This is a genomic window from Blastococcus mobilis, assembly GCF_900188025.1.
In the GTDB taxonomy this organism is placed as follows: Bacteria; Actinomycetota; Actinomycetes; order Mycobacteriales; family Geodermatophilaceae; genus Blastococcus_B; species Blastococcus_B mobilis.
This window is the reverse complement of sequence record NZ_FZNO01000015.1, coordinates 1-55683: the sequence shown is the minus strand read 5'-3', so window position 1 is coordinate 55683 and position 55683 is coordinate 1. Positions and strand designations below refer to the sequence as shown.

Below are 55683 nucleotides of genomic sequence, written 5' to 3'. Positions count from 1 at the left end.
CGCGATCTCCTCGAGCGCAGCGGTCATGCGCTGCGCCGCCGGTGCTCGTCCGCGGTGACGTCGACCGCGGACCCGGTCTCCTCCTGCTCGGCGACCTGGCGTCGCTCGTCGGCGATCTCCCTGGAGAGGAAGTAGTTCAGCGCCGTCCGGATCGCCGCCACCGCGGCGAGCAGACCGAGCTCCTCGAAGCTGGGTGCCACGGCCGTCCGGAGGACGTCGCTGGCCAGCTGGAACTCCAGGCCCAGCAGCAGGAACCTGCCGAGGGTCAGGCGGACGGGCACGAAGGCCTCGGTGGTCCGCCGGCGCAGGCCCACCCAGAGGAACCGGGCGAACGCCCAGACGGCGCCGGTGATGACGATCGCGGCACCGCACGCCTCCACCACGGTGACCAGGACGCCGACGATGTCGGCGAGCAGTTCTTCCACTCGCCGGGCCTACCCGGCGACCGCGCCGGTAGGCCTACAGGTCGACGGCCAGGCTCGCGGCCCCGGCCCGCTCCAGCGCCGCGGCGACATCGGGCCGCATCGGCTCCAGCCCCGCACCGGCGAGCACGACGTCCCGCACGAAGCTGTGCCAGACGTGCGCGCGCCGGATCATGCTGTGCCCGCCGGCGATGGTGAAGCGGGCCACACGGGCGCCGGCTTCCTGCGCCCGGACGGCGAAGTCGGCCGACAGCGCGGCCGGCACCCACCGGTCGCCTCGTCCGTGCATGATCGTCACCGTCCGGCCGCGCAGGTGGCTGACCGGCTCCCCGGCCGGCGTCCACGGCGCCAGCGCGCAGACCGCGCTCACCTGGGGCGCCCCGCCGGCCCGCAGCACCGCTCGGCCGCCCATGGAGTGGCCCACGAGCACGACCGGCATGTCGCCGTACTCGGCGCGGATGCGGTCCAGGGCCCAGCGGACGTCGGCGTGGGCGTCCGCGGCCACGCCGTTCCAGCCCGCGACCCGGTAGCGGAGCAGGCACGTGGTGAGTCCCCGGTCGTCGGCGGCGGCGGACACGAACTGCTCCACCGCGCGCATCCGCACCAGGGAGAGCGCGCGCTCACGCGGCGGCTCGACGCTGGCCACGGTCCCGCCGTGGCAGAACAGCGCCACCGCGGTGGTCGCGCCCTGCGCAGCCCGCGCCTCGAGGCCCGGTTCAGTCACGCCGTCGTCCGCCGCGGAGTGTGGCCCGTGCGCGGTCGCCGAGGTCGCCGGCCTTCAGCAGCGCGCGGCTCACCGAGGTGGGGCCGTTGCGGCGTTCCAGCCGGCGGCCGATGCGGCGCAGCAGCCCGGTGGTGAGGGGGACGACGACGGTCAGGATCAGCCACATGCGCAGCCGGCGGGTGAGGAAGAGCCACATGCGGGCCACTCTGCCCCACACACCACCGCTCAGTCGTCGGACAGCGTCACGATCATCTTCCCGGTGTTGCCGCCCCGGAGGAGGTCGAGGAAGGCGGGCACGGCGTTGTCCAGGCCCTCGCGCACGGTCTCGCGCACGACCAGCTCGCCCGAGGCCAGCCAGGCCGAGACCGTCTCGAGGAACTCCGGCCGCAGGTCGGTGTGGTCGCCGACGAGGAACCCGCGCAGGGTGAGCCTGCTGGCCACCAGCAGTGACATGTTCCGCGGGCCCGGGGGAGGGCTCACCGCGTTGTAGGCGGAGATGGAGCCGCAGATCGCCGCCCGGCCGTGCACGCGCAGGGCGCCGATGGCGGCCTCCAGGTGCTCACCGCCCACGTTGTCGAAGTAGACGTCGATGCCGTCGGGCGCCGCCGCCGCCAGCTGCTGCGCGACCGGTCCCGCGTGGTAGTCGAAGGCCGCGGTGAAGCCCAGTTCGTCGGTCAGCCAGGTGACCTTCTCGGGGCTGCCCGCGCTGCCCACGACCGACGCGGCGCCGCGCAGCCGGGCGAACTGGCCGACCAGGCTGCCCACCGCGCCGGCCGCGCCCGAGACGAAGACGTCCTCGCCGGCCCGGAACGCCGCGACCTGGAAGAGGCCGGCCCACGCGGTCAGCCCGGGCATCCCGAGGACGCCGAGGTGGTAGCTCGGCGGGATGCCGGGCAGCTCCGGCAGCACGCGGACGTGCTGGGCGTCGAGGACGGCGACGTTCCGCCAGCCGGCGTCGGTGAGCACCAGCGCGCCTTCCGGGACATCGGCCGAGCGGGAGGCGACCACCCGGCCGACGGCGCCGCCCTGCATGGTCTCGCCCACCTCCCAGGGCGCGGCGTAGGACTTCGCGGCCCGCATCCGGCCGCGCATGTAGGGGTCGACCGACATCACGAGCATCCGGACGACGACCTCACCGTCGGCCGGGTCGGGTCGCTCGACCTCGACGAGTCGGAAGTCCTCGGGGGTCGGCTCGCCGTGCGGCCGGGCCGCCAGCTGCCATTCACGTGCGGAGACGGGCATCTTCCGATCCTGCATGCGCCGGGTGGATGGCGTGCCATCGGGTTGCGGCGCGGGCCTACGCTCGGAGCATGTTGTTCTCCCGGTCCAAGACGCAGCCGGTCACGCCGGACGACGCACTGCCCGGCCGCCCGGACCCGCTCCCGCACGTGCCCGAGGTCCACGCCGTGAACGGCAACCGCATCCAGCCGCCGTTCCCCGAGGGCATGCAGACCGCCGTCTTCGGCGCCGGGTGCTTCTGGGGCGTGGAGAAGGTCTTCTGGGAGACGCCGGGCGTCTACTCCACCGCGGCCGGCTACGCCGGCGGGTACACCCCCAACCCGACGTACGAGGAGGTCTGCTCGGCGCGCACCGGGCACACCGAGGTCGTCCTGGTCGTGTTCGACCCGGCGGTGATCTCCTACGAGCAGCTGCTCAAGGTCTTCTGGGAGGACCACGACCCGACCCAGGGCATGCGGCAGGGCAACGACGTCGGCACCCAGTACCGCTCGGCGATCTACGTCCAGTCCCCGGAGCAGGAAGCTGCCGCCCTCGCCACCCGCGACGCCTACCAGCAGCGCCTGAAGGCGGCCGGCTACGGCGACATCACCACCGAGATCGCGCCGCTGGGCCAGTTCTTCTACGCCGAGGACTACCACCAGCAGTACCTCTACAAGGTGCCGGGCGGCTACTGCCCGGTGCACTCGACCGGCGTCTCCTGCCCCGTCGGCCTGCCGGGGGTCTGAGGAAGGACCTCGTCCTCCCCATCGCTCGCACGCTCGCGTCGGGCCCCGGGACGAGGCCGTGCCAGAACCTCACCACCCCGACGCCTCGCACGCTCGGCGCGGGACCCTGAAGGGTGGCCGGTGGCGCATTGGAAGCTATACCTGTGACCGATCCAGGTGAGTTCTTCGCCCAGCTCCGGCGGGCTCCCGACGTCGAGGCGCCGGAGCTGGTGGCGGTCGATGCGACCGACCGGCTGCTGCTCGACGAGGCCGCCGACCTGCTCGCCGGGTGTGGACCCGGGGAGGTCGCCGTCGTCGACGACGCGTACGGCGCGCTGACCCTCGGGGCGGTGGCGCTGCACGGCGCCCGCGACGTGCGTGTCGCGCAGGACCTGCTGGTGGGCGGGCGGGCGCTGGTGCGCAACGCCGAGCGGTCGGGGCTGGCCGGCACCTACCGGGCGCTGCCGCTCGGACCGGAGCTCGCCTCCGGCGCACGCCTCGTGCTGGTCCAGGCGCCCAAGGCGCTGGAGGCTCTGCGCGAGATCGCCGAAGTGCTGGCGGCGTCGGCGGCGCCCGACGTCACGGTGCTGGTCGGTGGCCGGGTCAAGCACATGACCCACGCCATGAACGACGTCCTCCGGGACTCCTTCACCGAGGTCTCGGCGACGCTGGCCCGGCAGAAGTCTCGCGTGCTGGTGGCCCGGGGCCCCCGGCCGTCGCCGTCCTCGTTCCCCCGACGCCAGGAGCACCCCGACCTCGGACTCACCGTCTGCGCCCACGGCGCCGCATTCGCCGGCACGAAGATCGACGTCGGGACCCGCACGCTGCTCACCGCGCTCGACGCTGCCGCCCCGGCCGGGTCGGCGCTGGACCTGGGGTGCGGCACCGGTGTGCTGGCGGCAGCGCTGGCCTGCAGTCGGCCGGACCTCGAGGTCGTGGCGGTGGACCAGTCCGCGGCGGCGGTCGCCTCGGCCGTCGCGACGGCGGAGGCCAACGGGCTCGGCGAGCGGATCCGCGTGGTCCGGGACGACGCCGCCGACTCCGTGCCCGACGGAAGCATCGACCTCGTCGTCTGCAACCCGCCCTTCCACGTCGGCGCCGCGGTCGTGACCGCGGCCGCCGACCGGCTGTTCCACGCCGCGGGCCGGGTGCTCCGCCCGGGCGGCGAGCTGTGGACGGTCTACAACAGCGCGCTCCGCTACAAGCCGACGCTGTCGCGGCTGGTCGGGCCCACCCGGGTCGTCGAGCAGACACCGAAGTTCACCGTCACGGTCTCCACCCGACGCTGACGCCGCGAACCGAGAAGAGCGGAACGGTCCGCACTTCCGCCGTGGTCGCTCCAGCGACCGTCCGCTCGGTCACGAGGTCCGGTACTGACGCGCCGGCGGAGCGGCCTGAGGGACGGCGGCGGCGGAAGAGCCTTCCGCCGCCTGTCCGGGGCCTGGTCGGCGGCCGAGCTCAGAGCGGGAGCGCGTACACGACCTCCTCGCCCCCGATCACCTCGCCGGTGGGGACGAAACCGAGGGACTCGTAGAACGGGCCCGGGCCACCCACCCCCTGGTGGGCTCCCACGGACAACCGCGTCGCGCCCGGCCGGGTGCGGACGTACGCGAGGACCTGGTCGACCACCTGCCGGCCGTAGCCGCGGCCCTGGAACCGCGCGTCCACCATGAGGCGCCACAGCATGTAGCCCTGGTCGCGCGCGGTGTCGTGGAGCATGACGAACCCGACGAGGTCGTCGCCGGCGTACGCCGCTCGGCACCAGGCCTGCTCGTGCACGTAGGCCTCGGCCAGCGACACCGCGTCCGGGGCGACGAAGGACTCCTGTCCGGCGGCGACCCGCAGGTCGCAGACTGCGCGGACGTTCTCGGCCGTCACGGGCTCGAGGCGGACGGCGGGCGCGGTCGGCACGTCAGTGGCCGGGGCGGGCGCTGCGGCGGACGACCGGGGGGAGCGTGGACCACGGGAAGTCGATCCACCGGTCGGTGCGCCGCCAGACGTAGTCGCACCTCACCACCGACTGCGGCTTCTCGTAGATGACCGCCGTCCGAACCTCGGCCACGTAGCCGGAGCAGAAGTCGCGGACCAGTTCGAGGGTCTTGCCGGTGTCGGCCACGTCGTCGGCCACCAGCACGTTCGCGCCGGTCAGGTCCACCCGGTCGAGGGTCGGGGGCAGCACGACGGGCAGGTCGAGCCGCTCGTCGACGCCGGTGTAGAACTCGACGTTCATCACGAAGAGGTTCTTCACGTCGAGCGCGTAGCCCAGCGCTCCCGCGAGGAAGAGCCCGCCGCGGGCGATGGACAGGATCAGGTCCGGCTCGTAGCCGTCGTCGTTGACTTGCTCGGCGAGCTCGCGGCTTGCCGTGCCGAACACCTCGTAGGTCAGGGTCTCGCGCTCGTCGCTCACGGTCGCCGATGGTCCCAGCGCGCCCGAACCGCTGGGCGGCGGCCTCCCGGACGGGCAGGCTGACCGGCCATGCGCAGATCGCGGCCGATGCCACCCCTCGCTCGGCGGATGCTCCCCTGGCTGGTCGGCTGGTTCACGTTCCAGGCACTGGTCGCCCTCGCCGGCCGGGTGACGGCGTGGCAGAAGAACGTGGGCGACGAGAGCAGCACCAGCATCCGGCGGGTGTTCACCCACACCGGGCTGGAGCTGCACCCGAGGAACCCCCAGCTCTCCCGGGTCCGGCTCGACCTCGCCATGGCCGGCGGTGAACTCGACCTGAGCGGCCTCCCGCGACCCCAGGCCGGTATCGACGTCACCGTGCGCGCGGCGATGGCCGGGTTGGCGGTGCGCGTGCCGTCCGACTGGCGCGTCTGGTGGGAGTTCCGCGGGATCGGGGGGATCGGCACCGACGGCGCGCTGCAGCGCACCCGCGACGAGCACGCCGCCGACCTGCGGGTCCACGCCGTGGTGGTGCTCGGCGGCATCGGCCTAGAGGCCGGCTGAGCTCAGAAGCACGCCCGCACCGTTGCGCGAGGAATCCGGCCGGATGAAGTGCGCTGAGTTGCAGTTTCAGCGTTCAGAACTGGTACTCAGCGCACATCGTCGGGGCCGAGCCCCGGTGGGCTGAGCTCAGCAGAACCCCGGCGTGCCCTGCCAGGCGATCTCGGCCGGGTCCGCGTCGTCGCGGAGGACGGTGCCCTCGATCAGCCCGTACGGCCGGTCGTCGGCGTGGTAGACGACGAGGCCGGGGCCGTCGGGGGTGTTGTCGAGCCCGTAGGCCGACAGATCCTGCAGGAAGTGGTGCCTGTTCGGCATCGACATCCGGACCTCGGCGATGTCGGAGAACTGCTCCAGCACCGCCTCGCCCATCGCGTAGAGCGACTGCTGCAGCGCCAGGGAGTGCGTCGCGGCGAACGTCTCCAGCAGCGTCGTCCGGACGCCGGCGAAGCACGCGTCGAAGTCCAGGTCCGTGGTCGTGTAGCGCCAGCGCGCGGTCACGGCGGTGGCCAGGATGCGGTCCCGGGTCTCGGCCAGGGTCGTGTACCGGTCGCGCGGAAAGCCCCGGAACTCCGAGCCGGTGGTCTTGAGGACGACGAGGTCGGTGAGCCCCGCGACGACATGGGCCCGGTCGCCGTCCACGGTCACGACCGCCGTCCGGGTCTCGCCCCCGGCCCTCCGGAACGAGTGGTCGTGCTCCACACCGCCCACGGAGATCCGCTCCCAGCCGTAGGACTCCACGGCGACCCGTGCGCCGGTGATCCAGTCGTAGGCCCCGGCGAAGTGCCGGGCCAGGCGCAGTCCGAACGCCTCGGGGGAGCCCACGCCGTCCCGCGCGAAGGCGAACACGGTGTTCTTCTGCGCATCGGTGGTCAGGACGTGGCTGTTGTCTCCGACGGTGTGCGCGGCGGCGAAGTCGCCGCGAAGGGCCGAGCTGACATTGAGGTCGACCAGCGAGTGGCGCGAGGAGGTCCGGTCCACGGCGACGACGCGGACCTCCGCTTTCCCGTACTGGTTGGGGCCGAGCATGATCCCCATGGTCAGCAGCCTCCCCGGCCGGTGTCGTCGCGATGTTGCACGTGGAACCTGGTCAGCTGCCGCGGTAGGTGGAGTAGGCGAACGGCGCCAGCAGCAGCGGCACGTGATGGTGCTCGCCGGGCTCCTGGACGGCGAAGGTGAGCACGACCTCCGGGTAGAACGCCTCCCGTGCCTGCTCGGCGAACCAGCGTCCCGTGGCGAAGACGAGCCGGTGGGTCCCCACGCCGGTCGCGTCGTCGGTGAGCAGGCACCGGCCGTCCCGGTCGGTCACGCCCTCGGCCACCAGGTGCTCCCCGGCGAACAGGCGCACGGCGACCCCGGCCGCCGGCCGCCCGGCGACCGAGTCGAGCACGTGCGTGGAGACGCTCATGCCAGGAGCTCCCGCACGCGGATCGCCGTGATCTGGGCCAGCTGTTCGGTGACCTCGGCCCGCTCGGCCTCCTCGTCGTTGTCCAGCCGCCGCCGCAGTTCGGCCAGCATCTCCTCCGGGGAGCGGCCCGAGGCGCGGATCAGGAAGACGTGGTCGAACCGCTGCTCGTAGGCCCGGTTCCCCTCGAGCAGGGCGGCGCGGGTCGTGGCGTCGGCGTCGTCCATCGAGCTCTGCTCCCGGCGGGAGGATTCCGCCTCGGCGGAGGAGCCGTCCACGCGGTCGCCGATGCGGGGATGGGTGGCCAGGGCGATCGCGACGTCGGTCCAGGGCAGCGCGCGGGTGACCTCCTCGGCCCGGCCGACCAGGGTCTCGACGTCGCGGTAGGGCCTCCCGGCGACGATCTCGGCGGCGAAGCGCGGGGCGGCGTTGCAGGCGCGCAGGGCCTGGACGGCCTGGTCGGCGGGCTCGTCGTTGAAGTCGTCGAGTGCGGCCACGGTGAGAGGATGCCGCACAGCCGAGCGCGCCGTGGGCGTTTCGTGCGCTCACCTGCGCAAGGGATGTGCACTCGACGTCGCTCGAGCGGACCGGAGGATCGCGGATGACCGTCGTGCCCGTGCCCGTGCCCGTGCCCGTGGCCGGGTCGGCCGTCGCGTGCGGCGTGGCCTGATGCTCGGCGAGGAGGTGTACGCGGAGCTCGATCGGCGGCTGGCGCCCGTCGACGACGCCCGCCTCGCCGCCTTTCCGGGCGAGCGGCCGGACCGGCAGCCGGTGCACACCTGCTACGTGCCCGCCGACGCCGTCGTCCCCGGGCTCAGCGGCACGTGGGGCGCGGCGGCGCTGGCGGCCCTGGACGAGCACGGCCTCCCCGACCTGGGCCTGGAGCCGGCGCTCGTCGAGCAGGTGCTGCCGCGGGTCCGGGCGAAGCTCGCCACCGAGCCGGTCGAGGACCTGCGGGTGGACGTGGAGGACGGCTACCGGCGGGGTCCCGACGCGGAGGACGACGACGTGCTGCACGCCGCGGCGGTCGTGGGGGCCGACCTGCGGACCGGGGCCGCGCCACCGTCGGTCGGCATCCGCGCCAAGTCGCTCGAGGGGCCGACCCGGCGCCGCGGCGTCCGGTCGCTGGACCTGTTCCTGTCAGCTTTCGGTACAGAGAGCTCGCACCGGGTCGTGGTCACGCTGCCCAAGGTGACCGACGTCGAGCAGGTCCGCGCGTTCCTGCCGGTGCTCGACGCGCTGGAGGCAGCGCACGGCGTGACCCTCGCCCTCGAGCTGCAGATCGAGACCCCGCAGGCGGTCCTCGGCCCCGACGGAACGGCGACGCTCGCCCGGATGGTGCACGCGGCAGGGAACCGGCTGGCCGGCCTGCACTACGGCACCTACGACTACAGCGCCGCTCTCGGGATCGCCGCGGCGCACCAGTCCGCGGACCATCCCGCGGCCGACCTCGCCAAGCAGCTCATGCAGGTCGCCGTCGCCGGGACCGGGGTACGCGCGGTCGACGGCTCGACCAACGTGCTGCCGATCGGTGCGCGGGACCGGGTCCACGTGGCCTGGCGGCTGCACGCCGGCCTGGTGCGGCGGGCCCTGGAGCGCGGCCTCTACCAGGGCTGGGACCTGCACCCGGCACAGCTGGTCACCCGGTACGTCGCCACGTTCGCCTTCTTCCGGGCTGCGCTGCCCGCAGCCGCCGGCCGGCTGGCCGCCTACCTGGACCGGACCGACAGCGGCGTCCTGGACGAGCCCGCCACGGCCCGCGCGCTGGCGACGGTCGTCCTCCGTGGCCTGGACTGCGGCGCCGTGGACGACGCAGAAGTCCTGGCGGCCGGGGGGCCGGAGCGGGCAGACCTGGATAGGCTGGCTGGCCGGCGGCCGGGGGGAGCCGGAGCGGCCGCCGATCGTCACCCGGCCCGCTGAAAACGCTCGGCGCGGCCCGCCCGAGAGGTGCCGGATGTCCGCGCTGCCCGTGGCCTCCTGTCCGCCCGAGGCAGAGCTCGAGTTCGACCGCCAGATCGATGCGCTCGTCGCGACCGGCCTGCCCGATGCGCTGGACCTGGCGGAGGAATGCTTCCGGGCCAGCGTGGAGCCGCTGCGTGACCTGCTGCCCCCGGTGCCCGGTGACGGCGACCGGCTCCCGTTCGTCGTCGTCGTCCCGGGGATGCCGGTCGTGCCCGTCCTCGAGACGGTGCACACGGTGGGCGGGGCCGGCTTCACCACCATGACCGGCGACGACCTGGCCGGCTTCCGCCCGCTGCCGGAGCTCGGCGTGCCGGCCGGTCCCTACCTGCTGCTGGACGTCGACGCCGGGCAGACACCCTCGACGTTCCGCCCGCGCGCGTGCTGCCGGGCCTCGCAGCCGCCGGCCGCAGCCCGCTCACCGTCGTCGAGGGGCTGGCCGTGCTCGTGTCCGACCCGGGGATCCTGCGGAGCCGCAACTGCTTCTCCCTGGCCGGCTCGCGGGCGGGGGACAAGCGGGTTCCGGCCCTCTGGGTCAGCTCTCGACGCCCGCGGCTGGGCTGGTGCTACCAGGGCGCTCCGCACACCTGGCTGGGCACGGCCTCCTGTGCCGGTCGCCGGGGCGAGCGACACGCCGGCTGAGCCGTCTCGGCCCCGGTGCGGAGGTGCGTGCCCGCATGTCTCAGAATGAACGCTCACTCGACCGGGGTCGAACGGTCACGGCGCGCATCCCGGAGGGCTGGTGGACGGTTCTGCGACGGAGTGCCCCTCGTCGGCTGCACTTCCGACGCAGCGGGCCGCTGCCGGGGCGGATCCGGTGACCCAGGGCCATGGCGCTGCCGTGGTGGGCAGCGAGACGGAGCTGCTCGCCGTCGCCCTGCCCTACTTGGAGGCCGGCCTGCGGGACGGTGACCTCGTCGCCCTCAGCTGCCCGCCCGACACGGTCGCCCTGCTCACCCGTGAGCTCGGGGCGCAGGCGAGCTCGGTGGAGTCCGACCCCCGCATGAGCCTGCTGGGGTCCCGCGTCCCCGATGCCTTCACCATGTGCGGCCGGTTCCTGGAGCGCGCGGTGGGTTCCGGATCGGGTCGGCTGCGCGTGCTGACCGAGGTCGACTTCGGCGACGATCCGGCGGACTGGCGCGAGGGCCAGCGCTTCGAGTCGGTCTACAACCGGTTCCTCGGCGACGCGCCGGTGTCGGCCGTCTGCATCTATGACCGCCGCCGGCTGCCCGCGCCCGTCGTCGACAGCGCCGTCGCCACCCACCCCGTCCTCGTCGACGCCTCCGGTCGGCGGACCAACGCGGCGTTCCAGGACCCGCGCGTCTACGTGCCGTCGCTGCCCCTGCCCTGGGAGGCGGTCGAGAGCGACACGCCGGCTCTCGCCGTGGACGACGCCCGCACCCTGGCGGGTCTGCGGCACCAGCTCGGCGCGGTTCTCGCGGCCCTGGTGCCCGAGCGCGATCAGCAGGAGGACCTGCACCTGGCCGCCAGCGAGATCGCTGCCAACGCCTTCCGGCACGGTGTCCGGCCGGTGTCCGCACGCGTCTGGGGCGACGGTGACCGCATCGTCTGCGTCATCTCCGACCGCGGCACCTCCTACAGCGACCCGTTCAGCGGCTTCGCCCCGGCGCACGGGCCCGATCTCTCCCGCGGGGGCATGGGCCTGTGGCTGGCCCGCAAGCTCTGGGACCACGTGGACGTGCTGCCCGGCCCCGCCGGTCTGCGGGTCCGGCTCAGCACCCGGCTGCGTCGACGTCCGTGGCCGCCGCTGCTTGACGGGCAGATGCCTCACTGCTGAACTACTGCGGTGATCGTGGTGACGGCGGCGGGTGGACGCACCGGCGCTGCCGTCGTCCGCGCGCTGTGGTCCCGGGGAGAACGGGTCCGCGCCGTCGTAGGCAGCGGCCGGCCCCGACCGGAGCTCACCGCCCTCGGCGCCGACGTCGTTCCCGCTGACCTGACCGACGTGGCGGCGGTCGAGTCGCTCCTGGCCGGGGCCGACGCCTTGTACCTGATCTGGCCGAACTTCGACCCCGGCGAGGCGACGGGCGCCGGCGCGCTGCTCGCCGCGGCCGGCCGGGCCGGCGTCGGACGGGTCGTCTACCACTCGGTGCTGCGGCCACAGGCCCGCGCGATGCCGCATCACGCGGCGAAGGACCGGGTGGAGGAGGTCCTCGACGGGAGCGGCCTGCGCTGGCGGGTGCTCCAGCCGTGCGCCTACGCGGACAACTTCGACGGTCAACTCACCGAGGTGGCCGCCACCGGCCTCCTCCGCAGTCCGTGGGGACTGGAGCGGGCCCAGTCGCTGGTGGACCTTCGAGACGTCGCCGACGCGGCGGCGGTGCTCCTGACCGACGAAGGGCTGGACGGCGGCACCTTCGAGGCCGCCGGACCTCAGCCCCTGACGGCCCCGCAGATCGCCGAGCACCTCGGGGCGCGGCTCGGTCGCGAGGTCCGGGCCGTCGACGCCGTCCCGGACGGACCGGTCCCACCCCCGGAGGACTACGCCGGCCGTTGTCGCCGGCTGATGTTCGACCACTACCGGGCACACGGCTTCATCGGCAGCCCGCGCGTGCTGGAGGCGCTCCTGGGCCGGCCCGCGCGCACCTTCGCCGACCACCTCGACGCGCTGGAGCTGCCGAGCGGAGCACGGGAACTACGGTGAGCGACGTGGAGGACGCGGTCGACCGGATCCTGGACCAGTGGGCCCGGGAACGGCCGGACCTCGATTGCTCGCCAATGGGCATCATCGGCCGGATCACGCAGCTCCAGCGCGAGGTGTTCCTGGCCCAGCGGGCGACCTTCGCCAGGCACGGCCTCGACGCGCCGTCCTTCGACGTCCTCGCCGCCCTCCGGCGGGCCGGTGAGCCGTACCAGCTCACGCCGACGGCGCTCATGCGCACGGCGCTGGTGACCTCGGGCGCGATCACCCAGCGGCTGGACCGGCTGGAGGAGAAGGGCCTGATCAGCCGCGAGCGCAGCGAGGCCGACGGCCGAGCAGTGGTGGTGACGCTGACGCAGGCGGGCCGGGCCGCCCTGGACGCGGCGCTGCCCGATCACCTGGAGACCGAGCGGGAACTGCTCCACGGGCTGTCGCCCGCGGACCGGGAGCTGCTGGCGGATCTGTTGCGGCGGCTGCTCGTGGCCCGTGGCCGGGTGCCCCCGGAGCCCTCGGGCACCTAGCCGGTCGGTGCACCCGGCCGGTCAGTGCGCCGGCTCGTCGAGCGCCTGGCTGCTGCGCTGGCGGGGCAGCGCGTCGAGCAGCGCGCGGGAGTCCTTGCCGGAGCGCTTGGCGCTGTACATGGCGGTGTCGGCGCCGTGCAGCAGCGTCTCGGCCGTGTCCCCGGGCGCGCCCAGGGCGCCCCCGATGCTCGCGGTGATCGACACCGTGGTGCCGGCCAGCTCCACGGGGGCCCGCAGCGCGGTGAGCAGCCGGTCGGAGACGTCGCGTAGCCGGTCACCGGGGGCGACGGTCAGGAGGACGGCGAACTCGTCGCCGCCCAGGCGGGCCACGACGTCGTCGGAGCGCACGTCGGCGGTCAGCCGTGCGGCCACGGTGACCAGCAGCTCGTCGCCCGCCGCGTGCCCGAGCGTGTCGTTGACGGTCTTGAAGTCGTCGACGTCGACGAAGAGCACCGCCGGCGGTGCGGCGGGGTCGATCGTCACGGTGGCGGCTGCCAGGCGCTCGGAGAACGCCGTTCGGTTGAGCAGACCGGTCAGCGGGTCGGTGGTCGCCTGACGACGGAGCTCCTCCTCGAACAGCTTGCGGTCGGTGACCTCCCGGATGTTGACCACCCAGCCATCGATACCGACGGCAGCGACGCGGCCGCTGATCCGCATCTCGACCCACCGGGTACCGCCGGAGCTGTGCTGCACGCGGATGTCGGTGTCGACGAAGCCGGCACCGCGGCCACCGGAGTCGCCGGCGGCCGCGACGGCCGTCCGCAGCCGGGGCTGGTCCCGTGCATCGGCGAGCTCGAAGGCGTTACGGCCCAGGTACTCGGCGGGCGGGCGGCCGAGGAGTGCCTCCACGGCCGGGCTGATGTAGGCGATGGAACCGTCGGAATCGACGATCCCGATGACGTCGGCCGCGTTGTCGAGCAGCAGCTGGAGGCGCGCCTCGCTCGCGGCCAGCGCCGCGCGGGTGCGCTCCTGCTCCCGGTTCAGCGTCATCAGCCGCCAGAGCGCTATCGCGGTGAGGAGGGAGCTGCCCGCTCCCAGGACGTAGCCGATGCCGCCGTGGCCGATGCTCCACAGGACCAGCAGGGCGGGGCTGATCAGCAGGCTCGCACCGAGGCCCAGGACCCGGCTCGCGGTGGCGTCCTTCTCGGACGCCGGACGTCGCCCCCTCCCCGCGACGGAGGGGTGCCGCCCGGCGAGGACGAGCGCCGCAACGGCGAGAAGGGGCAACGGGTCGAGGAGGGGGGACTCGCGCAGGTCCCCGACGAGGATGCGTCCGCCGTAGCCGACGATGGTGAGGACGCCTGCGGCGAGCAGCGCCATCGTGGTGACGGAGCGCGCCCCGCGGGACATGGCCAGGGGGGCGCAGACCATCAGCAGCACGGCGGTGAGCACCGGGGTGCCGATGCCCACCTCCACCAGGTCGGCCGAGAGCGAGTGCTCGTCGCCGCGGACGGCGAGGAGCGCCAGCGCGGCGGCGAGGAGCAGGGTGGCAGTGTCGATCCAGGAACCCCGGTCGCGGCGTCGCCGGCCGCCCCGGACCACGCCCAGCGCCCCGACGGCCATCGCGGCGTAGGCGGCGATGTCGAGGCCGGACTCCACCGCTCCGATCGGCCCGGGGAGGATCCCGGCGAGGGCGAGGGAGTCGGCCACACAGCTGAGCGCGAAGAAGACCAGGCCCAGTCCCAGCCCGCGCCAGGCGAGCACGAGCGGCGTCCGGTGCCGGTGGAGTGCGGTCCGGACGCCGGCCAGGCCGAGCCCGAACAGCACGATCTCGGCAGCCGGGCGCCACGGGCCCAGCGGAACCAGGGTGACGATCGTGGCGACCACGAGCACGACCAGCGCCGCGTGCCACCAGGCGGCACGCGCGGTCGGGACGGCGGGGACGCTCACGCCCCCCCATCGGCACCTGGGCGGCGATCCTTTATCCCGTCACCCGGGCGAGGGATGCGCCTCTGAGCAGGGATTTCACGGGACGGACGGCAGGTCCCCCGGCTCGAGATCGGGGCGGACGCGCACGAAGCGCAGGGGGTGCCGGAACACCCCGGACTGCAGCGCGGCGTCCGCGCTGACCTCCACGACGACGGCGGGCTCCACACGGGTGAGCGCCACCGACAGCCGTCCGCCCCCGAAGCGGCCGGTGCCGATGCGCTCGGGCCACGGATGATCGTCGGTGGCTGGGGTCAGGACGGCGGCCAGTTCGGCGGACTGCCGGGGGGAGAGCGGGCTGGTCCGGCCGACGACGACGAGCTCGCCGTCCCGGTAGCGGCCGGCGACGAGCTGGCTCGGCCGGCCGATCGGGCCGATGACCCCGCCGGCGAGCACCTCGGTCGTCTCCCACGACTTGACCTTCAGCCATTCCCGTCGCCCGGGCGCGTAGCGGGTGCCGGCGCCCTTGGCGACGAGGCCCTCGATCCCGGCCGGGCGGTAGTCGTCGAACCAGCTCCGCGCCTCGACCGGGTCGCTGGTCGCCGGTGACAGCTGCAGGGGCGGTGCCCACCGGGCGGCCAGGTCCTCGAGCGCGGCCCGGCGGCGGGCGAGCTTCCAGGCGCGGAGGTCGGTGCCGCCTGCGGCCAGCAGGTCGAAGGCGACGTAGGAGGCCGGGTGCGCGGCGGCGAGGGCGGCGATGCGGCCGGGCGCGGTGACGATCCGCTGCTGCAGGATCCCGAAGTCCAGCCGCGAGCCGTTCCAGACGACGACCTCGCCGTCGAGCACGGTGCCGACGGGCACCTGGGCGACCGCGGCGGCGACGACGTCGGGGAACCGATCGGTCAGGTCCCGGGCCTGCTTGGACCACACCCGCGTGGAGCTGCCGGTGCGGACGACGACCAGGCGGTAGCCGTCCCACTTGGGCTCGTAGAGGCAGCCGCCGGGCAGTGCGGACGGCGGGGGGATGGTCCGCACCGGCTTGGCCAGCTCCACCGCCACCGGACCCGAGAGCTCGGGTGGGAGGGCGGGCAGGCCCGGGACGGACAGCGGCACCGGGACAGCCTGCTGGGTCGGACCCGTCCGTGCAGGTCGGAGGCCTGTGCAGTCACCCGAAGGAGACCGGGCTCAGCGTGCCGGTCGCCCCAGGTGACCGGCCAGCGTGGCGGCGAAGCCCTGCGCGATGCCCAGCTGCTCCTGCAGAGCGGTCACGCGGGCGATGACTGCCTCGTGGAACATCCGCAGCCGGTCGGTCAGGGCGGCATCGCCCGGGGCGGCTGCGAGATCCGCGAGGAGGGTCAGCAGCTCCTGCATCTCCCCGAGCGTGAAGCCGAGCGGCTTCATGCGCTTGATGACTCCGAGGCGGGCGACGTCGTCCTCGCTGTAGAGGCGGAATCCGCCACCGGTCCGGGTGGTGGGCCGGACGAGCCCGTTCTCCTCGTAGAACCGGATGGTGCGCAGACTCAGGCCGGTGCGCTCGGCGACCTGCCCGATCTGCAGCAGGCCGGCCCGGTCGGTGCCGGGCATCAGTGAGAGCCCGAGAGCTGACCGGTGTGCCGCTCGAACCGGTCGGAGGAGTGCTCGTTCAGCCCGATGATCTCCACGTGCTTCCCGCGGGTGGCGTACTTGTGCGTGATGGCGTCCAGGGCCGCGACCGTGGAGGCGTCCCAGACGTGGGCGTTCGAGAGGTCGATGACCACGTGCTCCGGGTCACCGGCGTAGTCGAACTGGGTGTAGAGGTCGTTGCTCGACGCGAAGAACAGCGCCCCGTCGACGGAGTAGCGCACGGTGCCCTCGTGGTCGGGGATGCGGGTGACGTCGACGAGGTGCGCGATGCGCTGCGCGAAGAGGACGCAGGCGACGAGGACGCCGACGCCGACCCCGATCGCGAGGTTGTGGGTGACCAGCGTGACCGCCACCGTCGAGAGCATCACGGTGGTCTCGCTCTTGGGCATGGTGTGGATCGTCTGCAGGCTGTGCCAGTCGAAGGTCGCGATGGACACGAAGATCATGACGGCGACCAGGGCGGCCATCGGGATGACGCTCACGACGTCGCCGAGCGCCACGACCAGGATCAGCAGGAAGACGCCGGCGAGGAAGGTCGACAACCGGGTGCGGGCGCCGGACTTCACGTTGATCATCGTCTGGCCGATCATGGCGCAGCCGCCCATCCCGCCGAAGAAACCGGTGACGACGTTGGCCACGCCCTGCCCCCAGGACTCCCGGGTCTTGTCGGAGTGGGTGTCGGTGATGTCGTCGACCAGCTTCGCCGTCATCAGCGACTCCATGAGCCCGACGAACGCGACGCCCAGGGCGTAGGGGGCGATGATGCCCAGCGTCTCGGCGGTGAACGGGACGTCGGGCAGGACGAGGAACGGCAGGCTGTCGGGCAGTTCGCCCTCGCCGCCGACGTCGGGCAGGTCCAGTCCGGCCGCCACCGCCAGCGTCGTCAGCACGATGATCGCGACCAGGGGCGCCGGGACGGCGGTGGTCGGGCGGGGGAGCAGGAAGATGATCGCCAGCCCGGCGGCCACCATCGGGTAGACCAGCCACGGGACGCCGATCAGCTGCGGCAGCTGCGCGCTGAAGATCAGGATCGCCAGGGCGTTGACGAAGCCCACCATGACGCTGCGCGGGATGAACCGCATCAGCCGGGCCACCCCTGCCGCGGCGAGCAGGATCTGGAGGACGCCGCCGAGGATCACCGCGGCGAGCAGGTACTCGAGGCCGTGCTCGGCGACCAGGGGGGCGATGACCAGGGCGATCGCGCCGGTCGCTGCGCTGATCATCGCCGGCCGCCCGCCGGTGAAGGCGATGACCACCGCCATCGTGAACGAGGCGAAGAGGCCGACGCGCGGGTCGACCCCGGCCAGGATCGAGAAGCTGATCGCCTCGGGGATGAGCGCGAGGGCGACGACGAGGCCGGCCAGCGCCTCGGTGCGAGCCACCTTCGGCGAGAGCCAGGCGGGGCGGGTGATGCGGAGCGCAGGCAGGACGGACATGCTCCCGTTTCCGGTGTGGCGCGATCGGCGCTGGGCAGGCGGTCCTCCGGCGGCGGTGGCCGGGGGGACGCGGGTCGCCACCCATTGTGGGGGCTACTCGACCCTCACGTGAGAGAAGATTGCTGAGTTCTGGATCACGCCCGGTCGAGCAGCAGCAGGCTGTAGGCGGCCAGCGAAGGGCTGTCGGTGATGCGGCCCTCGCGGATCATCTGCCGGAGATCGGCCTCCGGGACGAGGGCCTGCTGCATGTCTGCTTCGGTGATCTCGCGGGCGGTGGGTCCGGAGCGCAGATCGGTCGCCAGCCAGACGTCGAACCGCTGCGTCATGAGCCCGGACGCGATGTCGAGCAGGCCCAGGTGCTCCAGCCGACCGGCGCGCAGGCCGGTCTCCTCGGCCAGCTCGGTCCGCGCGAGATCCTCGGGCGAGCCGCCGGCCCCGTGCGGCCACGTGCCCTGGGGGAATTCCCACGAGCGGCGGCCGAGCGGGTAGCGGTACTGCTCGACCAGCCAGAAGCCGCCGTCCTGCTCGGGCAGCACCAGCGCGAAGTCGGCCTTCTCGACCACGCCGTACAGGCCGGCCGAACCGTCGGTCAGCTCGACGACGTCCTCACGCACGTGGATCCAGTCGTTCCGGTAGACCTCGCGGCTGCTGATGGTGCGCACGTGCGGAAGCCTCGCACCGGCGGGGACGATGGGCGCGATGACCGAGAGGAAGCCACCGGGGGTCTCGTTCGAGACGTGGATCGAGCGGCAGATCGCCCAGGCGCAGGAGCGCGGTGACTTCGCCGAGCTCCCCGGCGCCGGGCGGCCGCTGCCCGGCCTGGACCGCGAGGAGACCGCCTACGACTGGGCGCTGGCCAAGGCCCGGCGCGAGGGCGTGGACACCGCGGCGATGCTGCCACCGGGGCTGGCGCTGCGGCGCGAGCGCGACGAGCTGCCCGACCGGGCGGCGCGGCTGTCCACCGAGGCGGAGGTCCGGGCGCTGGCCGAGGACTACAACGCGCGGGTGGAGGCCTTCTGGCGCCGGCCGCAGGAGAGCCGGTGGGCGCCCGTCCCGGGCCGGGCCGACGTCGAGGCGCTGGTCGAGGGCTGGCTGCGCGACCGGCCGCCGCCCGCCCCGGCCCCGTCGCCGGCCGAGCCGCCGCGGGTGGTCCGGCGCTGGTGGCACCGCCGGCGCTCCTGAGCCCGGCGTCCGGGGGCCCGGATCCTCAACCTGCCGCAGTGGCGGCGGCACGTGCTGCACCGGCTCGGCCGGGAGGCGCACCTGAGCGGCGACCCGGGGCTGGCCGCGCTGCACCGCGAGCTGCTCGCGCTGTCCGGCGGCGCCGACCGCACCCCGCCCGACGGCATCGCCGTCCCGCTGCGCATCCGTGGGCGAGGAGGTGCTCGGCTTCCTGAGCACGGTGACCACCTTCGGGACCGCCGTCGACCTCACCGCCGCCGAGCTGAGCGTCGAGGCGTTCCTCCCCGCCGACGCCCGCACCCGCCGAGGTGCTGTGCGCCCGAGCCCGAGCCGCGCGGGGGTGAGCGCTCTCACCTGCGGCGCGGGACTCGGGCGGTCGATCCGGTGCTTACGGTTGATGTCTCAACCAACTAGGGGAGTTCCCGGATGTCGCAGCCCGTCCTGCAGGTGATCGCCGCCAGCACCCGTCCCGGCCGGAAGGGCCTCGCCGTCGCCCGCTGGATCGCCCACCAGGCCGAGCAGCACGGCGGCTTCGCCGTCGAGGTCGTGGACCTGGCCGAGGTCGGGCTGCCCGTCTACGACGAGCCGAACCACCCGCGGCTGCAGCAGTACACCCAGCAGCACACCAAGGACTGGAGCGCGACGGTGTCCCGCGCCGACGCCTTCGTCTTCGTCACGCCGGAGTACAACCACTCGCTGCCCGGCTCGCTGAAAAACGCCCTGGACTACCTGCACGCCGAGTGGGCCGACAAGGCCGCCGGCATCGTCTCCTACGGCGGCGTCTCCGCCGGCCTCCGGGCGGCCACCGCGCTCAAGCCGGTCCTCGCCGCGCTGCGCGTGGTGCCGGCCGTCGAGGCCGTCTCCATCCCCTTCTTCGCCCAGTTCCTCGACGAGGACGACGAGTTCGTGCCCAACACCGAGCTGGAGATCGGCGCCAAGGCGATGCTCGAGGAGCTCCAGCGCCTCACCGGCGCGCTGCGCACCCTCCGCGGCGCCTGACCGGTTCGCCCGTGGCGTAGCGGGGGTCGAACGCCGTCGGCGCCGGGTAGGGCCGGGACCTGCCGAAGAGGGAGGTCGACATGACCGAGGTACCGGGCACCGACCGCGACCAGGCCCGCCAGAACGTCAGCGAGGAGACCCCGCTCGTCCCCGAGGACGTCGAGGGCGCCGACGAGGACCCCGCCCGCCCGCGCGGGGACGACGGCGTGACCGGCGACGAGGTCAAGCCGACGCCGGGCAGCACCGACCCCGTCACCTGACCTCCGGGCCGGATCTGCACAGTGGCCCCCCTCAGCACGCTGAGGAGGGCCACTGTGCAGATCTCGCCGCGGGTCAGAGGACGTCGAACTCGTTGAACGCCGCCCCGCCGGACAGGGTCGCGTAGCCGGGGCCGCGGTCGAAGAACGGCTCCTCGCCGGTGCGGGCGGCCCGCATCGAGGCGCGCAGCTCCTCGGTGGCGGCCTCGTCGCACGTGCCGTCGTCCAGCACGACCACGCCGTAGTCCTCGCGGGCGCCCCTGACCGACACCTTGTGCCACGCGATGTCGCGCAGTACCTCGTCGACCGGCCGGTCCAGCGGGTCGCCCCAGCCGCCGCCGCCCGTCGTCCGGATGCGGACCACCGTGCCCGCCTTCAGCGGCTCGGCGTCGGCGAGGGCGTCGACGTCGTGCTCGTCCGGTCCGCCCGGGTCCACGGTGACCTGGAAGGGCTTGCCGGCCTTGCCGCCCTTGACGCCCCAGCAGGCGAGGATCGAGCGGTCGGCGATGGACATGAAGTGCGCGTCGCGCAGCACGCGGATGTGCTTCTCGTAGCCGCAGCCCCCGCGGTAGCGCCCGGGACCACCGGAGTCGAGGGCCAGTCCCAGCCGCTCGATGCGCAGCGGGAAGCGGCCCTCGGTGAACTCCGTGGGCAGGTTCCGGGAGTCGGGGACGACGTGGATCGTGTCCTCGCCGTCGGCGTAGTACCGCCCGCCCGAGCCGCCGCCGAGCACCTCGCGCATCAGGTAGGGCTGCCCGTCGAAGTCGGTGCCGTAGACGCCGGTGTAGCGGATCGTCTCCTGGTCGGCCGGCATCCGGCCGCCGGTCGCCTTGGCCAGCACGCCGGCGAGGACGCCGAGCAGCCGCAGGATGACGAAGGTCCGCGCGTTGGTCGGCGCCGGGAAGATCGGCGTGAGCAGCGTGCCCTTCTCCGGGAACCGCATCTCGATCAGCGGGACGACGCCCTCGTTGACGTCGAGCTGTGCCATCCGCTCGGGCGTCTCGGCCAGGTTGCGCAGGATCGGCGCCAGCCACTTCTTGAGGAAGTTGCCGTCGGCGTAGTCGCCGCAGTGGTTGATCGGGCCCTTCGCCTGGGGGCCGGTGCCGGTGAAGTCGATGACCAGCGGGACGTCCTTCGTGGAGTCCATGATCAAGGTGATCCGCTGGCGGTGGAGCTGTGGCTCCTCGACGCCGTCGTGCTCGGCGTAGTCCTCCCAGACGTAGGTGCCGTCGGGGATCTGGCTGAGGATCTCCCGCCGGTAGACCTCGGTGGAACTGGCCAGGATGGCGTCGAAGCACGCCTCGACGGCGGCGACGCCGTACCGGTCGAAGAGCTCGCCCAGCCGCCGGGCGCCGGCCAGGCAGGCGGAGCACTCGGCGTCGAGGTCGGCGGCGAGCGAGTCGGGCATCCGCGAGTTGCGGGTCATGATCTTCAGCGCGCTCTCGTTGGGCACGCCGCGGTCCCACAGCTTGATCGGGGGGACCATCAGGCCCTCCTCGTACACGCTGGTCGCCGCGCTCGGCATCGAGCCGGGAACGGCGCCGCCGATGTCGTCGTGGTGGCCGAACGCCTGGATGAAGGCCACGACCTCCGGCTGCCCGGTCTCGACGTTCGCAGCGAACACCGGCACCGTCACGCACAGGTCGGGCAGGTGGCCGATCCCGCCCTCGGACAGGTAGACGTCGTTGTGGAAGAAGACGTCCCCGACGTTCATCGTCTCGATCGGGTAGTCGCGGACCACCGGGTGCACGAGGGCCGAGTACGAGCGGCCGGTCAGCTTGCGCAGCTGCCGGTCGTGGATGCCGGCGCGGAAGTCGTGCGCGTCGCGGATCATCGGCGACCGCGAGGTGCGGCCGATGGAGGTCTCGACCTCCTTCTCGATCGCGGCCAGCGTGCCGGCGACGATCTCCACGAGGACCGGGTCGGCAGCAACCTTGTCGGAGACGTTCTGAGCGTTCGTCACTGGCCCGACTCCTTCGTGAGCAGCAGGTTTCCGTAGGCGTCGACAGTGGCCGCGAACCCCGGGTGCACCGGGACGGTCGAGCCGAATTCCTCGATGATCGCGGGACCGGTGACCACGTCGCCGGGCGCGAGGTCGGGCCGGTTGTACGTCGGGGTGTCCACCCAGTCGTCGAAGAACACGCGCCGGGAGCCCGTGACGGCCCGGTCCGTCCCGCCGTCGGCGGGGGGAAGCTCCACGAGGTCAGGACGGCGGATCGGCCCGATCCCGCTCACCCGGAGGTTCACCCACTCCACGGCCTGCCGCGGGTCCTCGGCGAAGTCGTAGCCGTAGAGCTGGCGGTGGGCGGCGTGGAAGGCCTGGGCGACCTCCTCGGCGGCGGCCCGGTCCAGGTCGCCGTCGGGCACCGGGACGCGGACCTCGAACGCCTGGCCGACGTAGCGCAGGTCGGCCGTCCGCTGCATGCGCTGCTCGTCGCGGCCGAAGCCCTCGCCGTCCAGGGCGCTCTGCGCCTGGGCCTCGAGGTCGGTGAACACCGACCGCACCCGTGCGAGGTCGAGGTCGAGGTGCTTGGAGACGACGGTCTGCACGTAGTCGTTGCGGACGTCGACGGTGAGCAGGCCGAACGCGCTGACGTTGCCCGGGTTCGGGGGCACCAGGGTGCGGGGGAGCCCCAGGATGTCCATCAGCCGGCAGGCCAACAGGGAGCCGGAGCCGCCGAACGTGGTGAGCGTGAAGTCACGCACGTCCAGGCCCTTGGCGACGGTCACCTGCCGCAGCGCGTTGGCCTGGTTCCACGCGGAGATCTCGAGGATGCCGGTGGCGGTGCGCTCCAGGTCCATGTCGAGCTTCGCCCCGAGGTCGGCCAGGCCGTCGACCGCCGCCTCGACCGACAGCGGGATCTCGCCCCCCAGCAGGTGCGGGGGGATCCGGCCCAGGACGACGTGCGCATCGGTGACGGTCGGCTGGTCGCCGCCGTTGGGGTAGCAGATCGGGCCGGGGTCGGCGCCGGCCGACTGGGGGCCGACCTTGAGCGTGCCCTCGGGGGAGAGCCAGGCGATCGAGCCGCCGCCGGCGCCCACGGTGACCACGTCGATCATCGGGATCTTGCTCGGGTACTCGCCGACCGAGCCCTCCGTGGTGAGCGCCGGCTCACCGTCGATGACGACGGTGACGTCGGTGGACGTGCCGCCGCCGTCGCAGGTGAGCACGCGGTCGAAGCCCGCCGTGCCCGCGATGAGCGCCGCACCGAGGGCGCCCGCGGCCGGGCCGGAGAGCATCGTGGTGATCGGCTGGTGCACGACCTCCGCGGCCGACAGCACGCCGCCGTTGCTCTTCATCACGTAGAAGGGAACGCCGGGGGCGATCTCGTCCAGCCGGGTGCGGATGTTGGTGACGTAGGCGCCGACCTTGGGCTTGACCGCCGCGTCGACCAGCGTGGTCACCGACCGCTCGTACTCGCGGTACTCGCGCAGCACCTCGCTGGAGATGCTGACCACGGCTGCGGGGTGCTCCTCGCGGATCACTTCGAGCATCCGGCGCTCGTGGGCGTCGTTCGCGTAGGCGTGCAGGAAGCAGACGCCGATCGTGGTGATGCCGGCGTCCCGGAAGAAGCGGGCGGCGGCGCGGGCGTCGTCCTCGTCGAAGGGGCGGACCTCGGCGCCGGTGTGGTCCAGTCGGCCGCGGACGGTGCGGACCAGGTCGGCCGGGACGATTCGCGGCGGCTTCACCCAGAAGTAGCTGTTGCCGTAGCCGTCGGGCACCGACTGCCGGGCGATCTCCAGCACCGACTCGTAGCCCTCGGTCGTGATGAACCCGATGCGGTCGAGCTTGCCCTCGAGCAACTGGTTGGTCGCGACCGTCGTCCCGTGGCTGACCGCGGTGACCGCGTCGCCGGAGAGGCCCATCAGGCCCAGGACCTTGCGGACGCCGTTCAGGAAGCCCTCGGCCGGGTCGGCAGGCGTCGACGGCGTCTTGGTGGTGGTGGTCTGGCCGGTCTGCTCGTCCACGGCCACGACGTCGGTGAACGTCCCGCCGGTGTCGATACCGATACGGACCCGGCATTCGCTCATGCGGTTACCTTAGCGGTGAGATACCTCCTTCGGAAGTGTCCGTGCTCACGCGTCGGGGCCGTCGTCGGGTGATCCCGCCAGCCGCCGCAGCCGCTCGGCCTCCTCCTCGTCGAGCCCCTCGTGTCCCGTTCCCCGGTGTCGGTCGCCCTGGTCCTCGATCCAGCGGGTGTGGGCGTCCCAGGCCGCCTGCTTGCTCGTGCCCAGGGCGCGGGCGATGGCGCTCCACGAGGCCCCGGCGGCCCGCGCTGTCCGAACGGCCAGCTGCTGGCCGTAGCCCGCCTTCCGTGCGATGACCTCGCTCAGTGCGAGGAGCTCCAGCACGTCGGACGCCGGGAGGCGCTCGGCGTCGGCGACGTCGGGGGAGTCGCCACCCGCGCTGTCGGCCAGCACCTCGCGGGACCTCAGTTCCTCGTAGCGGGCGACGGCGGTGCGCAGGGTGTGTTGCCGCTCGACTTCTCACCGGTGGCCAGGGAGACGGTCGCCTAGATCGGCCCGCTCGGCCCGCCGAGCCCCGCACTTCTCGCGGTCAGCCGACCATGAACGCACAGGGGTGCACAAACCCCCGATCTCCCGGTGAGCAGTCTGCTGACCGTCGGGCGTTCGGGGAGGCCGACGATGGGCACTGTGCATGGTCGGCGGACCGTCGACCGGACCGACGCACGCCTGCTCACGGCGTCGGGCGAGGAACCCCGGCGGAGCGTTGCTCATGCGGGGGAGAGGACCGCCTGCGGGGGGGCGGTTCGGCCGTCGACGGGAGACGGCTTGAACCCCTTGGCGATGAGGTAGACGGCCAGGCTCATCTCCCAGGCGAACACCGGGAAGGCGCCCAGCCCGGCGAAAGCAGAGACCTGCTCGTAGGCCCCGAACAGGACGGCGGTGGAAGAGACGAAGACGAGCGGGCCGCCGACGAGCCCGATGACGGCGATCCAGCGGGGCACGAGCCGCGACCGGTACATCAGGTAGGCCAGCAGCAGGGTGTTGACGCCGATGATGAGGCCGGGCCCGAGCAGGAACATCGCGTCGTGCAGGGCGACGAGCGACTCCTGGGCGGCGACGAGGGTGCCGTCGTCCGTGCTGCCCGTGTTGCCCCGCCGTAGCGCCACGACCGCCATGACGGTGGCCAGGCCGGCGACGATCGTGGCGCCCTCCAGCACACGACCGAGTGCGTAGCCGAGGGCGACGCCCTCGTTCTGCCGCTTGACCACCGGATACAGCGCGACGCCGGTGCCGAGGACGGAGACGGCGGTGACGAACTCCAGCAACCCGCCCAGCAGCACACCCGTGTCGGCGCCGGTGCCGAGGACGTAGTCCGGATTCCCCAGCACCGGCTGCCACAGCAGCTTCGCGGCGATCGCGGCGACCGCCGCCACCACGAAGAACACCCCTGCGACCACCGCGGTCCTTCTCGTCGAGCTCATCCCGTCCACCTTCGTCCGTAGGTGTACGGCGTACACCTCTGGAGGGACCGTAGGTGTACCGTGTACACCTGTCAAGGGCGGAGAGGTGATCGGATGACCGACCGAGCGGAAGCCGCCCGCCGGACCCCTCTGAGCAGGGAGCGTGTGCTGCGCACCGCCGTCGCCCTCGCCGACGAGTCCGGCCTCGCCTCGGTCAGCATGCGCGGGCTCGCCCAGGAACTCGGGGTCGTCCCGATGGCGCTGTACAAGCACGTCGCCAACAAGGACCAGCTGCTGGACGGCATGGTCGACCTCGTCCTCGGCGAGATCGACCCTCCGGACCCGGGCCTGGACTGGAAGAGCGCCGTGCGGCAGCGGATCCTGTCGGCTCGCGGGGCGCTGCTCCGGCATCCGTGGGCCCGCCGCGCCATGGAGGCCCAGGCCGCCCCGACGCCGGTCGTGATGGGCTACCTGGACGCGACCATCGGGATCTTCCTCGGCGGCGGCATGTCCGTCGATCTCACCCACCACGTCATGCACGCGCTGGGCAGCCGCGTCTTCGGGTTCACCCAGGAGTTGCATCAGGACGGGCACATCAGCGACCCGGATGAGCTGGCCGCCATGGCGCAGCAGTTGGCCGCGCTGTTCCCGAACGTGGTCACCATCGCCACGTACCGGGCCCACGACGGGCAGTCGGTGGTAGGCACCGGTTGTGACGACCAGTTCGAGTTCGAGTTCGCCCTCGACCTGATGCTGGACGGGTTCGAGCGACTGCACCGGCAGGGGTGGAGCTCTCCCGGGCGGTCGGGCGCCGGGGCCGTTGCCGGCGACTGAACGCCCAGGACGCAGCGTGACGATCGCCGCATCCGGCGCATGCCCGGAATCGTTGCGGTGGACAACAGGGTTGCGCCCGGCATGGATCTGTTCACGCCTGTCCGCCTCGGTGACCTCCAGCTCGCCAACCGCGTCGTCATGGCGCCGCTGACCCGTATGCGCTCCGGGCGGTCCGGCATCCCCGGGGACATCGTCGCCGAGCACTACGCGCAGCGGGCCGGGGTCGGTCTGATCATCACCGAGGGCACGTTCCCGAACGAGGAGTCCCGGGCTTTCGCCGGACAGCCCGGCATCGTCACCGAGGAGCAGGCCGCGGGCTGGCGCCGGGTGGCCGACGCGGTGCACGAGCGTGGCGGGCGCATCGTCATGCAGGTCATGCACGGCGGCCGCGTCTCCCACCCCGAACTCACCGGCACCCGGGTGGTCGCGCCGAGCGCGATCGCGATCCGCGGCCAGGTACACGTCGGCGGCGGCCGCAAGGAGGCCTTCCCGGTGCCGCACGCGCTGACCACCCAGGAGGCGCAGGCCACGCTGGCCGACCTCGTCGCGGCGTCGGAGCGCGCGGTCGCCGCGGGCCTGGACGGCGTGGAGGTCCACAGCGCCAACGGCTACCTGCTGCACGAATTCCTGTCGCCGGCGTCCAACCAGCGCGAGGACCGGTACGGCGGCAGCCCGGAGAACCGCGCCCGCTTCGTGATCGAGGTGGCCACCGCCGTCTCCTCGGCCATCGGCGCCGGCCGCGTGGGCATCCGCATCTCGCCCGAGCACAACATCCAGGACGCGCTGGAGACCGACCCGGCCGACGTGCGGGCCACCTACGGCGCCCTGGTGGACGGCCTGCGCCCGCTCGGCCTGGCCTACCTGAGCGTCCTCCACGTGGAACCCGCCGGAGAGTTCGTGCAGGACCTCCGCCGGCGCTTCGCTGGTCCGCTCATCGCCAACAGTGGCTTCGGCACGGTGACCACCCGCGAGGAGGCCATGCAGCTGATCGACGACGCGCATGCCGAGGCCGTGGCCGTCGGGCGTCCGGTGCTCGCCAACCCCGACCTGGTCGCGCGCTGGGCCGGTGAGCACCCCGAGAACGCGCCGGATCCGTCCACCTTCTACGCCTCCGGCCCGGTCGGGTACATCGACTACCCGACGCTCACCGGCAGTCGTAGTTGACCCGTACCTGCGGTAACACTTGCGGGCTCCTGCCTGCTTGACCGGAGAATCCTCGGTGGAGAAGGCGCGGAACGGGCAGCCGAGTCGCACCGTCCCCGCCCCGGGGACACGACGACGTGCACCGGTCCGACGGCGGGAGTTGTCGCGATGACGGGGCAGCCAGGGACGGACCTGCTACCCGATCAGCTGCTGCGCGACTTCGTCGAGGCCAGCGACACGCTCCTGTGCATCGTCGACGGGAGCGGCCGGCTCCTGTTCACCAACCCGGCCCTGCAGCGCTTCACCGGGCGCACCGAGGAGGAGCTGGCAGGAGTGCACTTCTGGGAGGTCTTCGTCGTTCCGGAGCACATCGCCCTGTCCCAGGACGCCGTCGCCCGCGCCATGGCCACCGGTGTCGCCCATCCCCAGGAGGGCGACTGGCTGACCGGTGCGGGAGAACGGCGCCGGGTGGCGATGCGCAACACGGTCATGGTGGACGGCGCCGGTCGGCCCTACGCCATCGGCTGCATCGGCCTCGACGTCACCGACGAACGGCGGCGGGAGGCGCAGTTGCACCTGCGGGCGCAGACCGACCTGCTCACCGGCATCGCCAACCGAGGTGCGCTGTTCGACGCACTGCGGGCCCAGCTCGAGGACGGTCCCGGTTGCGCGCTGCTGTTCTGCGACCTCGACCGGTTCAAGGACGTCAACGACGAGCACGGCCATGCGGTGGGGGACGCGCTGCTGGCCGAGATGGCCCGGCGGATGAGCGAGCTGGCCGGGCCGGGAGACCTCGTGGCCCGCTTCGGTGGCGACGAGTTCGTGATCCTCTGCCCCGGCTGGGAGAGGGCCGACCTGCAGACGCTCGCCGACCGGGTCGTGGAGGCAACGCGTGAGCCGTTCCCAGGGCCGCGTGGGCCGCTGGAGATCGGGGTCAGTGTCGGGGTCGCGGTCGGCCGGCCAGGGGACACCGCCGACGAGCTGATCACCCGCGCCGACCGGGCGATGTACGGGGAGAAGACCCATCCGCACCGCGGTGCCGCGCGCGCCCGGAGGGCCGGGGACGTCTACTGATCCCTGGGATCCCGTGGCGCCTGGGAAGAATTTCTGCGCGGATGTCGATGAGCGCCGCCCCTGTTCGACGTCTGGGTGAGGGGCGCTCACCCGGAGCCGCCCGAAGTCATCCAGGAGTCGCCATGCGTCCGCTCGTCGTCACCACGTTCGTGACCCTCGACGGGGTCATGCAGGCACCCGGCGGGCCGGGGGAGGACCCGTCGGGCGGGTTCTCCCCCGAGGGCTGGCTGGTGCCGTTCTTCGACGAGGCGATGGGCGAGCAGATCAACGCCTGGTTCGCCGGCGCCGAGGACTTCCTGCTCGGCGCACCACTTACCAGATCTTCTACGGCGCGTGGCCGCAGATGATCAGTGACGACCCGGTGTCGCAGGGCCTCAACTTCAAGAAGAAGTACGTCGCCTCCCGCACGCTGACGTCGCTGGAGTGGGAGACCGCGGAACTCCTGCAGGGCGACGTCGGGGACGCCGTCCGGAAGCTCAAGGCCGAGGACGGCGGGGAACTGCAGGTGCACGGCTCGGCGGGACTGATCCAGACGCTGCTGCGCGAGGACCTGGTGGACGAGCTGCGGCTGATCGTCTTCCCGGTGGTGCTCGGTGAGGGCAAGCGGCTGTTCGGCGACGGCGCCATCCCGCGGACCTGGCGGCTGAGCACCCACGCGACGACGCCGTCCGGGGCGGTGATGCCCAGCTACCAGCGCGTGGGCGAGGTCGTGACCGGCGCCGTCGGCCCCGAGTACGACTGACACCGGCGCCGTCGTGCGCTCATCGTGGCGATGATCGTCACCACGATGAGCGCACGAGCGCGGCTCAGTAGGCGACGGTGAACCGGGCGCGCCGGTGGGCCGGCTGCTCGATCTCGTCGACCACGGCGGCTCCGAAGTCGGCGCCGCTGATGTCGGAGTTGCCCTCGGCGTCGGCGAGCAGCACGTCGCCCCCGACCCGGTAGGTGCCGCGGGGCTCGCCCGGGTTGAAGGCGCCGAACATCGCGGCCGGGCTCACGTAGAACCAGTCCAGGCTGTCGGGGGTCGCGCGCAGGTCGTCGAGGACAGCGGCCATCGTCCGGGCCTCCGGCTGGAAATCCGCCGGGAACTGGTCGGTGTCGACGAGCCGCGGACCACCCTCGGCGACGTGCAGCGAGCCCGCCCCACCGATGACGCCCAGGCGGACGCCGGACTCCCCTGCATCCGCGGCCAGGGCGGCGACTCCGGTGCGCAGCTGCTCGGCCATGTCGCCCCGGGGCGCGGCCGCCACCACCACGACGTCGGCCCCGTCGAGCGCCTTGGTCCGGGTGGTCTCGTCGAGCAGGGAGCCCTCGACGTACTCCACACCGTCGACCGGCCGCTCCGGGAGCCGACGACTGTAGGAGGTCACCTGGTGCCCGCGCCGGACCGCCTCCCGGGCGATGCTGCTGCCGGCGTAGCCGGTCCCACCGAACACACTGATCCGTGCCATGAGCGTCTCCTCTGACTGGTTGTCCACGCCAACTCCGCGTGGCTGCCCGGAGAACACCGGCATGTACTTGAACGTTCCAGTAACCGCGGTCACCTGGGGATACCCGACCGTCGCTGAGACCGGTGACGCGAGCGCGCTCAGCTCTCCAGCGGGCCCGAATGCGAACGGGTGCCCGTCCGGAGCCGGAGCTCCGGGCGGGCACCCGTGATGTTCAACGCTCAGGTACGGCGCGTACCTGGCGGCGGCGTCAGTGGGCGGTGTGCCCAGCGGTGACGTGCTCGGTGCCGTGCCAGTCGTCGTCGCCCTCGGGCTCCTTGGCCAGCAGGAATGCACCCACGGCCCAGACGATGGCGCCGATGAGGCCGATCCAGGCGCCGAACTCGGCGGAGTAGTCGCCGCCGCGCTCGAGGGCGCCGGGGGCGTCGAGGATGTAGCTCAGTGCCAGGCCGGCTGCAGCGATGCCGGCAGCCATGGTGGTCAGCGAGAGTCCACGGTGCTGGCGACCGCGAGCGCGGTTGAGCGCGTAGAGCAGCCCTGCAGCCAGGCCGACGCCGAGGAAGGCGACGAGCGGGATGGTGGTGTCGGTCTCGTAGCCGGTTCCGGTCACCGACTCACCCTCCGTGGACACCCAGTCCAGGAAGGTGGCGATCAGGAAGACGACGACGCCGGCGGTGGCCACGTAGGCACCCGTCGGGTTTGCCCGACGGTCGCGACGGGGCTCCCCCTGGTGCGAATGCGCAGTTGTACTCGAGTTGGCCATGGGCAGCCGCTACCCAGCGTGAGCGCGCTGGCAATCGGATAGTGACCGGTCACACGCGGATCGCGCGCGCAGCCAGGAACTTCCCGCGCCGGCCCGCCAGCAGGCAGACCTGACCTGCGGACCTCCCGACGCTGATCGTGGAGGCCGCGTCTTCCCTGGCGCGGAGACGGCCGTCGGGCATACCCAGGTGCCGCCACGCATCGTGACCAGCGTTGTCGGCTCAGTTGTGGCCGTGGTCTCATCCGGAGGCGCGACACCGGAGTCGCGGCGCGACGAGGAGGGTTCATGGCCGAGGTGCACGGCTGTTGCGACGAGCGGTTCGCGGGGGTGCGGGACGCGCTGGCGCAGCAGCTGGACGGCGAGGAGCTCGGTGCCTCCGTCGCGGTGGATCTGGACGGCGAGACCGTCGTCGACATCTGGGGCGGTCACCGCGACGCCGAACGGACGACGCCATGGACCCAGGACACGATCGTCAACGTCTGGTCGACGACGAAGTGCGTGCTGAACCTGGCGGCGCTGATGCTCGTCGAGCGAGGGGAGCTGGACGTCTACGCGCCGGTGGGCGACTACTGGCCGGAGTTCTCGGCGAAGGGGAAGAAGGACGTCGAGGTGCGGCACCTGATGGCGCACACGTCCGGCGTCTCCGGCTGGGAGCAGCCGTTCTCGGTGCGCGACATGTACGACTGGGAGACGGCGTGCGAGCGGCTGGCGGCGCAGCGGCCGTGGTGGGAGCCGGGGACGGCGGCGGGCTACCACGCGGCGACCCAGGGGTTCCTCGTCGGCGAGGTGATCCGGCGGATCACCAACAAGACGTTCCAGCGGTTCGTGGCCGACGAGATCGCCGGGCCGCTGGGGGCGGACTTCCAGGTGGGTGCCCGCTCGGGGGACTGGGACCGGGTGGCGTCGCTGGTCGCCCCGCCGCGGGCCGACCCGGCCGGTGACATCGATTCGACGTCCATCGCGGTGCGGACGTTCACCGCGCCGGTGATGTCGGTGAAGGCGACCGCCTCACCCGAGTGGCGTTCCGCGGACCTCGGGGCGCTGAACGGGCACTCCAACGCCCGCGGAGTGCTGGACGTGATGCGGGTGCTGACGCTGGGCGGTGAGGCCGGCGGCGTGCGACTGCTGTCGCCGAAGACCGTGGAGCTGGTGTTCGAGGTCCAGGCCGACGGCGTGGACCTGGTGCTGGAGGACGCGTTCCGCTGGGGGATGGGCTACTGCCTGGGTTCGCCGGTCGTGCCGTACGTGGCCTCGGGCCGCACGGTCTTCTGGGGTGGCTGGGGTGGCTCGCTGGTCGTGATGGACCTCCACCGCCGGCTGACGATCAGCTACATGATGAACAAGATGGCGCCGGGCCTCCTCGGCTCCGATCGCGCCGAGTCCTATGTCCGAGCGGTCTACTCAGCGCTCGGCTGAGGCCAGGGAGGAAGCGCCCGTGGACCTCGACGATGTGGTGCCGGCAGCCGACCACGTCACCCGTCAGTCGCGGGTGATCGACGCCCCACGGCCCGTCGTCTGGGAGGAGCTGCACCGGCTGAAGCTCAGATCGCTGCCGGTGTCCCTCGTGCTGAGCGCCGTCCGTGTGATGCCGGTGATGTTGACCGGTAGCTGGCGCGGTGGGCTCGACCGCACGTTCCTGGATGTCGTGCCGATCCCGGTGCTGGCCTCGGAGCCACCGACTGCCGTGGTGTTCGGTGGTGTGCTCCAGGCCTGGCGGCTGACTGGTGGTGAGCAGCCCCCGGTGCTCGACGCCGACGGTGTGCGGGACTTCGCGGAGCCCGGTTGGGTGAAGATCGGGATGGAGTTCCGCCTCACGCCGGCCGTCGGGGGCACTCACCTGAGTTGCGAGACGCGCATCGCAGCGACGGATCCCTCGACCCGCCGACGGTTCGATCGGTACTGGTTCGTCGTCGGCCCCGGCAGCTCGGCCATCCGGTGGGAGCTGCTCGCTGCCGTCGCCATTCGGGCGGAGGCACGCGCGGGCAGCTGACCGGTGCCTATGGTCGCCCCGGACCGAACCACTACCGAGGAGAACCCGCGCGTGGCATGGACCGAGAAGGACATCCCCGACCTCAGCGGGCGCACCGCGGTGGTGACCGGCGCCAACGGTGGTCTCGGGTTCCAGACGGCGCTCGCCCTGGCGGGCGCCGGCGCGCACGTCGTCCTTGCTGCCCGTGATGCTTCGAAGACTGCGGTCGCTGAGGCGCGGATCGGGGAGCGGTACCCGGCGGCGTCGCTCGAGGTGGTGCCGCTGGACCTCGGCGACCTGTCGGTGGTGGCGGCCGCCGCGCAGAAGATCCTCGGCGGGCACGAGCGCGTCGACATTCTGGTGAACAACGCCGGGGTGATGGCGATGCCGCAGCGGACGACGGTCGACGGGTTCGAGATGCAGCTCGGCGTCGACCACCTGGGGCACTGGGCGTTCACGGCGCACCTGTTGCCGGCGCTGCTGCGGGCGCCGTCCGCGCGGGTGGTGACGGTGACCAGCACGGCGCGGTTCATGGGTCGGCCGCTGGACCCGGCCGACCCGCACATGCGTCGGAAGTACCGGGCCTGGGGGGCGTACGCGCAGGCGAAGATGGCCAACTACCACTTCGGGCTGGGGCTGCAGCAGCAGTTCTCTCGCGCTGGTGTGGCGGCGAAGAGCCTCATCGCGCACCCGGGGCTGTCGAACACCGACCTGCAGGCGCGGTCGGTGCGCGAGGGTGGCGCCGGCTGGGTGGGGGCGTTCTTCGAGGCCGTGGTCGGGCGGGCCGGGATGACGCCGCTGGAGGGTGGTCGGCCCCAGCTACGGGCAGCGACCGACCCGCGGGCCCGGGGTGGAGAGCTGTACGCGCCGCGGTTCGGCTCCAACGGACCGGCCGTGCGGCGGCCGATCCTGCGCCGATTCGACCTGCAGAAGCAGATCGACGTCCTCTGGCAGGTCTCCGAGCGCGAGACCGGCATCCCCCTGGACGTCACGGGCGCCGATTCCGCCGCCTGACCGGGGCGGGTCACCTGCGGACCCGCGGGCTCAAGAGCGGCGGCAGAGCGATCAACTCGGCCGCTGGTCCGCCGATCACTCGGTGATGAACTGGCGCCGAACCGATAGACCGGGTGTCTAGCTCCGGCGGCCCAGGCGGTAGCCGACGAGGACGCCGATGAGGGTGAGGACCGCGCCCCCGACGGCGCCGAGCGCGAGCGTCTGGACGTCGCCGGTCGGAGCAGCAACGGCAGCCTTGCCGGTGAACGTCCGACCAGCGGCAGCCGGCTGGGCGCCGGCCACCAGGGAGGCGTCGCTGGGAGCGGCCGCAGCGGCAGACGGCGCAGCGGCGATCGGCACCACGGCGCCGGTCAGCTCATCGTCGATCGCCTTGAAGAACTGGCCGGCCATCCGCTTCGCGACGCCGGTGATCATCCGCTGGCCCACACCGGCAACCGGCCCGCCGACCACGGCATCGGCCGAGTAGGTCAGCGTCGTCCCTTGGTCGGACGGCTCCAGGTTGATGGTCACCGTCGCCCGCACCTGGCCCGGCGCACCCGCACCCGACGCGTGCATGACGTAGGACTTCGGCCGGTTCTGGTCCGACAGCCGCACCTCGCCGGCGTAGGTCCCGCGGATCGCCCCGACGCCCACGGACACGTTCATCCGGTACTCGTCGTCCCCGATCTGCTCGAGTGACTCGCAGCCCGGGATCGTCCGCGCCAGCACGGCCGGATCGGTGATGACCGCCCACACCTTGTCGGGGTCGGCCGAAAGCACCGCAGAGCCGTCGAGGTTCACGCCAGAACTCCATTCTCGGCACGGCGCGAGGACGCGGCCGTCCGTTCCGAATCGGGGGATCGCACCAGGTCGTACAGCTCGGTGGGGGAGATGGGCATCGCCGCGATCCGCCGTCCCACGGCGTCCTCGATCGCCGACGCGATCGCCGCCGTCCCCGGGATGACCCCGGCCTCGCCGGCGCCCTTGATGCCCAGCGGGTTCAGCGGCGACGGCGTCTGCTGGTGGTCGATGACCACGTCCGGCACCTCGCTGGAGTAGGGCATGAGGAAGTCCATGTAGGAGGCGTTCTGCAGCTGGCCGTCCTTGTCGTAGACCATCCGCTCGTACAGGGCGCCGCCCACCCCCTGCGCGACGCCGCCGTGCACCTGGCCCTCGACGATCATCGGGTTCACCACGTTGCCGCAGTCGTGCACGACCGCGTACTTCACGATGTCGATCTCCCACGTCGCCGGGTCGATCTCCACGATCGCCGCGTGCGCGCCCGACGCAAAGGTCGACCGGAGCGGTGAGTAGTAGTCGCGGTGCTCCAGCCCCGGGGCATCGCCCTCCGCCACGGGCGGCTTGGAGTCGTCGTGCGTCGTGAACTGCGTGGCCTGCTTCGCCGCCTCGTCGAAGGCATAGCGCAGCGGGTTGGACAGGACGGCGACCGTGCGCAGCGGGATGGACGCGCCCGGCGTGCCCTTCACCTGCACCAGGCCTTCGTCGATCTCCAGGTCGCTGGCGTCGACCTCGAGCACGTCGGCCGCGATCCGCAGCGCCTTCTCCCGCACGCCCCGGGCGGCCAGCGCGATCGCGTTGCCGCTCATCACCGCGGCGCGTGAGGCGAACGTGCCCACGGCGTACCCGAAGCGACGGGTGTCGCCGGTGGTCACCTCGATGTCCTCGATGGGCACCCCGAGCTCGGAGGCCACGATCTGCGCGAACGCCGTCTCGTGCCCCTGCCCCTGCGAGGTCAGACCGGTCGAGACCAGCACCTTCCCGCTGCCGAGCACCTGCACGTGCCCGCCCTCGTACGGCCCCGGGCCCGTGCCCTCCACGTACAGCGCCATCCCGATGCCAAGGTGCTTCCCCCGGGCCGCGGCCTCCGAGCGCAGCGCCTCGGCCTCGTCCCAGCCCACCAGCTCCTTGAGCTTCACCATGAGCCCCGGGTAGTCGCCGGAGTCGTAGATGACCGGCCGGCCGTCCTGGAACGTCAGCTGGTGGTCGTAGGGGAACTGGTCGGGCTGGATCAGGTTCCGCTCGCGGACGACGGCCCGGTCGAGCCCGAGCTCGTCGGCGATGCGGTCCATCGTCCGTTCCATCGCGTAGCAGGCCTGCGGCCGCCCGGCGCCGCGGTACGGCGTCACGATGACGGTGTTGGTGTAGACGCTGTCCACCTGCACCCGGTACACGGGGATCACGTACGGCCCGACCAGCTGGGTCGCGGTGATGATCGGCACGATGATGCCGTAGGGCGTGTACGCGCCGTTGTCGTGCAGGACGTGCACGTCGAGCGCGGTGATCCGGCCCTCGTCGTCATAGCCCACGGTGATGTCCTGGCGCTGCTGCCGCTCGTGCGCCGAGGAGATGAAGTGCTCCCGGCGGTCCTCGGCCCACTTCACCTCGGCGCCCAGCGCGATCGCGGCCATGGGCACCAGCAGTTCCTCGGGCCACGGGTGCACGATCTTCACGCCGAAGCCGCCACCGACGTCGGGCGCGATGACCTCGACCTTGTCCAGCGACAGGTCCAGCTTCGCGGCGATCGCGGCGCGCACCGACGTCGAGGCCTGGGTGCTCGTGTAGACGCGGAGCGACCGGTCGTCGGTGTCCCACTTCGCGTGGACGCCCCTGCCCTCCATGGGCATGCTGGCGCTGCGCTCGATGTACTGCGTGAAGCTCAACGTGCGCGGCGAGGCGGCCAGCACCGGCTCGACGTCCCCGGTCTCCTGGCGGTGCCGGGCGGCCACGTTGTCGGGCACGTCCGGATGCACCGCCGCCTTCGCCTCGTGCGCGGCGTCCACGCCGACGACGACTGGCAGCTCCTCGTACGTGACGACGATCCGCTCGGCGGCGTCCTCGGCGACGTACCGGTCGGTGGCGACCACCATGACGATCGCCTCGCCCACGTGCCGCACGACGTCGCGGGCCAGGGCGTGACCGGTGCGGGGCTGGGTCAGCTGCGGATGCGGGATGAGCACCGGCAGCGGCTCGGCCATCGGGCCGGTGAGGTCGTCGTAGGTGTAGATCGCGACGAGGCCCTCGACGTCCAGCGCGGCCTCGACGTCGATGCCGGTGATCCGCGCGTGGGCGTGCGGCGACCGCACGAAGGCCGCGGCCAGGGCGTTCGAGCCGATGTCGTCGAGGTAGCGGCCCTTGCCGATGATCAGTCGCGCGTCCTCGCGCCGGCGGACCGGCTCACCGAAGAGCTTGGTCGTCATCGGGCGTCGTCCTTCATTGCCGCGGCGGCGTGGTGGACGGCCTTCTTGATGTTGGCGTAGCCCGTGCACCGGCAGAGGTTGCCGCCGACCATGTCGTCGACCTCCTCGTCGGTGAGCTCCGCCGCCGGATCCCGCTTCTCCAGCCCGGCGGCGATCGTCGTGAGGAACCCCGGCGTGCAGAAGCCGCACTGCAGGGCGTGGCACTCGCGGAAGGCCTCCTGCACGGGGTGCAGCACCTGCCCGCCCCGGTGGTCGTCCCGCGCGAGGCCCTCGACGGTGGTGACGGCGTGCCCGTCCACCTGGACGGCGAGCATCAGGCAGGAGCGGACCGGGTCGCCGTCCACCAGCACCGTGCACGCCCCGCAGACGCCGTGCTCGCAGCCGACGTGCGTGCCGGTCAGACCCAGGTCGTGCCGCAGCGCATCCGACAACAGCCGGCGCACCGGCACGGTGGCTTCACGTGGAACACCGTTCACCGTGACCGTGATCGTCCGGTCCGTGTCGACGCTCATTCGGCTCCCCTCGTGCTCACTGCTCGGTTCCGGGCTCGTCCCGCACCTCGGTCGCTGTCCCCCGCGAGCGAGAGCTGCTCCCAGCCGCCGGCGCTGCTCACTCGCCCGTCACCTTCGCGGCGGCCTCGGCGGCAGCCTCGGCCAACGTGCGCTCGGTGAGGACGCCGACCAGCAGCCGCCGGTAGTCGGCGCTCGCATGGATGTCGGTGTCCGGGTCGACCAGGGTCCGCGCGAGCGCGCCGGCGGCCGCCCAGTCGGCGCTGTCGACGGGCTTGCCGGCGACGGCCTCGGTCAGGTCGTGCACCTCGGGGGTCAGGCCCACCGAGACGTAGGAGGCGCGGACGCGCGCGATGCGGCGGTCCTCGTCCAGCGTGACGACGACGCCGGCGCCGCAGACGGCGTAGTCGCCCTTGCGGCGGGCGACCTCGGCGAAGGCGGTGCCCGAGCGGTCGGGCAGCGCGGGGAAGAAGGCGGAGGTGACGACGGCGGGACCGTGGAGAGAGGTCTCCAGCGGGCCGACGAACAGATCCCGCCACTCGACGGTTCGAGGACCGGAGGGCGTGGCGACCGTGACGGCGCCGTCGGTGAGGGCGAGGACCGAGGTCATCTCACCCGAGGGGTCGGCGTGCGCGATGGAGCCGACGGTGGTGCCCCGGTTGCGGATGGCCGGGTGGGCGACGTTCGCCGTCGCCCGGGCCAGCAGCGGCTGGACCCGCGCGGCGGCGTCGTCCGCGAGCAGTGCGGTGTGGCGCACCAGCGCCCCGACCGTCACGCCGTTCCCGGTGACCTCGACGGAGTCCAGGCCGGGGACCCGGTTGATGTCCACCAGCGTGGTCGGCGCCGCGAGCCGCATGGAGAGCAGCGGGAGCAGCGACTGGCCACCGGCGAGCACTTTGGCGCCCTCACCCTCGGCCGACAGGACCGCGAGGGCCTCGTCGAGCGTGCCGGGGTCGGCGTAGCGGAACGGTGCGGGCTTCACCGGCTGCAGTCACCTCCGTACGAGTGGGGGAAGTGCAGTCACTCTGTCATCGCTTGCAGGGCGGCGAAAGTACCTCAGCGCTAAATCTTTTGCCCCGAGCCGGATGGCCGCGCCCCGCCGTTCCGTGCCCCGAGACGCCGCACGCCGCCCCCGGCGACGGGGACGGCGTGCGGTCGGGTGAGCCGGCGGCGCCGAGCCGGCGGCGCCGGCTCGGGGGACTAGCGGTTCGAACCCGGGACGCCCGGGCGGCCGACCTCGTCGACCGACGACGGGTCCGGCGCACCGTGGTGGCCGAGCGACGACGCGGCAGCCGGATGCGTGCCCTCGCGCAGCAGCGCGGCCCTCATGTCCGCCGGCGCCAGCGACCGTGCGGCGTGCCAGGCCAGGACGGCGACGATCGAGCCGAGCGCGATGCCGTTGAGCGAGAAGTCGTCGGAGAACCGCAGCGTGACGTCGCCGACGCCGATGATGATCCCGGCCGCGAGCGGCACGAGGTTGATCGGGTTGGCGAAGTCGACCCGGTTCTCCTTCCAGATCTTCGCGCCGAGCAGGCCGATCATCCCGTAGAGGACGACGGTGATGCCGCCGAGCACCCCGCCCGGGACGATGTTGATCAGCGCGCCGAACTTCGGCACCAGCCCGAGCAGGATCGCCACGAGCGCGGCCACGTAGTACGCGGCGGTGGAGTAGACGCGGGTGGCGGCCATGACGCCGATGTTCTCGGCGTAGGTGGTCGTCGGCGAACCGCCGACCGACGTGGCGACGGCGGTCGCGACCCCGTCGGCGAAGACGGCCCGGCCCATCACCGGGTCCAGGTCGCGCTTGGTCATCTCGGCCACGGCCTTGACGTGCCCGACGTTCTCCGCCACCAGCGCGATGACGGCGGGGATGACCAGCAGGCTGAAGTTCAGCGAGAAGCTGGGGGCGGTGAAGTCCGGCAGACCGAACCAGTCGGCGTCACCCACGGCGTCGAAGTTGATCCGGTCGCGGGTGCTCACGGCGCCCGTGCCGTCCGGCGAGGTGATCGGGCCGGCCGTGACGTCAAGCAAGACGGAGAGGAGGTACCCGAAGATCAGGCCCAGCAGGATCGAGATGCGGGCGATGAAGCCGCGCAGCGCCAGCGAGGCGACGATGACGAAGGCCATCGTGGCCAGCGCGACCCACTGGTCCTGCGGCCAGTAGACGCCGGCCGCCACGGGGGCCAGGTTGAAGCCGATCAGCATGACCACCGCGCCGGTGACGGCGGGCGGCAGCACCCTGTTGATGACCGACAGCCCCGCGAAGTGGATCACCAGACCCACGAGGGCGAGGACCACACCGGCCACGAGCAGGGCGCCGACGACGTCGCTGGAGTCACCGCCGTTCGTGCGGATCGCTGCGACACCGCCGACGAACGCGGCGCTGGTGCCCAGGTAGCTGGGCACCCGACCCTTGACGATCAGCAGGAAGATGATCGTCGCGATGCCGCTCATCATGATCGCGAGGTTCGCGTCCAGCCCCATGATCAGGGGGAAGACGAACGTCGCACCGAACATGGCCACGACGTGCTGTGCGCCGATGCCGACGGTCCGCGGCCACGAGAGCCGCTCGTCCGGGGCTACCGCCTCTCCCAGGGGCGGGGTCTTCCCGTCCCCGTAGAGCTTCCAACCGAACGCCATCTGAGTGCCTCCTCGACGTGACTTCCCACCCGTATCGGTGCCGGTCAACGGGCCCTGTCACGGGCCCTGCCACCACCGGGAGGCGCCAATGTGTCATGCACCACGGCACGGCGGAAGTACCTCAGTGCTAAATCGTTATGGCATCTCAGACGCAGATACTTCACCGCTGAGACATCTGTGGGTACGGTGCTGGGAGCGGGCGAGCTGGCGAGCCCGCCAAGGAAGCGCAGCACCGCAGCGGTCGCTGTCCGACGAGCGTCAGCGAGGAGGAACAGTGACCGCCTCAGCGCCCCCAGCAGCCCCGTCCGCCACGGCCGGAGTCAGCTCCGTCGTGCTGCGGTCGGGCGTCTACGCCGACTCCGTCCGGCTCATGCAGGTCAGCCGCGACGTGGCGGCCCGCGACGGCGTGACCGCGGTGCTGGTGGCCATGGCCACGCCGCTGAACCTCGAGCTCGCGGCGAACATGGGCCTGGCACCGGACGGCGAGATCTCGCCGGAGCAGCTGCTCATCGGCGTCCGCGCCGAGGACGACGCCGCGTTGGCCGCCGCGCTGGCCGCGGTCGACGCCGCCCTCGCCGAGCGCGAACGCTCCACCGGCACCGCGACCGCCGTCCCGCAGCGCACGATCGGCGCCGGCCTCGACGAGCTCGGGCCCGACACCCCCGCCCTCGCGATCGTCAGCGTGCCCGGCCAGTTCGCCGTCGCGGAGGCCGCGGACGCCATCGCCGCCGGCCGCAGCGTCCTCGTCTTCTCCGACGGCGTGCCCGTCGAGCACGAGGTGGCGCTCAAGCGGGCCGCCCACGACGCCGGCGTCCTGGTGATGGGCCCCGACTGCGGGACCGCGATCGTCTCCGGTGTCGCGCTGGGCTTCGCCAACGTCGTCCGCCCGGGGCCGGTCGGCCTGGTCGCCGCCTCCGGCACCGGCGCCCAGCAGGTCTCCTGCCTGCTCGACATGGCCGGCGTCGGCGTCTCGCACGTGCTGGGCGTGGGCGGCCGCGACCTCAAGGAGGAGGTCGGCGGCCTGGCCACCCTCGACGCGCTCGCCGCCCTCGACGCCGACCCGGCCACCGAGCGGGTGCTGGTGGTCTCCAAGCCCCCCGCGCCGTCGGTCGCCGAGGCCGTCCAGGCCGCCGCGCACGAACTGTCGGTGCCGGTCCGCTTCGGCGTCCTCTCGCCGGAGACGCCGGATCTGACCGCCGCCGTCGAGGCGCTCCTCGGTGACATGGGCATCGACGTGCCCACCTGGCCGTCGCGTCCGGGACCTGCCGACCCGGCGGTCCCGGGCGCGGCTCTGAAGGGACTGTTCGCGGGCGGCACGCTCGCCGACGAGGCGATGTTGCTCGCCTCGCCGGTTCTCGGCGACATCCGCTCGAACATCCCGCTGCGTCCCGAGCTCGACCTCGGAACGGACCTGTCGGCCCCGGGGCACGTCGTCGTCGACTTCGGGGACGACGCCCTGACCGTGGGCCGCGCGCACCCGATGATCGACCCGACGCTGCGGCTGGAGGCCATCGACGCCCTGGCCCGCTCGGGGGAGCCGGCGGTGCTGCTTCTCGACGTCGTCCTCGGCCACGGCGCCGACCCGGACCCGGCGGGGGCGCTCGTCCCCGCGCTGACCGCAGCGCGGGCGACGACCTCGCTGCCGGTGGTGATCGCCCTGGTCGGCACCGAGGCCGACCCGCAGGGCTGGTCGCGGCAGGCCGACGCCCTGGCCGCCGCCGGCGCTCATGTCTTCGCCTCCAACGCCGCGGCCACGCGGTACGCCCTCGACCTGCTGGGAGCCGTTGCATGAGCGAGCTTGCGAGCTCATCGATAGACAGAGCGACCGTCATCGGCCCGACGAGCGCCAGCGAGGAGATGTCATGACCCTGGGTGGACTGCTCTCCGGCCCTCCGTCGATCGTCGCCGCGGGTGTCGGCGTCTTCTCCGACGCCCTGCGCGCGCAAGGCACCGACGTCCACGACGTCGACTGGCGGCCGCCGGGCTTCGGTGACCCGGCCGACCTGGCCGCCCTCGCCCTCGACCCGCGGCGGAACTCGGCCAACCGGGTCGCCGTCGAGCGGATCCTCGCCGCGGGCTCCCAGCTGGTCGACGTCCGGCCGGCCCGCGAGGTGATCGGTCTGCAGGACCGGACGCTGCTGCACTCCGGTCCGCCGCTGACCTGGGAGACCGCGTCCGGCCCCATGCGCGGCGCGCTGATCGGCGCGTGCCTCTTCGAGGGCTGGGCCGACGACGTGGAGGACGCCGAGCGGATCCTGGCCGCCGGCGAGATCACCCTCGATCCCTGCCACCACCACCGGACGGTCGGCCCGATGGCCGGGGTGACCTCGCCGTCCATGTGGATGTGGTGCCTGAGCGACCCCGTCCACGGCGGGCAGGCGTTCTGCAACCTCAACGAGGGCCTCGGCAAGGTACTGCGGATGGGCGCCTTCAACGCCGAGGTGCAGACCCGGCTGGCGTGGATGCGCGACGTCCTGGGGCCGATCCTGTCGGAGGCCGTGCGCGGCTCGATCGACGCCGGCAACGACCCGCTCGACGTCAAGGCCGTGCTCGCGCAGATGCTGCAGATGGGCGACGAGGGGCACAACCGCAACCGCGCCGGCTCCCTGATGACCCTCCGGGAGCTCTCCCCGGCCATCGTGGCCACGAAGGCCGCGTCGTCCGACATCGCGGCGGTCCTGAAGTTCATCGGCGGCAACGAGCACTTCTTCCTCAACCTCGGCATGCCGACGGCGAAGCTCGCGATGGACGCCGCCCGCGGCGTGCCGGGCTCCTCGATGGTCACCGTGATGTCGCGCAACGGCACCGAGTTCGGCATCCAGACGGCCGGCACCGGCGACCGCTGGTTCACCGGCCCCGCCAACACCCCGGTCGGGCTGTTCCTCGGCGACTACGGGCCCGAGGACGCCAACCCCGACATCGGCGACTCGGCGATCATGGAGACCTACGGCGTCGGCGGCTTCTCGATGGCCGCCGCCCCGGCCATCGTGCGCTTCGTCGGTGGCACCGTGCCCGACGCACTGGCCACGACCGAGCGGATGTACCAGGTGACGCTCGCGGAGAACCCGGCCATGGCGATCCCGATCATGGGCTTCCGCGGCTCGCCGACCGGTATCGACGTCCTCAAGGTCGCCCGCACCGGCTGGTTGCCGCAGATCAACACCGGCATGGCCGGGCGGATCGCGGGCACCGGCCAGGTCGGTGCCGGGCTGGTCCAGCCCCCGCAGGAGTGCTTCGAACAGGCGCTGGCCGCGCTCGCCGAGGAGGCCCGCATCCCCTGATCCGCGCGCCCGGCGGGTCCGCAGGGCACAGCCACCGTTACCTGCCCGCGCCGCCGGGTAGTCCGCGCACGACGTGGCCGGTCCGGTCGCGACGCCGAGCGGAGGGGACGCCATGGCCAGCTGCGAGGTCTGCGGCAACGACTATCGGCTCAGTTTCGAGGTGCACGCCGCCGGAGCGGTGCACACGTTCGACAGCTTCGAGTGCGCGATCCACGCGCTCGCCCCGGTCTGCGAGCACTGCGGCGTGAAGGTCGTCGGCCACGGCGTCGAGGCCGACGGCGTCTTCTTCTGCTGCGCATCCTGCGCCCGCAGGCGCGGGAGCCCGGCGAGCGCGGGGGAGCTGGTCGACCACGCGGGCCGAGCGCCGGACGAGCGCTGACCCACCGGCCGCTACCGGCGCCGAACCTGCCCGAGAACAGCCGGCTCGGTAGGCCCCATCAGGCGGGGCCGCAGGTGAGCAGGTGGCCGACGGCCGCGGCGAAGCCGGCCGGGCTCTCCAACGGCGAGGCGAACGGCACCCGCAGGTCGTAGCAGCCCTGCCGGCTCTGCACCCGGAAGCGGACGCCGAACCGGTCCAGGCCCAGCAGCCGGACGTCGTCCTGGCGGCCGGCCCACCGCTGCACCCGACGACAGAGCCGGCCGAGCGCGTCGCACTCGGCGGTCATGAGCTCGGTCTCCGCGGCGCTGATCGCGTCCGGACGGGCGGCGAGGTAGTCCTCGGGCTCGATGTCCGTGGTTCCGCCGGCGTCCTCGAGCACCACCTCGGCGAGGTCCAGTCGCACCAGCGTGGCGGTGAGGCCCACGTCGAACAGGCTCTCGCAGGGGTAGGCGTCGGCGAAGTCGAGCACGAGCCGTGGGACGTCGTCCGCCGGGACCGGCGCGATCCAGCCCGACAGCTGCAGGAGCCCGCGCACCGGATGGGGCAGGGGGAAGGGCGTCCGGTCGGTGACGATCAACCGTGCGGGGACGTCGCCGAGGGGCGAGTTGCGGAGGGCGTCCATCACCGCCCCGTCGATGGGGACGACGACGAGGACGTCGCCGTCGGCCGTCGTGGCCGCTCCCCAGAGCTGGCAGATGCCCGAACCCGCCAGGCAGAGCGAGGACGTCGGTCGCGCGGCGACCGTGCGGGCTCGCTCGGCCGCCGGTGGCTGCCGTCGGGTGGTCTCGGACGAGTGGGTCGGACCGGCCGTCATGGACCACCTCTGGGGACTAGGGATGCGTTGTAAGGTGAGCCTAACCAAACTCCGGAGGTTCCGTGAACACGCCCCGTCCCAAGGTCCGCCTCAGCCGCGCGCTGGGCATCCCGCTCACCCCCAAGTGCGTCCAGTACTTCGAGCGCCGTCCCTATCCGCCAGGGGAGCACGGGCGCAAGCGCCGCAAGGACAGTGACTACTCCACCCGGCTCAAGGAGAAGCAGCGGCTGCGCGCGCAGTACGACATCAGCGAGACGCAGCTGCGGGCGGCGTTCGACCGGGCCAAGCGCTCGGGCGGCAAGACCGGCGAGGCGCTGATCCAGGACCTCGAGTCGCGGCTGGACGCCACCGTCCTGCGCGCCGGGTTCGCGCGGACGATCTACCAGGCCCGCCAGTTCGTCACCCACCAGCACGTGCTGGTCAACGGCAAGCGGGTCGACCGCCCGTCGTACCGGTTGACGCCCGGCGACTTCATCGAGGTCGCCGAGAAGTCGAAGAAGAAGGAGCCCTTCCTCGTCGCCGCCTCCGGCGCGCACGCCGACGCTCCCGCCTACCTCGCGGTGCGCCTGGCCGACCTGGTCGCCCGCGTCGAGCGGACGCCGGGCCGCGACGAGGTGCCGGTCGTCTGCGAGGAGCAGCTGGTCGTGGAGTACTACTCCCGCTGACCTCGGCCTCTCCCCCGGGTGCCGCTCGCGGTCACCTCGTCCACCCGGTCATGCTGAGGGCGTGGACCACGTCCGGATCAGCAAACGGCTGTCCTTCGTCCTCCGGCACCGGCCCGACAGCGCCGGCCTCACCCTGGACGACGCCGGCTGGGTGGACGTCGACGAGCTGCTCACGGCGCTGGGGGCGCACGGGCTGCGGCTGACCCGCGCCGAGCTGGAGGCGGTCGTCGCCGGCAACGACAAGCAGCGGTTCGCCTTCGACGAGACCGGCACCCGCATCCGCGCCAGCCAGGGCCACAGCGTCGCCGTCGACCTCGGGTACGAACCAGCGACGCCTCCGGCGGAGCTGTTCCACGGCACGGTCGACCGATTCCTCGCGTCGATCCTCGCCGAGGGGCTACGGCCCGGCCGCCGGCACGCGGTACATCTCAGCCCCGACGTCGCGATCGCACGCACCGTGGGAGGACGGCGGGGTCGGGCGGTCGTCCTCCGGGTGGACGCCGCCCGCCTCGCTGCCGACGGCACCCGGTTCACGCGGTCCGCGAACGGGGTGTGGCTCGTCGACGCCGTTCCGCCGGGGTACCTGGCGATCACTGAGTGCAATCGGATCTGAGCTGGTCGTAGGGGTGCTGCACCGCCGACGCGCCCGGGTGGGATCATGGAGCCCGACACGTCTGATCGGCGCCGCCGGGCGACCAAGCTGCGTGCGTTGACGGGGGGTGCGCACTGGACGGGCGGCTGGCGGAGCTCATCGCCGGGAACCCCCGGACCGAGATGCAGCGCCTCGTCCTCGAGCACGACTGGTCGTCCACCCCGCTCGGCGCTCAGGAGAGCTGGTCGCCGACGCTGCGCACCGTCGTCAGCACAGTTCTGAACTCGCGGTTCGGGATGCTGCTCATGTGCGGCCCCGAACTCGTCATGATCTACAACGACGCCTACGGGCCCGCGCTCGGGAACCGGCATCCCATGGCGCTGGGCGAGCGCGTGGCGGACGTGTGGTCCGACGTCTGGGCCGACATCAAGGGGATGATCGACGAGGTCTTCGCCGGTGGGGTGACCTACTTCGAGGACCTCCCGCTGACGATGACGCGGTACGGCTTCGAGGAGGAGTGCTACTTCACCTTCTCCTACAGCCCCGTCGTCGAGCCCGGCGGCCGGGTGGCAGGCCTGCTGACCACTGTCGTCGAGACCACTAAGCGGGTGCTGGCGGCCCGTCGCCTCGCCGTCCTCCAGCAGCTGGGCAGCCTGCCGCGCTCGGTGCACGGCAGCGCCTCCGAGGCGGCCGCCGCAGCCCTCCGAGTGCTCGCCGACGCGCGCACGGATTGCCCGTTCGGCTCGGTCTACCTGACCGACTCGGGGCAGAGCCGGTCAGTGGCCACGCACGGCATCGCGAGCGGGGACGGGCTGCTCGACGACGTCGTCCACGACCACGTGCGGACGGCGATCGCCACGGGGGAGGCTCAGTTCGTGACGGGGCTCTCCGAGCTCCTACCCGGGGTCGCCACTGCGGGGGCCAGCCCGGCGGGCGAGTCCGACGTGCACACCGCCGTCGTGCTGCCGCTGGCCATCGCCGGCCACACCGCGCCGGTCGGTGCCCTGGTGCTGGGCACCAGCCCGCACCTTCGGCTGGACGCCGACTACCGCACCTTCCTGTCCCTGGCCGCAGGGCAGGTGGCCGCCGCCGTGGCCGACGCGCGGGCCGTCGAGACGGAGCGGCGCCGCGCCGACGAGCGGGCCGCGCTCGACCAGGCGCGGACGCAGTTCCTCACCGAGGTGGCCGTCACCCTGCAGCGCGCCGTGCTCGGACCGACCGCGCTGCCCCAGGGCTTCGCGGTCCACTACGAACCGGCGACGGGCACGTTGGAGGTCGGCGGCGACTGGTACGACGTCGTCGTCCTGCCCGACGGCTCGTACGGGGTGGTCGTCGGCGACGTCGTCGGGACGGGGCTGTCCGCGGCCGCCGTGATGGGGCAGCTCCGCAGCGCCGGTCGGGCGCTGCTGCTGGAAAGCCGGTCCCCGGCCCACGTGCTCACCGCGCTGGACCGATTCGCCGCGCTGATTCCCGGGGCCTCGGTCAGCACCGTCTTCTGCGCCGTCATCGACCCCGCGACGAAGACCCTCCGGTACAGCAGTGCCGGCCACGTCCCGGCGATCGTGGTCGATGGGGACGGCCGGTCCCGCCTTCTCGAGGAGGCGGGCTCACTGCCCCTCGCCGTCGTCCAGGAGCTGGACCGGCCCGAGGCCGACGTCGTCCTGACACCGGGGGCGACCCTGCTGCTCTACACCGACGGCCTCGTCGAGCGGCGCCACGAGGCGATCGACGTGGGGATGGCGCGGGCCGTGGGCGCGCTCACCGCGGGTCGGCACCTCGCGCCCGCCCGGCTGGCCGAAGAGCTCACCCGGGAGCTCCTCGGTGATGCTCCGGACGACGACGTCGCCTTCCTGCTGTACCGCTGCGACGGCTGAGGTCCCCGACCGACCGTCAGCCGGGCATCGAGTCCAGCGGGATCCCCACGTAGAGCATCCCGATCAGCTCGCCGGTGGCGGAGGTGAGCCCGGAGTAGGCAGTGAAGTACGGCCGCTCGGCGACCGTGGCCGCGCCCGTGTAGGTCTGCCCCGCGTGGACCGCGGCGAGCACCGGGTTCGCGGTGCCGTCGGCGTCGGTCCGGGCGATGTAGGTGCCCACGTTGCGCCGGCCTGCAGGGGTGACGACGGTCGTGGCGGCGCGCACCATGCTGCCTTCGTCGTCCAGGCGCTGGAACAGCGTGCAGCTCCCGCCCACCTGGGTCACCACGTCGTCGACGAGCGGGGAGCGCCGGCTCGGGTGCTCGTTGCGCTCCAGCGGGACGCCCCCGAGCAGGAGGTCGGGCAGGTCCGCGGGATGGGTCCGATTGGTGGCCTGGTCGCGCACGGTCAGCGTCCGCCGACCCGTCCCGAGCTCCACCCCGCCCGCCTCGTCCAGCAGCTGCTGGGCCACTCCCAGGGCCCGGCGCACGTAGGCGATCCGCTGGCTCTCTGCCAGCTGCGCGACGGCGTCGGTGATGCGCGCCGAACCGCTGGCCGCGCGGTCGACGTTGTCGACGACGCGGTCGGTGGCCACCCGCTGCTGCTCGACCGCGGCGGCGATCGAGTCCTGGGCCTCGGCGATCGAGGCGAGGGTGCCGCCGATGCGCGCGATGACGTCGACGGCGTGCCCGGTCTCCTGCTGGACGGCGGCCACCTGCGCACCGATGTCCTCGGCGGCCTGGGCGGTGCGGCCGGCGAGCTGCTTGACCTCCTGGGCGACGACGGCGAACCCGCGGCCCACCTCACCGGCGCGCGCGGCCTCGACGAAGGCGTTGAGGGCCAGGATCCGGCTCTGCTGGCTGATCGCGGTGATCAGCTGGACGAGATCGGTGATCGACTGGCTCGCCGCCTGCAGCGCCGCGATCCGCGCGTCCACGGCCTGGGCGTCGCGGACGGCTTCCTCGGCCACGGCCGACGCGCGGGTGGTGCTCGCGGAGATCTCGCCGATGGCGGCCCGCAGTTCGGACAGGGACGCGGCGGCCTCGCGGGAGGTGTCGGACACCTCGCGGCTGGCCTGCGAGAGCACCCCGGCCTGCTGGGCGGCGGCCTCCAGGCTGACGTCCCGCTCCACGCGTCGCGGTCGGGGTGCGGTCCGAGGCGGCGCGACGGCGGCTGCCGCGGTGGCAGGCGCCGGGACGACGCCTCGCGGAACTGACCTGCGCACGACTCGACTCCTCTGGGCATGTCCGGGAACTGCCGGGGACGCCCGAGTGGTCGAGCTGCCGGCCGCGGCTTCTGGACCAACGTAGGGGTCGTTCCGCAACCTGCCGTGAGGCGCGCCGCCGCGCGCTGGCCTGCGGATCTGCGGCGCGCCTGTTCCTGCGACGACGGGGAAGCAGGGGTCCGGAACGTCGTCCGGACCTCCTGCTTCCCCGAAGTGGAGCTCGCGCGCCTTACGCCTCGACGATCGCGGCGACGGGGCCGCCGCCCGACGGGCCCTGGTGCACCGCGGCCACGGACACGAAGACGGCCGGGTCGCCGGTCACCGACGCCGTCACGCCACCGACGGTCGCCTTGATCTGGCGGTGCCAGGAGACGTCGGAGTCGTCGAGCATGGCGTTGCGCCGTCCGCGGACCTTGCCGTCCGGGGAGGCCTCGCACTTGAGGAAGACGTTGACCAGGCGGTCGCCCAGGTCGGTGTGGTGCGGGCGCTCGGGCAGCTCGAGGCCGGCGTCGCGGATCGCGTTCCAGATGCCGTCCTGGTCGAGGGCGTCCTTCATCACCGAGTGGCCGACGCGGTAGTTACCGCCGTGCCCGCGCGCGTTGCCGACGACGACGATCTGCGCCCGGTCCAACTCGACGCCCGAGGAGCACGAGGCAACCGAGGAGTACAGCGACAGGTCGCGCATGATCTGCTCCTGCGCCGGCATCTCGATCTCGCCCAGCGCGACCGCGATGCCCAGCGCCGTCGTGCCGTTCGAGATGTCCATGGAGCCGTGCGGCTCCTCCAGGATGGTCGTCTGGCCGCGCTCGCGGGCGTCGCGGATCGTGTCGATCGTCAGCAGCGGCGTCTTGGTCTGCACGTAGTGGACGTCCGCCGGGTCGGTGATGCCGGCGGCCGCCATGGCGCGCTTCACGCCCTCGGCCACCTTCTCCACCATGGCGACGCGGCCGATGTCCTCGGGCAGCAGGACGTCGCTCATCGCGTAGCCCACGGTCAGGCGAGGCTCGTCGGTCTTCTCGACGGTGTCCTCGGGCAGGGTCGCGAAGACGGTGGCGTGCGGGCTGATCACGCCGTCGGTACCGCCGGACCAGACGATCGGGATCTCGGCGACCTCCTCCTTCGACCGGCTGCCCTTCTCGAGCAGGACCTCGCGGAACGCGCGGTCGGCGATGATCCGGGTGTAGTCGTTGATCCCGCCGTTGCCCTCGGTCTTGCCGATGACGGCGACGACCCGGTCGGCCTCCATGACTCCCTCGTCGATGAGCTTGGCCAGCTCGGAGGCGTCACTGACGTTGTGCAGCGGGACCTTGCGGACCTCGATCGGTGCGGGCACTGGCTCTCCTTGTTCGGGGTGGTGGGGTGGGTGGCTGCGCGGTGGCGGGACGGATCAGGCGGTCACTACGGTGCCGGCGTCGTCACCACTGACGGCGTCGGCGATGTGCTCGAGAGAGGTGATGACGGCGCGCGAGCCGCCACCTTCGACGAAGCGGAGGGCGGCCTCGACCTTGGGGCCCATGCTGCCGCGCGCGAACTGCCCGGCGGCCGCGTGCTCACGCAGCTCGGCCACGGTCACCCGGCCGAGGGGGCGCTGGGACGGCGTCCCGAAGTCGATCATCACATTCGGGACGTCGGTCGCGATGACGAGGGTGTCGGCGTCGAGCTCCTTGGCCAGGATCGCGGCGGTGAGGTCCTTGTCGATGACGGCCTCGACGCCACGCAGCCCTTTGCCGTCCCGGCCGTCGTCGGTGACCGGGATGCCACCGCCCCCGGCGCAGACGACGACGAAGCCGGCCGCCGCGAGGGCGTGGATGGCGGGGGAGTCGACGACGGACCTCGGCTCGGGGCTGGCGACCACCCGTCGCCAGCCGCGCTCGCCGCGGTCCTCCCAGATCTGGCCGAGGGAGACGAACCGTTCCGCCTCCTCGCGCGGGAGGAAGCGGCCGACGGGCTTGGACGGCTCGCGGAAGCCCGGGTCGTCGACGTCGACGAGCGTGCGGGTGACCAGGCCGGCGGTTCGCTGGGCGAGGCCCCGGGCCGCCAGCGCCGCATCCAGCTCGTCGGCGACGGTGAAGGCGATGGTCGCCTGGGTCTGCGCGACGTTCCAGTCCAGCGGCACCGGCGGCACGACGTGCGCGGCCATCTCGTTCTTCACCAGCAGGTTGCCCACCTGCGGGCCGTTGCCGTGGGTCAGGACCACCTCGACCCCGGCCGCGACGACGTCGGCGATGTGCCCGGCGGCCTCGCGGATGGCGTCCCGCTGCGCACTGGGCGTCGCGGAGCCGTCGGGCCCGGTCATGGCGTTGCCACCCAGGGCGATCACCACACGGCGGGAAGTCACCTGGTGAACCCTAGCGGCAGATCCCTTAGCGGTGAAGTACCTGCTCGTGGAGTCTTCAGCGGCGCCAGAAGTCGAACCGGTCGCGCCCGGGCCGGAACCCGGCCGCCTCCACGACGTCGACGGCGACGTCGAAGTGCTGACCGACGGCGGTGGGCTGGTGGGCGTCGCTGCCGAAGCTGACCGCCTCGCCGCCCTCCTCGTGGAACCAGCGCACCTGGTCCACCGACGCCAGTGGGCTGCTGGTGTTCACCTCGAGTGCGCGGCCCGTGCCGGCCAGCGCCCGGAAGACCGCCCGGTACTCCTCCTCGTACGTCTTCTCCACGTACCGGTGGGTGCCGCCCGGCCAGTACCGGCGCGGGAAGTCGACGTGCGCGAGCACCTGGAAGACGTCACTGGTCTCGATCATGGTGACCACCTCGGCGAGGTAGCGGCGCATGGTCCCGGCCGGGTCGGCGTAGAGCAGGCGACCGACGCCGACCAGCCGGCCGTCGAGACTCAGTGAGTGCAGGGAGCCGAGGACGCGGTCGACCGGGGTCCGGCGCAGATGCGCGGTCACGCTGGCGGCGAAGAGGTGGGGCTCACCGGTCTCGACGCCGGACAGGATCCGCAGGTCCGGGAAACGGTCGCGGCACTCCTCCAGCTCGGCGGCGTACCCCTCGACGTCGATCGGCAGCTGGTGGGCCGGGTGTCGGTCGACCAGGCCCTGCGACGTCGCCGCGTCGTCCTCGTGCCAGACGGTGAAGTCCAGGTGTTCGGTGAAGGCGATCGACGGCAGACCGAGCCGCACCGCCCGTTCGCAGGCTTGGCGCATCGTCGAGGAGTCGGGTGTGTCCCAGGACCACCTGGTGTGCACGTGATTGTCCGGTGGTCTCATCGCTGTCGGATTCTCCCCGTCGTCCACAGGTTCCGCGCTGTGACCTTCCTCCGGGCCACTTTCGTCGGGGGTGCTGCCTACTGTCGTCGGCATGAGCACCGCTGCGCCGCCGTCCGAGATCACCGAGGAGGCACTGGCCGTCCTGCGCGAACTGACCGGGCGTCCGGACGCGGTCTTCCGCGAGGGGCAGGACGCGGCCGTCTCGGCCCTGGTGGAGCGTGCTCAGCGGGCCCTCGTCGTCCAGCGCACCGGCTGGGGCAAGTCGGCCGTCTACTTCGTCTCCACGGCGCTCCTCCGGCGCCGCGGCCAGGGCCCGACCCTGCTGGTGAGCCCGCTGCTCGCGCTGATGCGCGACCAGGTCGCCGCTGCCTCCCGCGCCGGGATCCGGGCGGTGGAGATCTCCAGCGCCAACATGACCGAGTGGGACGACATCGCTGCCCGCCTGGCCGCTGACGACGTCGACGTCCTCCTGGTGTCGCCCGAGCGCCTGACCAACCCGCGGTTCCGCGAGGAGCAACTGCCGGGGCTGGTCGCCCGGTGCGGCCTGGTCGTCGTCGACGAGGCGCACTGCGTCTCCGACTGGGGGCACGACTTCCGCCCCGACTACCGCCGCATCCGCGACCTGCTGGGTACGCTCCCGGCCGGGACGCCGGTGCTGGCGACCACCGCGACGGCCAACGAGCGGGTGGTCGCCGATGTGGCGGAGCAGCTCGGCGCCGGCGGGGTGGAGGTGACCACCGTCCGCGGTCCGCTCTCCCGCGACTCCCTGCGGCTGGGCGTCCTCCGGCTGCCGTCGGACCGCGCTCGCCTGGCCTGGCTCGCGGCGCACATCGGCGATCTGCCGGGCAGCGGCATCGTCTACACGCTCACCGTCGCCGCCGCCGAGGAGACGGCGAACCTGCTGCGCGATGCCGGCCACGAGGTGCGCGCCTACACCGGGCGCCTCGACGACGCCGACCGCAAGGACGCCGAGGAGGCGCTGCGGAACAACGAGGTGAAGGCGCTGGTAGCCACCTCGGCGCTGGGCATGGGCTTCGACAAGCCCGACCTCGGCTTCGTCGTCCACCTCGGAGCACCGTCGTCGCCGGTCAGCTACTACCAGCAGGTCGGTCGCGCCGGCCGTGCCGTCGAGCATGCCGACGTGCTGCTCCTGCCCGGTCCCGAGGACCTCGCCATCTGGCAGTGGTTCGCGACGTCGTCCATGCCGCGTGAGGACCACGCGGCCGCGGTGCTCACCGCGATGGCCGACGGCAAGGCCTGGTCGGTCGCGCGACTGGAGACCGTGGCCGACGTCCGGCGGTCCCGCCTGGAGCTGCTGCTCAAGGTCCTCGCCGTCGACGGCGCGGTGGAGCGGGTGCAGGGCGGCTGGCGGTCCACCGGGCAGCCGTGGGTCTACGACGCCGACCGGTATGCCCGCGTGACGCGCACGCGGGAGGCCGAGCAGCGGTCGATGATCGCCTACGCCCGTCCGGTCGACGAGGCCTCGTGTCGCATGGCGTTCCTGCAGGAGGCCCTCGACGATCCGACCGCGGCGCCCTGCGGACGCTGCGACGTCTGCGCTGGGCCCTGGTACTCCAGCGACGTGCCCGAGGCCGCCGCCGAGGCGGCCTCGGCGGCGCTCGACCGCCCGGGGGTCGAGCTCGCGCCGAGGGCGCAGTGGCCCACGGGCGCAGACCGGCTCGGTGTGGACGTGAAGGGCAAGATCTCGCCCGCCGATCGGATCGAGCCAGGCCGGGCCGTCGCCCGGCTCACCGACCTTGGCTGGGGACAGCGCCTCCGCACACTCCTCGGGGACGACGGCGTGGGCGGGACGGTGACCCTGGACCTCGAGGCCCCGGGCATCGAGGAGGACCCGGACGCGGCCTTCGACGTGCCGGTGAAGCGGTCGGTCTCCGACGTGCCTCCCGACGACGAGCTGTTGAGGGCGTGCGCCCGGGTGCTGGCTGCCTGGGACTGGAAGCAGCGTCCCGGCGCCGTCGTCGCCATGCCGTCCCGCCGCCGGCCGCAGTTGGTGTCCGGCCTGGCGCAAGGGCTCGCCCGTGTCGGACGACTGCCCTACCTGGGGGAGATGTCCCTCCAGCACGGCGGACCGACCGGTCAGCCAGGAGGTAACAGCGCCTTCCGGCTTGCCGCGGTATGGGATCGCATCGTCGTGGGTCCACAGCTGCGGGACCGCCTGGCGGAGGCCGGCTCGGCGCCGGTGCTGCTCGTGGACGACCTCGCCGACTCGCGGTGGACCATGACGGTGGCCGGCCGGGAGCTCCGGCGGGCGGGAGCCGCCGCCGTGCTGCCCTTCGCCCTGGCACTGACCGCCTGAAGAAGGGACCCCGTCCCTCTCATCCGCCGGACGTCCGGGACGGGGCCGGGTCTGTCCACAGCTTTTCGCACATATGTGCGAAACCGGAGTAGCGTGCCCGCATGGAGAAGGACGCCCGGAAGGACCCCGTGCCTCTCAGCGCTCGCACGCTCGAGGCGAGTCTCCGGACGGGGCCACGCGCCGCTCGCACGCCCGCGGTGAGCCTCCGGACGGGGCCGAGCCAACCTTCGATGTGGGACCTGGCCGACGACGCCACGCTCGGCACGCTGGCCGGCCGGGTGGTCCGGCACGAGCTGAGCCACGGCGCCTGGGTGGACCACCTGCCGGGCTGGGTCTCCGGTTCCGATGCCGTTCTCGACGTTCTCCTCGGTGACATCGGCTGGCGGGAGGACCGCCGTCAGATGTACGAGCGCGAGGTCGCCGTGCCGCGACTGCTCCGTTGGTACGGGGGCAGCGAGACGTTGCCCCATCCCCTGCTGACCGACGCCCGCGAGGCACTCAACCGCTACTACGGCCCGGAGCTCGGCGAGCGCTTCGTCAGTGCCGGTATGTGTCTGTACCGGGACGGCCGGGACAGCGTCGCCTGGCACGGCGACCGGATCGGCCGCGGCCGGTCCGCGGACACGATGGTCGCGATCGTCTCCTTCGGCTCGCCGCGGCCGCTCCTCCTCCGCCCGGCCGGCGGCGGGCAGAGTCTCCGGTTCCCCTTGGGTCACGGCGACCTGGTGGTCATGGGCGGGTCCTGCCAGCGCACGTGGGAGCACTCCATCCCCAAGACCGTCAAGCCCGTCGGGCCGCGGGTCAGCGTGCAGTTCCGCCCCGCCGGCGTCGCCTGAGCTCGGTTCCCGTGGTGGCCCGGCGATGCGGGCCCCGCGGTGGCCCGGCGATGCGGGCCCCGCGGTGGCGCGGAAGCTCCGCGACGACTCCGCGTTGTCCTCTCGGCCTGGCCGAGCGGGGCCACATCGGTCCCGTGGGTGGCCGGCGACGCGGCTCGTGGCCAGGCCGGGAAGGGGCCGGCCGGCACCGGCGTCGTGCCCCCTCGAGCGACCGAGAGGGACCGGCTCGGGACCCCCCTGCAGAGGGCCCCAAACGTCGTGTACTGTTCTCCATGCGCCGCGCGGACCGGGAGGTTCGCCGGACCAGGGGCCCGGGATCGGGTGGACTGGAGACCGGCGTAGTGTTGGACATCCAGCCAGGGACGAGGCCCGTCAGGGTCGGGTTTCTGTGCGTCCGCTCTTTGAGAACTCAACAGCGTGCCGAAAGTCAGTGCCAAGTATTACCCCGTGCCGGGGCCTTCGGGTTCTGGTTTGGGATTCCTTTGG

General features: G+C 72.8%; 57 protein-coding genes and 1 pseudogene (1 of these 58 only partly in view). 27 read left to right on the top strand and 31 right to left on the bottom strand.

Annotated elements, in window-relative coordinates; genetic code table 11:
- The 5 genes in view from CHB94_RS25220 to CHB94_RS14230 are tightly spaced (at most 34 nt apart) and all read right to left on the bottom strand, a layout consistent with a single transcriptional unit that may run on beyond the window.
- Window positions 1–27 carry the start of a DUF1622 domain-containing protein gene (locus CHB94_RS25220; protein WP_176445564.1) on the bottom strand. 321 nt of this gene lie to the left of the window's left edge, so the window shows 27 of its 348 coding nt (coding positions 1–27); the start codon lies at window positions 25–27; its stop codon lies beyond the left edge, outside the window.
- Window positions 24–425 carry a DUF1622 domain-containing protein gene (locus CHB94_RS14245; protein WP_089337225.1) on the bottom strand — a complete coding sequence of 134 codons (402 nt, stop codon included), beginning with the start codon at window positions 423–425 and terminating at the stop codon, window positions 24–26. Before CHB94_RS14245 ends, CHB94_RS25220 begins: the two co-directional genes overlap by 4 nt.
- A 34-nt stretch (window positions 426–459) precedes the next feature.
- Window positions 460–1146, bottom strand: a complete 687-nt coding sequence (locus CHB94_RS14240) for an alpha/beta fold hydrolase (protein WP_089337224.1) — start codon at window positions 1144–1146, stop codon at window positions 460–462.
- The gene (locus CHB94_RS14235) at window positions 1139–1342 is read right to left on the bottom strand and encodes a hypothetical protein (protein WP_089337223.1); all 204 of its coding nucleotides are present in this window, start codon (window positions 1340–1342) and stop codon (window positions 1139–1141) included. The genes CHB94_RS14240 and CHB94_RS14235 overlap by 8 nt, the downstream gene beginning before the upstream one ends.
- Window positions 1343–1371: 29 nt before the next feature.
- Window positions 1372–2388: an NADP-dependent oxidoreductase gene (locus CHB94_RS14230; protein WP_089337289.1), complete on the bottom strand. Its 1017-nt coding sequence runs from the start codon at window positions 2386–2388 to the stop codon at window positions 1372–1374.
- Window positions 2389–2456: 68 nt separating this feature from the next.
- Here CHB94_RS14230 and msrA point away from each other — a divergent pair, with 68 nt between their 5' ends.
- Together msrA and CHB94_RS14220 are read left to right on the top strand one after the other, a co-directional pair.
- Window positions 2457–3110: a peptide-methionine (S)-S-oxide reductase MsrA gene (msrA, locus tag CHB94_RS14225; RefSeq protein WP_089337222.1), complete on the top strand. Its 654-nt coding sequence runs from the start codon at window positions 2457–2459 to the stop codon at window positions 3108–3110.
- Between the two features lie 143 nt (window positions 3111–3253).
- Window positions 3254–4378 (top strand): class I SAM-dependent methyltransferase, encoded by a 1125-nt coding sequence (locus CHB94_RS14220; RefSeq protein WP_217899306.1) that lies wholly within the window; start codon window positions 3254–3256, stop codon window positions 4376–4378.
- A 169-nt stretch (window positions 4379–4547) separates the two neighbouring features.
- Here CHB94_RS14220 and CHB94_RS14215 read toward each other — a convergent pair whose 3' ends face one another.
- Both CHB94_RS14215 and CHB94_RS14210 read right to left on the bottom strand, forming a co-directional pair.
- Window positions 4548–4967, bottom strand: a complete 420-nt coding sequence (locus CHB94_RS14215) for a GNAT family N-acetyltransferase (protein ID WP_217899305.1) — start codon at window positions 4965–4967, stop codon at window positions 4548–4550.
- A 34-nt stretch (window positions 4968–5001) separates the two neighbouring features.
- Entirely contained in the window at window positions 5002–5496 is a 495-nt protein-coding gene (locus CHB94_RS14210; RefSeq protein WP_089337220.1) for a phosphoribosyltransferase, read from the bottom strand.
- A 69-nt stretch (window positions 5497–5565) separates the two neighbouring features.
- On the opposite strand from CHB94_RS14210, the gene CHB94_RS14205 reads away from it, so the two are divergent.
- On the top strand, window positions 5566–6039 hold the full coding sequence (locus tag CHB94_RS14205) for a hypothetical protein (protein ID WP_141137506.1): 474 nt from the start codon (window positions 5566–5568) through the stop codon (window positions 6037–6039).
- Window positions 6040–6165: 126 nt separating this feature from the next.
- On the opposite strand, the gene pucL is transcribed toward CHB94_RS14205, so the two are convergent.
- From pucL to uraD, 3 genes are read right to left on the bottom strand one after another with little or no spacing between them, the layout of a single operon-like run.
- Entirely contained in the window at window positions 6166–7071 is a 906-nt protein-coding gene (gene pucL, locus CHB94_RS14200; RefSeq protein ID WP_089337218.1) for a factor-independent urate hydroxylase, read from the bottom strand.
- A gap of 52 nt (window positions 7072–7123) precedes the next feature.
- Window positions 7124–7441: a hydroxyisourate hydrolase gene (gene uraH, locus CHB94_RS14195; RefSeq protein ID WP_089337217.1), complete on the bottom strand. Its 318-nt coding sequence runs from the start codon at window positions 7439–7441 to the stop codon at window positions 7124–7126.
- Window positions 7438–7935: a 2-oxo-4-hydroxy-4-carboxy-5-ureidoimidazoline decarboxylase gene (gene uraD, locus CHB94_RS14190; protein ID WP_089337287.1), complete on the bottom strand. Its 498-nt coding sequence runs from the start codon at window positions 7933–7935 to the stop codon at window positions 7438–7440. Before uraD ends, uraH begins: the two co-directional genes overlap by 4 nt.
- A 172-nt stretch (window positions 7936–8107) precedes the next feature.
- Here uraD and CHB94_RS14185 point away from each other — a divergent pair, with 172 nt between their 5' ends.
- From CHB94_RS14185 to CHB94_RS14165, 5 genes and pseudogenes are all read left to right on the top strand, one after another.
- Complete coding sequence (locus CHB94_RS14185; RefSeq protein WP_089337286.1) at window positions 8108–9358, top strand: DUF6986 family protein; 1251 nt, start codon at window positions 8108–8110, stop codon at window positions 9356–9358.
- Between the two features lie 34 nt (window positions 9359–9392).
- Window positions 9393–10039: pseudogene (locus CHB94_RS26750) on the top strand (DUF5701 family protein).
- A 175-nt stretch (window positions 10040–10214) separates the two neighbouring features.
- Window positions 10215–11195, top strand: coding sequence for a sensor histidine kinase (locus CHB94_RS14175; RefSeq protein WP_141137505.1), 981 nt, complete (start codon window positions 10215–10217; stop codon window positions 11193–11195).
- 9 nt (window positions 11196–11204) lie between these two features.
- Window positions 11205–12062 (top strand): SDR family oxidoreductase, encoded by an 858-nt coding sequence (locus CHB94_RS14170; protein WP_089337214.1) that lies wholly within the window; start codon window positions 11205–11207, stop codon window positions 12060–12062.
- On the top strand, window positions 12059–12580 hold the full coding sequence (locus CHB94_RS14165; RefSeq protein WP_254920643.1) for a MarR family winged helix-turn-helix transcriptional regulator: 522 nt from the start codon (window positions 12059–12061) through the stop codon (window positions 12578–12580). The genes CHB94_RS14170 and CHB94_RS14165 overlap by 4 nt, the downstream gene beginning before the upstream one ends.
- A gap of 21 nt (window positions 12581–12601) precedes the next feature.
- Here the strand turns inward: CHB94_RS14165 and CHB94_RS14160 are convergent, their stop codons facing one another.
- The 5 genes from CHB94_RS14160 to CHB94_RS14140 all read right to left on the bottom strand — a co-directional run bounded on the left by CHB94_RS14160 (window position 12602) and on the right by CHB94_RS14140 (window position 18167).
- On the bottom strand, window positions 12602–14470 hold the full coding sequence (locus tag CHB94_RS14160) for a sensor domain-containing diguanylate cyclase (protein ID WP_089337213.1): 1869 nt from the start codon (window positions 14468–14470) through the stop codon (window positions 12602–12604).
- A gap of 75 nt (window positions 14471–14545) precedes the next feature.
- Window positions 14546–15559 (bottom strand): ATP-dependent DNA ligase, encoded by a 1014-nt coding sequence (locus CHB94_RS14155; protein ID WP_089337212.1) that lies wholly within the window; start codon window positions 15557–15559, stop codon window positions 14546–14548.
- Window positions 15560–15631: 72 nt separating this feature from the next.
- A complete protein-coding gene (locus CHB94_RS14150) occupies window positions 15632–16030 on the bottom strand; it encodes a helix-turn-helix domain-containing protein (protein ID WP_089337211.1) in 399 nt (132 codons plus the stop codon).
- Entirely contained in the window at window positions 16030–17505 is a 1476-nt protein-coding gene (locus tag CHB94_RS14145) for a SulP family inorganic anion transporter (RefSeq protein ID WP_089337210.1), read from the bottom strand. Before CHB94_RS14145 ends, CHB94_RS14150 begins: the two co-directional genes overlap by 1 nt.
- Window positions 17506–17639: 134 nt before the next feature.
- Complete coding sequence (locus CHB94_RS14140; protein WP_089337209.1) at window positions 17640–18167, bottom strand: NUDIX domain-containing protein; 528 nt, start codon at window positions 18165–18167, stop codon at window positions 17640–17642.
- 37 nt (window positions 18168–18204) lie between these two features.
- Between CHB94_RS14140 and CHB94_RS14135 the strand changes: the two genes are divergently transcribed.
- The 3 genes from CHB94_RS14135 to CHB94_RS14120 all read left to right on the top strand — a co-directional run bounded on the left by CHB94_RS14135 (window position 18205) and on the right by CHB94_RS14120 (window position 19946).
- On the top strand, window positions 18205–18687 hold the full coding sequence (locus CHB94_RS14135) for a DnaJ family domain-containing protein (RefSeq protein WP_176445563.1): 483 nt from the start codon (window positions 18205–18207) through the stop codon (window positions 18685–18687).
- 426 nt (window positions 18688–19113) lie between these two features.
- Window positions 19114–19686 carry an NADPH-dependent FMN reductase gene (locus tag CHB94_RS14125; RefSeq protein WP_089337208.1) on the top strand — a complete coding sequence of 191 codons (573 nt, stop codon included), beginning with the start codon at window positions 19114–19116 and terminating at the stop codon, window positions 19684–19686.
- 80 nt (window positions 19687–19766) lie between these two features.
- Window positions 19767–19946, top strand: coding sequence for a hypothetical protein (locus CHB94_RS14120; RefSeq protein WP_089337207.1), 180 nt, complete (start codon window positions 19767–19769; stop codon window positions 19944–19946).
- A gap of 73 nt (window positions 19947–20019) precedes the next feature.
- Here CHB94_RS14120 and CHB94_RS14115 read toward each other — a convergent pair whose 3' ends face one another.
- From CHB94_RS14115 to CHB94_RS14100, 4 genes are all read right to left on the bottom strand, one after another.
- Window positions 20020–21906, bottom strand: a complete 1887-nt coding sequence (locus CHB94_RS14115; protein ID WP_089337206.1) for a hydantoinase B/oxoprolinase family protein — start codon at window positions 21904–21906, stop codon at window positions 20020–20022.
- A complete protein-coding gene (locus CHB94_RS14110; RefSeq protein ID WP_089337205.1) occupies window positions 21903–23975 on the bottom strand; it encodes a hydantoinase/oxoprolinase family protein in 2073 nt (690 codons plus the stop codon). Before CHB94_RS14110 ends, CHB94_RS14115 begins: the two co-directional genes overlap by 4 nt.
- Window positions 23976–24020: 45 nt before the next feature.
- The gene (locus tag CHB94_RS14105) at window positions 24021–24365 is read right to left on the bottom strand and encodes a hypothetical protein (protein ID WP_254920642.1); all 345 of its coding nucleotides are present in this window, start codon (window positions 24363–24365) and stop codon (window positions 24021–24023) included.
- 314 nt (window positions 24366–24679) lie between these two features.
- Complete coding sequence (locus CHB94_RS14100) at window positions 24680–25393, bottom strand: DUF4386 domain-containing protein (protein WP_089337203.1); 714 nt, start codon at window positions 25391–25393, stop codon at window positions 24680–24682.
- Window positions 25394–25486: 93 nt separating this feature from the next.
- On the opposite strand from CHB94_RS14100, the gene CHB94_RS14095 reads away from it, so the two are divergent.
- The 5 genes from CHB94_RS14095 to CHB94_RS25755 all read left to right on the top strand — a co-directional run bounded on the left by CHB94_RS14095 (window position 25487) and on the right by CHB94_RS25755 (window position 29165).
- A complete protein-coding gene (locus CHB94_RS14095; protein WP_089337202.1) occupies window positions 25487–26206 on the top strand; it encodes a TetR/AcrR family transcriptional regulator in 720 nt (239 codons plus the stop codon).
- A 39-nt stretch (window positions 26207–26245) separates the two neighbouring features.
- Window positions 26246–27370, top strand: a complete 1125-nt coding sequence (locus CHB94_RS14090) for an alkene reductase (protein WP_254920641.1) — start codon at window positions 26246–26248, stop codon at window positions 27368–27370.
- 147 nt (window positions 27371–27517) lie between these two features.
- The gene (locus CHB94_RS14085) at window positions 27518–28423 is read left to right on the top strand and encodes a diguanylate cyclase domain-containing protein (RefSeq protein ID WP_089337200.1); all 906 of its coding nucleotides are present in this window, start codon (window positions 27518–27520) and stop codon (window positions 28421–28423) included.
- A gap of 122 nt (window positions 28424–28545) precedes the next feature.
- A complete protein-coding gene (locus CHB94_RS25760) occupies window positions 28546–28770 on the top strand; it encodes a dihydrofolate reductase family protein (RefSeq protein WP_217899304.1) in 225 nt (74 codons plus the stop codon).
- Window positions 28767–29165 carry a dihydrofolate reductase family protein gene (locus CHB94_RS25755; protein ID WP_217899303.1) on the top strand — a complete coding sequence of 133 codons (399 nt, stop codon included), beginning with the start codon at window positions 28767–28769 and terminating at the stop codon, window positions 29163–29165. The genes CHB94_RS25760 and CHB94_RS25755 overlap by 4 nt, the downstream gene beginning before the upstream one ends.
- Before the next feature lie 64 nt (window positions 29166–29229).
- Here the strand turns inward: CHB94_RS25755 and CHB94_RS14075 are convergent, their stop codons facing one another.
- Both CHB94_RS14075 and CHB94_RS14070 read right to left on the bottom strand, forming a co-directional pair.
- A complete protein-coding gene (locus CHB94_RS14075; protein ID WP_089337199.1) occupies window positions 29230–29874 on the bottom strand; it encodes an NAD(P)-dependent oxidoreductase in 645 nt (214 codons plus the stop codon).
- A 247-nt stretch (window positions 29875–30121) separates the two neighbouring features.
- Window positions 30122–30553 (bottom strand): hypothetical protein, encoded by a 432-nt coding sequence (locus tag CHB94_RS14070; protein WP_089337198.1) that lies wholly within the window; start codon window positions 30551–30553, stop codon window positions 30122–30124.
- Window positions 30554–30919: 366 nt separating this feature from the next.
- Between CHB94_RS14070 and CHB94_RS14065 the strand changes: the two genes are divergently transcribed.
- From CHB94_RS14065 to CHB94_RS14055, 3 genes are read left to right on the top strand one after another with little or no spacing between them, the layout of a single operon-like run.
- Complete coding sequence (locus tag CHB94_RS14065) at window positions 30920–32050, top strand: serine hydrolase domain-containing protein (protein WP_089337197.1); 1131 nt, start codon at window positions 30920–30922, stop codon at window positions 32048–32050.
- A gap of 19 nt (window positions 32051–32069) precedes the next feature.
- Window positions 32070–32624, top strand: coding sequence for a hypothetical protein (locus tag CHB94_RS14060; protein ID WP_089337196.1), 555 nt, complete (start codon window positions 32070–32072; stop codon window positions 32622–32624).
- 51 nt (window positions 32625–32675) lie between these two features.
- Window positions 32676–33617, top strand: coding sequence for an SDR family NAD(P)-dependent oxidoreductase (locus tag CHB94_RS14055; protein ID WP_089337283.1), 942 nt, complete (start codon window positions 32676–32678; stop codon window positions 33615–33617).
- Between the two features lie 117 nt (window positions 33618–33734).
- Here the strand turns inward: CHB94_RS14055 and CHB94_RS14050 are convergent, their stop codons facing one another.
- The 5 genes from CHB94_RS14050 to CHB94_RS14030 all read right to left on the bottom strand — a co-directional run bounded on the left by CHB94_RS14050 (window position 33735) and on the right by CHB94_RS14030 (window position 39963).
- On the bottom strand, window positions 33735–34397 hold the full coding sequence (locus CHB94_RS14050) for an SRPBCC family protein (protein WP_089337195.1): 663 nt from the start codon (window positions 34395–34397) through the stop codon (window positions 33735–33737).
- The gene (gene cutA / locus CHB94_RS14045) at window positions 34394–36814 is read right to left on the bottom strand and encodes an aerobic carbon-monoxide dehydrogenase large subunit (protein ID WP_089337194.1); all 2421 of its coding nucleotides are present in this window, start codon (window positions 36812–36814) and stop codon (window positions 34394–34396) included. The genes CHB94_RS14050 and cutA overlap by 4 nt, the downstream gene beginning before the upstream one ends.
- Window positions 36811–37326, bottom strand: coding sequence for a (2Fe-2S)-binding protein (locus tag CHB94_RS14040; RefSeq protein ID WP_089337193.1), 516 nt, complete (start codon window positions 37324–37326; stop codon window positions 36811–36813). Before CHB94_RS14040 ends, cutA begins: the two co-directional genes overlap by 4 nt.
- Window positions 37327–37423: 97 nt before the next feature.
- Window positions 37424–38305 carry an FAD binding domain-containing protein gene (locus tag CHB94_RS14035; RefSeq protein ID WP_089337192.1) on the bottom strand — a complete coding sequence of 294 codons (882 nt, stop codon included), beginning with the start codon at window positions 38303–38305 and terminating at the stop codon, window positions 37424–37426.
- Between the two features lie 218 nt (window positions 38306–38523).
- A complete protein-coding gene (locus CHB94_RS14030) occupies window positions 38524–39963 on the bottom strand; it encodes a uracil-xanthine permease family protein (RefSeq protein ID WP_089337191.1) in 1440 nt (479 codons plus the stop codon).
- 274 nt (window positions 39964–40237) lie between these two features.
- Here CHB94_RS14030 and CHB94_RS14025 point away from each other — a divergent pair, with 274 nt between their 5' ends.
- The 3 genes from CHB94_RS14025 (at window position 40238) to CHB94_RS14015 (ending at window position 43623) form a co-directional block, all read left to right on the top strand.
- The gene (locus CHB94_RS14025) at window positions 40238–41755 is read left to right on the top strand and encodes an AllF/FdrA family protein (protein WP_254920640.1); all 1518 of its coding nucleotides are present in this window, start codon (window positions 40238–40240) and stop codon (window positions 41753–41755) included.
- A 70-nt stretch (window positions 41756–41825) separates the two neighbouring features.
- Window positions 41826–43244, top strand: a complete 1419-nt coding sequence (locus tag CHB94_RS14020; RefSeq protein WP_089337190.1) for a YlbE family protein — start codon at window positions 41826–41828, stop codon at window positions 43242–43244.
- A 112-nt stretch (window positions 43245–43356) separates the two neighbouring features.
- Window positions 43357–43623: a metallothionein gene (locus CHB94_RS14015; RefSeq protein WP_089337189.1), complete on the top strand. Its 267-nt coding sequence runs from the start codon at window positions 43357–43359 to the stop codon at window positions 43621–43623.
- A gap of 58 nt (window positions 43624–43681) precedes the next feature.
- Here CHB94_RS14015 and CHB94_RS14010 read toward each other — a convergent pair whose 3' ends face one another.
- Entirely contained in the window at window positions 43682–44437 is a 756-nt protein-coding gene (locus CHB94_RS14010) for a hypothetical protein (RefSeq protein WP_089337188.1), read from the bottom strand.
- Between the two features lie 62 nt (window positions 44438–44499).
- Here CHB94_RS14010 and rpsD point away from each other — a divergent pair, with 62 nt between their 5' ends.
- The 3 genes from rpsD (at window position 44500) to CHB94_RS13995 (ending at window position 47568) form a co-directional block, all read left to right on the top strand.
- Window positions 44500–45102: a 30S ribosomal protein S4 gene (gene rpsD / locus CHB94_RS14005; RefSeq protein WP_089337187.1), complete on the top strand. Its 603-nt coding sequence runs from the start codon at window positions 44500–44502 to the stop codon at window positions 45100–45102.
- Window positions 45103–45163: 61 nt separating this feature from the next.
- Window positions 45164–45715 (top strand): RNA 2'-phosphotransferase, encoded by a 552-nt coding sequence (locus tag CHB94_RS14000; RefSeq protein ID WP_089337186.1) that lies wholly within the window; start codon window positions 45164–45166, stop codon window positions 45713–45715.
- A gap of 161 nt (window positions 45716–45876) precedes the next feature.
- Complete coding sequence (locus CHB94_RS13995) at window positions 45877–47568, top strand: SpoIIE family protein phosphatase (RefSeq protein WP_089337185.1); 1692 nt, start codon at window positions 45877–45879, stop codon at window positions 47566–47568.
- Window positions 47569–47584: 16 nt separating this feature from the next.
- On the opposite strand, the gene CHB94_RS13990 is transcribed toward CHB94_RS13995, so the two are convergent.
- From CHB94_RS13990 to CHB94_RS13975, 4 genes are all read right to left on the bottom strand, one after another.
- A complete protein-coding gene (locus tag CHB94_RS13990) occupies window positions 47585–48832 on the bottom strand; it encodes a Cache 3/Cache 2 fusion domain-containing protein (protein ID WP_254920639.1) in 1248 nt (415 codons plus the stop codon).
- A 229-nt stretch (window positions 48833–49061) separates the two neighbouring features.
- On the bottom strand, window positions 49062–50165 hold the full coding sequence (gene bar / locus CHB94_RS13985; protein WP_089337184.1) for a barbiturase: 1104 nt from the start codon (window positions 50163–50165) through the stop codon (window positions 49062–49064).
- A gap of 54 nt (window positions 50166–50219) precedes the next feature.
- A complete protein-coding gene (locus tag CHB94_RS13980; RefSeq protein WP_089337183.1) occupies window positions 50220–51170 on the bottom strand; it encodes a carbamate kinase in 951 nt (316 codons plus the stop codon).
- A 55-nt stretch (window positions 51171–51225) separates the two neighbouring features.
- Entirely contained in the window at window positions 51226–52044 is an 819-nt protein-coding gene (locus CHB94_RS13975; protein WP_089337280.1) for a PHP domain-containing protein, read from the bottom strand.
- A gap of 91 nt (window positions 52045–52135) precedes the next feature.
- Here CHB94_RS13975 and CHB94_RS13970 point away from each other — a divergent pair, with 91 nt between their 5' ends.
- Together CHB94_RS13970 and CHB94_RS13965 are read left to right on the top strand one after the other, a co-directional pair.
- Window positions 52136–54361, top strand: coding sequence for a RecQ family ATP-dependent DNA helicase (locus CHB94_RS13970; protein WP_089337182.1), 2226 nt, complete (start codon window positions 52136–52138; stop codon window positions 54359–54361).
- A 230-nt stretch (window positions 54362–54591) separates the two neighbouring features.
- Window positions 54592–55197: an alpha-ketoglutarate-dependent dioxygenase AlkB gene (locus CHB94_RS13965; RefSeq protein WP_089337181.1), complete on the top strand. Its 606-nt coding sequence runs from the start codon at window positions 54592–54594 to the stop codon at window positions 55195–55197.
- Window positions 55198–55683: the final 486 nt, after the last annotated feature.

Coding starts and splice junctions, on each gene's coding strand:
- CHB94_RS14235 (WP_089337223.1), bottom strand. CDS start 1,342: ATGTGGCTCTTCCTCACCCGCCGGCTGCGCATGTGGCTGATCCTGACC.
- CHB94_RS14230 (WP_089337289.1), bottom strand. CDS start 2,388: ATGCCCGTCTCCGCACGTGAATGGCAGCTGGCGGCCCGGCCGCACGGC.
- msrA (WP_089337222.1), top strand. CDS start 2,457: ATGTTGTTCTCCCGGTCCAAGACGCAGCCGGTCACGCCGGACGACGCA.
- CHB94_RS14205 (WP_141137506.1), top strand. CDS start 5,566: ATGCGCAGATCGCGGCCGATGCCACCCCTCGCTCGGCGGATGCTCCCC.
- pucL (WP_089337218.1), bottom strand. CDS start 7,071: ATGGGGATCATGCTCGGCCCCAACCAGTACGGGAAAGCGGAGGTCCGC.
- uraH (WP_089337217.1), bottom strand. CDS start 7,441: ATGAGCGTCTCCACGCACGTGCTCGACTCGGTCGCCGGGCGGCCGGCG.
- CHB94_RS14185 (WP_089337286.1), top strand. CDS start 8,108: ATGCTCGGCGAGGAGGTGTACGCGGAGCTCGATCGGCGGCTGGCGCCC.
- CHB94_RS14150 (WP_089337211.1), bottom strand. CDS start 16,030: ATGCCCGGCACCGACCGGGCCGGCCTGCTGCAGATCGGGCAGGTCGCC.
- CHB94_RS14145 (WP_089337210.1), bottom strand. CDS start 17,505: ATGTCCGTCCTGCCTGCGCTCCGCATCACCCGCCCCGCCTGGCTCTCG.
- CHB94_RS14135 (WP_176445563.1), top strand. CDS start 18,205: ATGACCGAGAGGAAGCCACCGGGGGTCTCGTTCGAGACGTGGATCGAG.
- CHB94_RS14125 (WP_089337208.1), top strand. CDS start 19,114: ATGTCGCAGCCCGTCCTGCAGGTGATCGCCGCCAGCACCCGTCCCGGC.
- CHB94_RS14120 (WP_089337207.1), top strand. CDS start 19,767: ATGACCGAGGTACCGGGCACCGACCGCGACCAGGCCCGCCAGAACGTC.
- CHB94_RS14110 (WP_089337205.1), bottom strand. CDS start 23,975: ATGAGCGAATGCCGGGTCCGTATCGGTATCGACACCGGCGGGACGTTC.
- CHB94_RS14100 (WP_089337203.1), bottom strand. CDS start 25,393: ATGAGCTCGACGAGAAGGACCGCGGTGGTCGCAGGGGTGTTCTTCGTG.
- CHB94_RS14095 (WP_089337202.1), top strand. CDS start 25,487: ATGACCGACCGAGCGGAAGCCGCCCGCCGGACCCCTCTGAGCAGGGAG.
- CHB94_RS14090 (WP_254920641.1), top strand. CDS start 26,246: ATGCCCGGAATCGTTGCGGTGGACAACAGGGTTGCGCCCGGCATGGAT.
- CHB94_RS14085 (WP_089337200.1), top strand. CDS start 27,518: ATGACGGGGCAGCCAGGGACGGACCTGCTACCCGATCAGCTGCTGCGC.
- CHB94_RS25760 (WP_217899304.1), top strand. CDS start 28,546: ATGCGTCCGCTCGTCGTCACCACGTTCGTGACCCTCGACGGGGTCATG.
- CHB94_RS25755 (WP_217899303.1), top strand. CDS start 28,767: ATGATCAGTGACGACCCGGTGTCGCAGGGCCTCAACTTCAAGAAGAAG.
- CHB94_RS14075 (WP_089337199.1), bottom strand. CDS start 29,874: ATGGCACGGATCAGTGTGTTCGGTGGGACCGGCTACGCCGGCAGCAGC.
- CHB94_RS14065 (WP_089337197.1), top strand. CDS start 30,920: ATGGCCGAGGTGCACGGCTGTTGCGACGAGCGGTTCGCGGGGGTGCGG.
- cutA (WP_089337194.1), bottom strand. CDS start 36,814: ATGACGACCAAGCTCTTCGGTGAGCCGGTCCGCCGGCGCGAGGACGCG.
- CHB94_RS14040 (WP_089337193.1), bottom strand. CDS start 37,326: ATGAGCGTCGACACGGACCGGACGATCACGGTCACGGTGAACGGTGTT.
- CHB94_RS14030 (WP_089337191.1), bottom strand. CDS start 39,963: ATGGCGTTCGGTTGGAAGCTCTACGGGGACGGGAAGACCCCGCCCCTG.
- CHB94_RS14020 (WP_089337190.1), top strand. CDS start 41,826: ATGACCCTGGGTGGACTGCTCTCCGGCCCTCCGTCGATCGTCGCCGCG.
- CHB94_RS14015 (WP_089337189.1), top strand. CDS start 43,357: ATGGCCAGCTGCGAGGTCTGCGGCAACGACTATCGGCTCAGTTTCGAG.
- CHB94_RS14010 (WP_089337188.1), bottom strand. CDS start 44,437: ATGACGGCCGGTCCGACCCACTCGTCCGAGACCACCCGACGGCAGCCA.
- CHB94_RS13995 (WP_089337185.1), top strand. CDS start 45,877: ATGCAGCGCCTCGTCCTCGAGCACGACTGGTCGTCCACCCCGCTCGGC.
- CHB94_RS13975 (WP_089337280.1), bottom strand. CDS start 52,044: ATGAGACCACCGGACAATCACGTGCACACCAGGTGGTCCTGGGACACA.
- CHB94_RS13970 (WP_089337182.1), top strand. CDS start 52,136: ATGAGCACCGCTGCGCCGCCGTCCGAGATCACCGAGGAGGCACTGGCC.
- CHB94_RS13965 (WP_089337181.1), top strand. CDS start 54,592: ATGTGGGACCTGGCCGACGACGCCACGCTCGGCACGCTGGCCGGCCGG.